This window comes from Maribacter sp. (assembly GCA_020629415.1).
Lineage (GTDB): Bacteria > Bacteroidota > Bacteroidia > Flavobacteriales > Flavobacteriaceae > Maribacter > Maribacter huludaoensis.
In genome coordinates this window covers 1-57671 of record JAHDDL010000013.1, presented here as the reverse complement: position 1 = coordinate 57671, position 57671 = coordinate 1, and the positions used below count along the sequence as shown (strand labels likewise).

At 35.3% G+C, this 57671-nt stretch carries 49 protein-coding genes and 1 tRNA gene (1 of these 50 running past the window's edge); 32 read left to right on the top strand and 18 right to left on the bottom strand.

All coding sequences use genetic code 11. From position 1 onward, the window contains the following. The 5 genes from QZ657_RS07360 to QZ657_RS07340 form a co-directional block, all read right to left on the bottom strand. A protein-coding gene (locus tag QZ657_RS07360) for a M1 family metallopeptidase (protein ID WP_291965944.1) crosses the window boundary here: on the bottom strand, window positions 1-532 show its 5' end (the start). It extends 1322 nt beyond the left edge of the window; 532 of the gene's 1854 nt are visible here — the first part of the coding sequence; its start codon is at window positions 530-532; the stop codon falls past the left edge of the window. 17 nt (window positions 533-549) lie between these two features. Next, window positions 550-2199, bottom strand: a complete 1650-nt coding sequence (locus QZ657_RS07355; RefSeq protein WP_291965942.1) for a S8 family peptidase — start codon at window positions 2197-2199, stop codon at window positions 550-552. A 44-nt stretch (window positions 2200-2243) separates the two neighbouring features. After that, window positions 2244-3104, bottom strand: a complete 861-nt coding sequence (locus QZ657_RS07350; protein ID WP_291965940.1) for an MBL fold metallo-hydrolase — start codon at window positions 3102-3104, stop codon at window positions 2244-2246. 156 nt (window positions 3105-3260) lie between these two features. Beyond that, window positions 3261-3680: a response regulator gene (locus QZ657_RS07345; RefSeq protein ID WP_291965938.1), complete on the bottom strand. Its 420-nt coding sequence runs from the start codon at window positions 3678-3680 to the stop codon at window positions 3261-3263. After that, window positions 3664-7875 carry a PAS domain S-box protein gene (locus QZ657_RS07340; protein WP_291965936.1) on the bottom strand — a complete coding sequence of 1404 codons (4212 nt, stop codon included), beginning with the start codon at window positions 7873-7875 and terminating at the stop codon, window positions 3664-3666. The genes QZ657_RS07345 and QZ657_RS07340 overlap by 17 nt, the downstream gene beginning before the upstream one ends. A gap of 609 nt (window positions 7876-8484) precedes the next feature. On the opposite strand from QZ657_RS07340, the gene QZ657_RS07335 reads away from it, so the two are divergent. From QZ657_RS07335 to QZ657_RS07315, 5 genes are all read left to right on the top strand, one after another. Further along, a complete protein-coding gene (locus tag QZ657_RS07335) occupies window positions 8485-10341 on the top strand; it encodes a cation:proton antiporter (RefSeq protein WP_276470603.1) in 1857 nt (618 codons plus the stop codon). A 248-nt stretch (window positions 10342-10589) separates the two neighbouring features. Continuing rightward, window positions 10590-10853, top strand: a complete 264-nt coding sequence (locus QZ657_RS07330) for a hypothetical protein (RefSeq protein WP_276470604.1) — start codon at window positions 10590-10592, stop codon at window positions 10851-10853. A gap of 190 nt (window positions 10854-11043) precedes the next feature. Then, on the top strand, window positions 11044-13410 hold the full coding sequence (locus tag QZ657_RS07325; protein ID WP_291965934.1) for an outer membrane beta-barrel family protein: 2367 nt from the start codon (window positions 11044-11046) through the stop codon (window positions 13408-13410). A gap of 13 nt (window positions 13411-13423) precedes the next feature. Beyond that, a complete protein-coding gene (locus tag QZ657_RS07320; protein WP_291965932.1) occupies window positions 13424-14431 on the top strand; it encodes a sensor histidine kinase in 1008 nt (335 codons plus the stop codon). 10 nt (window positions 14432-14441) lie between these two features. Then, window positions 14442-15206, top strand: coding sequence for a LytR/AlgR family response regulator transcription factor (locus QZ657_RS07315; RefSeq protein WP_291965930.1), 765 nt, complete (start codon window positions 14442-14444; stop codon window positions 15204-15206). Between the two features lies 1 nt (window position 15207). On the opposite strand, the gene lepA is transcribed toward QZ657_RS07315, so the two are convergent. Next, a complete protein-coding gene (lepA, locus tag QZ657_RS07310) occupies window positions 15208-17004 on the bottom strand; it encodes a translation elongation factor 4 (protein WP_291963739.1) in 1797 nt (598 codons plus the stop codon). A gap of 201 nt (window positions 17005-17205) precedes the next feature. On the opposite strand from lepA, the gene QZ657_RS07305 reads away from it, so the two are divergent. Both QZ657_RS07305 and QZ657_RS07300 read left to right on the top strand, forming a co-directional pair. Then, entirely contained in the window at window positions 17206-19608 is a 2403-nt protein-coding gene (locus QZ657_RS07305; protein WP_291965928.1) for an outer membrane beta-barrel family protein, read from the top strand. 110 nt (window positions 19609-19718) lie between these two features. Next, complete coding sequence (locus QZ657_RS07300) at window positions 19719-22118, top strand: outer membrane beta-barrel family protein (RefSeq protein ID WP_291965926.1); 2400 nt, start codon at window positions 19719-19721, stop codon at window positions 22116-22118. 3 nt (window positions 22119-22121) lie between these two features. Here the strand turns inward: QZ657_RS07300 and QZ657_RS07295 are convergent, their stop codons facing one another. From QZ657_RS07295 to QZ657_RS07285, 3 genes are read right to left on the bottom strand one after another with little or no spacing between them, the layout of a single operon-like run. Next, window positions 22122-22322, bottom strand: coding sequence for a hypothetical protein (locus QZ657_RS07295; RefSeq protein WP_291965924.1), 201 nt, complete (start codon window positions 22320-22322; stop codon window positions 22122-22124). Beyond that, window positions 22319-23713, bottom strand: a complete 1395-nt coding sequence (locus QZ657_RS07290) for a radical SAM protein (protein ID WP_291965922.1) — start codon at window positions 23711-23713, stop codon at window positions 22319-22321. Before QZ657_RS07290 ends, QZ657_RS07295 begins: the two co-directional genes overlap by 4 nt. Further along, complete coding sequence (locus QZ657_RS07285; RefSeq protein ID WP_291965921.1) at window positions 23685-24467, bottom strand: prolipoprotein diacylglyceryl transferase family protein; 783 nt, start codon at window positions 24465-24467, stop codon at window positions 23685-23687. Before QZ657_RS07285 ends, QZ657_RS07290 begins: the two co-directional genes overlap by 29 nt. 206 nt (window positions 24468-24673) lie before the next feature. On the opposite strand from QZ657_RS07285, the gene dusB reads away from it, so the two are divergent. Next, the gene (gene dusB, locus QZ657_RS07280; protein ID WP_276470613.1) at window positions 24674-25672 is read left to right on the top strand and encodes a tRNA dihydrouridine synthase DusB; all 999 of its coding nucleotides are present in this window, start codon (window positions 24674-24676) and stop codon (window positions 25670-25672) included. Here the strand turns inward: dusB and QZ657_RS07275 are convergent. Both QZ657_RS07275 and rbfA read right to left on the bottom strand, forming a co-directional pair. Further along, a complete protein-coding gene (locus tag QZ657_RS07275; protein ID WP_291965917.1) occupies window positions 25669-26874 on the bottom strand; it encodes an ABC transporter permease in 1206 nt (401 codons plus the stop codon). The genes dusB and QZ657_RS07275 overlap by 4 nt on opposite strands. 4 nt (window positions 26875-26878) lie before the next feature. Then, on the bottom strand, window positions 26879-27271 hold the full coding sequence (gene rbfA / locus QZ657_RS07270; RefSeq protein WP_058104613.1) for a 30S ribosome-binding factor RbfA: 393 nt from the start codon (window positions 27269-27271) through the stop codon (window positions 26879-26881). A 65-nt stretch (window positions 27272-27336) separates the two neighbouring features. Here rbfA and mce point away from each other — a divergent pair, with 65 nt between their 5' ends. Together mce and QZ657_RS07260 are read left to right on the top strand one after the other, a co-directional pair. Continuing rightward, complete coding sequence (gene mce, locus QZ657_RS07265) at window positions 27337-27741, top strand: methylmalonyl-CoA epimerase (protein WP_291965914.1); 405 nt, start codon at window positions 27337-27339, stop codon at window positions 27739-27741. Between the two features lie 134 nt (window positions 27742-27875). Further along, window positions 27876-27949: transfer RNA gene (locus QZ657_RS07260), tRNA-Ile, on the top strand. A gap of 354 nt (window positions 27950-28303) precedes the next feature. On the opposite strand, the gene QZ657_RS07255 is transcribed toward QZ657_RS07260, so the two are convergent. Then, window positions 28304-30037, bottom strand: a complete 1734-nt coding sequence (locus tag QZ657_RS07255; protein WP_291965911.1) for an ATP-binding protein — start codon at window positions 30035-30037, stop codon at window positions 28304-28306. A 282-nt stretch (window positions 30038-30319) separates the two neighbouring features. Between QZ657_RS07255 and QZ657_RS07250 the strand changes: the two genes are divergently transcribed. From QZ657_RS07250 to QZ657_RS07225, 6 genes are all read left to right on the top strand, one after another. Then, entirely contained in the window at window positions 30320-32935 is a 2616-nt protein-coding gene (locus QZ657_RS07250) for a M14 metallopeptidase family protein (protein ID WP_291965909.1), read from the top strand. A gap of 535 nt (window positions 32936-33470) precedes the next feature. After that, a complete protein-coding gene (locus tag QZ657_RS07245; RefSeq protein WP_291961851.1) occupies window positions 33471-33647 on the top strand; it encodes a hypothetical protein in 177 nt (58 codons plus the stop codon). A gap of 9 nt (window positions 33648-33656) precedes the next feature. Beyond that, a complete protein-coding gene (locus QZ657_RS07240) occupies window positions 33657-33926 on the top strand; it encodes a hypothetical protein (RefSeq protein ID WP_276470624.1) in 270 nt (89 codons plus the stop codon). 39 nt (window positions 33927-33965) lie between these two features. Beyond that, complete coding sequence (locus tag QZ657_RS07235; protein ID WP_291965907.1) at window positions 33966-34520, top strand: hypothetical protein; 555 nt, start codon at window positions 33966-33968, stop codon at window positions 34518-34520. A 36-nt stretch (window positions 34521-34556) separates the two neighbouring features. Then, the gene (locus QZ657_RS07230; protein ID WP_291965905.1) at window positions 34557-34799 is read left to right on the top strand and encodes a hypothetical protein; all 243 of its coding nucleotides are present in this window, start codon (window positions 34557-34559) and stop codon (window positions 34797-34799) included. A 366-nt stretch (window positions 34800-35165) separates the two neighbouring features. Beyond that, window positions 35166-35732 carry a TlpA family protein disulfide reductase gene (locus QZ657_RS07225; protein ID WP_291961847.1) on the top strand — a complete coding sequence of 189 codons (567 nt, stop codon included), beginning with the start codon at window positions 35166-35168 and terminating at the stop codon, window positions 35730-35732. A gap of 1 nt (window position 35733) precedes the next feature. Here the strand turns inward: QZ657_RS07225 and QZ657_RS07220 are convergent, their stop codons facing one another. Continuing rightward, window positions 35734-36834, bottom strand: coding sequence for a phosphotransferase enzyme family protein (locus tag QZ657_RS07220; protein WP_291961845.1), 1101 nt, complete (start codon window positions 36832-36834; stop codon window positions 35734-35736). Between the two features lie 132 nt (window positions 36835-36966). Between QZ657_RS07220 and QZ657_RS07215 the strand changes: the two genes are divergently transcribed. Continuing rightward, a complete protein-coding gene (locus tag QZ657_RS07215; protein WP_291965904.1) occupies window positions 36967-37521 on the top strand; it encodes a hypothetical protein in 555 nt (184 codons plus the stop codon). Between the two features lies 1 nt (window position 37522). Here the strand turns inward: QZ657_RS07215 and QZ657_RS07210 are convergent, their stop codons facing one another. From QZ657_RS07210 to nirB, 5 genes are all read right to left on the bottom strand, one after another. Next, window positions 37523-38107 (bottom strand): bifunctional precorrin-2 dehydrogenase/sirohydrochlorin ferrochelatase, encoded by a 585-nt coding sequence (locus tag QZ657_RS07210; RefSeq protein ID WP_291961841.1) that lies wholly within the window; start codon window positions 38105-38107, stop codon window positions 37523-37525. Beyond that, window positions 38094-39944 (bottom strand): ATP-binding protein, encoded by a 1851-nt coding sequence (locus QZ657_RS07205; RefSeq protein WP_291965903.1) that lies wholly within the window; start codon window positions 39942-39944, stop codon window positions 38094-38096. Before QZ657_RS07205 ends, QZ657_RS07210 begins: the two co-directional genes overlap by 14 nt. A gap of 22 nt (window positions 39945-39966) precedes the next feature. After that, window positions 39967-40557, bottom strand: a complete 591-nt coding sequence (locus QZ657_RS07200; RefSeq protein WP_291961837.1) for a DUF4202 domain-containing protein — start codon at window positions 40555-40557, stop codon at window positions 39967-39969. A 21-nt stretch (window positions 40558-40578) separates the two neighbouring features. Further along, window positions 40579-40959 carry a nitrite reductase small subunit NirD gene (gene nirD / locus QZ657_RS07195; protein ID WP_058104632.1) on the bottom strand — a complete coding sequence of 127 codons (381 nt, stop codon included), beginning with the start codon at window positions 40957-40959 and terminating at the stop codon, window positions 40579-40581. A 91-nt stretch (window positions 40960-41050) separates the two neighbouring features. Beyond that, window positions 41051-43567: a nitrite reductase large subunit NirB gene (gene nirB / locus QZ657_RS07190; RefSeq protein ID WP_291965901.1), complete on the bottom strand. Its 2517-nt coding sequence runs from the start codon at window positions 43565-43567 to the stop codon at window positions 41051-41053. A 123-nt stretch (window positions 43568-43690) separates the two neighbouring features. Between nirB and cobA the strand changes: the two genes are divergently transcribed. From cobA to QZ657_RS07115, 15 genes are all read left to right on the top strand, one after another. After that, window positions 43691-44464, top strand: a complete 774-nt coding sequence (gene cobA / locus QZ657_RS07185; RefSeq protein WP_366934160.1) for a uroporphyrinogen-III C-methyltransferase — start codon at window positions 43691-43693, stop codon at window positions 44462-44464. Between the two features lie 246 nt (window positions 44465-44710). After that, window positions 44711-46138 (top strand): MFS transporter, encoded by a 1428-nt coding sequence (locus QZ657_RS07180; RefSeq protein WP_291965897.1) that lies wholly within the window; start codon window positions 44711-44713, stop codon window positions 46136-46138. 10 nt (window positions 46139-46148) lie between these two features. Next, window positions 46149-46907: a Crp/Fnr family transcriptional regulator gene (locus QZ657_RS07175; protein ID WP_276470637.1), complete on the top strand. Its 759-nt coding sequence runs from the start codon at window positions 46149-46151 to the stop codon at window positions 46905-46907. Between the two features lie 240 nt (window positions 46908-47147). Further along, the gene (locus tag QZ657_RS07170) at window positions 47148-47561 is read left to right on the top strand and encodes a globin family protein (protein WP_276470638.1); all 414 of its coding nucleotides are present in this window, start codon (window positions 47148-47150) and stop codon (window positions 47559-47561) included. A gap of 25 nt (window positions 47562-47586) precedes the next feature. Then, window positions 47587-48417, top strand: a complete 831-nt coding sequence (locus tag QZ657_RS07165) for a DUF3365 domain-containing protein (protein WP_291961826.1) — start codon at window positions 47587-47589, stop codon at window positions 48415-48417. A 16-nt stretch (window positions 48418-48433) separates the two neighbouring features. Next, complete coding sequence (locus QZ657_RS07160) at window positions 48434-48913, top strand: hypothetical protein (protein ID WP_291961824.1); 480 nt, start codon at window positions 48434-48436, stop codon at window positions 48911-48913. Between the two features lie 8 nt (window positions 48914-48921). Further along, window positions 48922-49950 carry a ferredoxin--NADP reductase gene (locus tag QZ657_RS07155; protein WP_291965895.1) on the top strand — a complete coding sequence of 343 codons (1029 nt, stop codon included), beginning with the start codon at window positions 48922-48924 and terminating at the stop codon, window positions 49948-49950. A gap of 2 nt (window positions 49951-49952) precedes the next feature. After that, a complete protein-coding gene (locus tag QZ657_RS07150; RefSeq protein WP_291965893.1) occupies window positions 49953-50669 on the top strand; it encodes a cytochrome c3 family protein in 717 nt (238 codons plus the stop codon). A gap of 243 nt (window positions 50670-50912) precedes the next feature. After that, window positions 50913-52301 carry a CmpA/NrtA family ABC transporter substrate-binding protein gene (locus tag QZ657_RS07145; RefSeq protein WP_276470643.1) on the top strand — a complete coding sequence of 463 codons (1389 nt, stop codon included), beginning with the start codon at window positions 50913-50915 and terminating at the stop codon, window positions 52299-52301. A 33-nt stretch (window positions 52302-52334) separates the two neighbouring features. Next, window positions 52335-53435 carry an ABC transporter permease gene (locus QZ657_RS07140; RefSeq protein ID WP_291965891.1) on the top strand — a complete coding sequence of 367 codons (1101 nt, stop codon included), beginning with the start codon at window positions 52335-52337 and terminating at the stop codon, window positions 53433-53435. 17 nt (window positions 53436-53452) lie between these two features. Beyond that, window positions 53453-54292: an ABC transporter ATP-binding protein gene (locus tag QZ657_RS07135; RefSeq protein ID WP_058104637.1), complete on the top strand. Its 840-nt coding sequence runs from the start codon at window positions 53453-53455 to the stop codon at window positions 54290-54292. Between the two features lie 11 nt (window positions 54293-54303). Next, a complete protein-coding gene (locus tag QZ657_RS07130; protein ID WP_276470645.1) occupies window positions 54304-55128 on the top strand; it encodes an ABC transporter ATP-binding protein in 825 nt (274 codons plus the stop codon). A gap of 34 nt (window positions 55129-55162) precedes the next feature. After that, window positions 55163-56443 (top strand): alginate export family protein, encoded by a 1281-nt coding sequence (locus QZ657_RS07125; RefSeq protein WP_291965889.1) that lies wholly within the window; start codon window positions 55163-55165, stop codon window positions 56441-56443. A gap of 112 nt (window positions 56444-56555) precedes the next feature. Next, window positions 56556-57230, top strand: coding sequence for a response regulator transcription factor (locus QZ657_RS07120; protein ID WP_291965887.1), 675 nt, complete (start codon window positions 56556-56558; stop codon window positions 57228-57230). A 33-nt stretch (window positions 57231-57263) separates the two neighbouring features. Further along, window positions 57264-57671 (top strand): hypothetical protein (locus QZ657_RS07115; RefSeq protein ID WP_291965885.1); only part of this gene is annotated, 408 nt, incomplete at its 3' end.

The window sequence follows — 57671 nt, the reverse complement described above, 5'->3', positions numbered from 1 at the left end:
TCATTGATAAAGCGACTCCTTCTTCACTATTTCTACCTGAACGTCTAATCTGTAAAGGCACTTGACCTTTGAATTCCATGTTAAAGGTAGATTTTGCACCAGAAGCTATCGGTTTGGCTAAATCAACAACCAACACTGTACCTTCTTCAGAAAAGGAAACTTTGCTGCCATCTTGTGTTAAAGAGATTGCATGTAAGTAGCCTTGTTCGCTTTCCGTAAGTGAAGCAATTCTACTTTTCTTATCGGGCGTCGTCATTCTATCATCTGGATCGGCAATGTTCTGTAGACGAATATCCATTTCACTACCAGGTTGAAAAGCATTGAAATACAAATGGAAATACACTCTTTTAAGCTCATCTGGAGAGTTATTGGTATATACTAAAGTTTGGGTACCTGTATATTGAAAAGTTTCGACATCCATATTGACCGCCATGGTATAATCAACATGTTGTTGCCAATAATCGGTCTTGTTTTGGGCCAATAATCCTATAGAGAAAATTGCCGTAAAAAAGGTGAAAAGTGATTTAGTCATCTTAGAGATATATATAATTAAAGTTTGATCTGCCCTGCAGCCACTTTACTGGCCATTACCAAGGCATTGTAAGCATTAGCTATTTTACCAGAAGTAGAGATTTCATCTAAAGAACCGCTTTTGCCCGTATTCTTACCCAATACTACTTTGGTCTTAATAGGTAAACCAGACTGTAATATGATCTTTTTTACTTGTGCAGCAGTTAGTTTTGGATATTGGGACATTACCAACGCGGCAACCCCGGCAACCCCGGGTGCGGCCATTGAAGTACCTGGAGAATATTCATACTCATTGTTTGGGTATGTAGAATAGATATCTGTACCAGGAGCAAAAATATCGACATTTATTTTACCATAGTTAGAATAGCTAGCTACAAGCTCTGAACCATATTTAGGGTTTAAAGCACCTACGGTAATTACGTTATCCGCAATTTCAGGTCCATTGTTGACTTGGTCATTAGGAAAATTAGAATTGATAGGATTGTCAAGATCTGCACCATCGTTACCGGCAGCATGTACAAAAAGCACGTTATTATCTGCAGCATATTTTATGGCATCATAAACCCATTGCGCATTAGGGGAAAAAGACTTGCCAAAACTACCGTTTATAATACGTGCACCATTGTCAACGGCATATCTTATACCTCTAGCAATATCCTTATCATACTCATCACCGTTAGGTACGGCCCTAATACTCATGATAGCTACATTATTGGCAACACCGTTAACCCCTTTACCGTTGTTACGTTCAGCACCTATAATACCGGCTACATGTGTACCATGACTTTCATCATCTAGCCTGTTATTAGGGTTGCCATTGCCATAATCTACATCAGTAATATCATAAGGGTCATCACCTACGCTCTCACGGCCATTAAAATCTTTGTTTAGGTTGTAGTTAAGTTGCTCAGTATAATATTTGATACCATTGTTCAATTCATCAAGAACTTCGGGTATAGAATCTTTTATACCGAACATTTGATTTAGAATGGCAACATTACGTTGCATAGTTTCATCTGTAGCATTTATACCGGCTAAATCTTTTTTGGTATAGGTATCTTTATTTAAATACTTCTTTACATCTGCATCTGCATTTTTTACGGCTTGGTATATAGATTCATATTGCTCTTTACCTTGAAGAGCTTCGTTATATTTAGAGTCAAGTTTGGTTTTAGCCTTTGCTAAAGTAGCAGCGTCACCAATGTTTAAACGAAGCATACGAACATATTCTAACTGCTCGTTATAAGACTCGCCCAAGAAATTATAACCGTGTATATCGTCAATAAAGCCATTGCCATCATCGTCAATACCATTACCCGCTTTTTCTTTTGTATTGGTCCATAATACGTTTACAAGGTCTTCATGTTTTAAATCGATACCGGAATCAAGAACGGCAACGATCGTTTTGGTTCCTTTTTTGTTCTTGATGATTTCGTTATACGCTTTATCAACACTCATACCCGGTATGGTATCCGCAACAAGATCTAAATGCCCCCAGTTGTTTTTTTCACTGGTGGTGAGGTCAGAAATTTTTAAAGGAGTAGCATCTATGTTTTCTACAGGAGTAAGAATTAATCCGCTTCCTCCTGCTGTTTTAGTACTTCCGCATCCTGTCAATATTGCGGCAATAGAAAGGGCAAAAATTGATTTAAAATATGAATTTGTCATATAATGGCAACTGTTAGTTAATGTTTCTTGTTTATAATGTAAAATTAATTGAAGAGTTCGTTAAAAGTGTATATTTTATCTAAACGAACACCTCTATCAGTGTATTTTAAGGTACAAAGTTGGTTATGCGCATCATGTTCAAAGAACAGATAGTAATTATTGTCCGCAGCTTCGTTCAAGAATAGTTCTTTTTCTGACATTGTCAATAATGGCCTAGTATCATAACCCATAACATAAGGCAGGGGAATATGGCCAACGGTTGGTATCAAATCTGCCATATAAGCTATAGTCCTGCCCTGATATGAAAATTGTGGCAGCATTTGTTTCTCCGTATGGCCGTCTATAAAACGAATATCAAAACCTAAGGGACTATTTTTGAGAAAATTATCATCCTCAAAATCTATAAATGATAGTTGGCCACTTTCCTGAATTGGTATTAAATTCTCTGTCAAGAAAGATGCTTTTTCTCTTGGGTTTGGTTTTGTTGCCCATTTCCAATGTTTTTCATTGGTCCAGAACTTAGCGTTTTTAAATGCGGGTTCATAACCTGTTCTGTCCTTGTTCCATTGAATGGCCCCACCAACATGATCAAAATGTAGGTGTGTTAAAAAAACATCCGTTATATCATCTCTATGAAAACCATGCTTTTTTAAAGAAGAATCTATGCTAAAATCTCCCCAGCGGTAGTAATAGCCAAAAAACCGTTCAGACTGTTTATTGCCCATGCCGGTATCTACCAAAATCAACCTATCGCCATCTTCTATTAGAAGGCTTCTTGCGGCAATATCAATTAGATTATTATCGTCTGCCGGGTTAGTTCTTTGCCAAATGGTTTTAGGTACTACGCCGAACATGGCACCACCATCCAATTTAAAATTACCGGTTTCAACAGGATAAATTTTCATAAAGGGCAAAATAATAAAAGTGAGGGTAATCTTGGGAATATTAAGAAAGTATTATCATTTAACCGCTAGATAATAAGACTTAATCATGTTGTAGTAGCGAGATTATCAAATTACCCAATAGTAGCCTATCTCATCAATGGTACTTATGCTAAAAAACTAATCTTCATTTATTAAATCTCCAATAATATGATGTGCCAAAGGTTTGGTCAAATGTTTTTTGACAACAGCATATTCTTTTCCTTTTTCAGAATCTAAATTATCTAACGAAGAACTTAAGATATATACTTTACAATGGTTGGTAAGCGAGTCTGATAAATTTATATATTCATCTAAAAATTCAAATCCGCTCATACCGGGCATTTTAATATCCAAAAATATCACATCTGGGTAAGTTTCATCATTTTCAATAATATTTTTTAAATAGGCCAACGCTTCAGACCCTGAGGTCATGGTCGTAATTTCAGAAATATTATCTTCTTTTGAAATTATGGCTTTATTAATAAAGTTGTCCACATCTGAATCGTCAATCAATAAAATATTAATATTATTAGCCATACTGTTATTTACCTGCTTCATTTGGTATTTTTAAAGTAAACGTTGATCCGTCACCTATTTTTGATTGTACATTTATTGTTCCTTTCAATTTAGAAAGTACTTCTTTAACTATAAAAAGCCCTATACCAGAACCCATTACCTTAGAAGATACCCTATAGAACATTTCAAATATTTTTTCCAATTGATCTTCTGCCATACCTACACCATTATCTTTTATAATTAAGATTGCCTCTTTTTTGGTGGTTTTCACATTGATCCAAATAGCTGCATTATCTTTATTAACATCATGGTACTTGATGGCATTAGATATAAAATTATTCAATAAAACTGAAATTCTCTTACTATCTGAGATAAAATTGAACTTATCGTCCACATTAATTTCAATATTTATTTTGTGGGTATTTTCTAAGTACCACAAACTTTCTATGGAATGTTCTATTAAAGTAGTAAAATTTATAGGTTCTAGTCTAAGGGCAATATGTTTATTTCTAGAATATTCAATGATGTCTTTGATAAAATCATCTAATCTTTCAATAGATTTTTCCATCATGTTTAAATGTTCATATAGTTTTGGGTTGATATCTTCCATTTGAATTAATTGTATCAATCCTAAGACCGAAGATAATGGAGCTCTTAACTCGTGTGAAGCACTATAAACAAAACTGTCCAATTCTGAATTGGTTTTCTGTAGTTCATGAAATTGTGTCTCTAAACTATTTTCGGCCTCTTTTCTCTTAGAGTCATCATAGATATTGACGAGATAACTGACCTTACTTTTTAAATGCAAGGGTTTTATAGACATTAACAGTGTTTTCTTTACACCATTTTTAAGTCTTATTTTATATTCTTGGTTTACTATTTCACCTTCTTCTTTTAGTTTTTTCCAAAGTCTTTCACGCTCTACTTCGTCAATAAAAATTTCTTTAGAATCTATAACGGTCTTACCCAGTAATTTTTTCTTGGTAGTATTAAGTATGGCATAAACCATTTCATTGGCATCGACCACTCTTCTTTCTTCATCTAAAATTAGCATACCCATAAGGTTTGTTTGAAAGGCCTTTGAAAATTTTTCCTGACTTTCTTTAAGTGCTAGTTCAGATAGAACGTTCTTGGTTATATCCATAGAAGTACCATGGTAAATAAGAGGTTCACCATTAGTATCATAGACTATTTCTGAAAAGGCCAAGAAATACTTAAATGAGTTGTCTTTTAGTTGAATTCTATAATTACTTGGTACCGCATCTCCTTTTCCTTTTTTCTTTGCCAGTTTCTTGTCTAAAACAATTACATCTTTTTCATATATAATTTCCCTTACCAAATCTGGAGTCATTTTTGTTTTAGGGTCAATGCCGTGCATAGCATACATTTCTTTAGACCATTCTACTATATTGCCGGTCATATCCCAATGCCAATAACCAATATTTCCAATTCTAATGGCCGCATTCATTTTAGCTTGTAGGTCTAGAATTTCAAAATCTGCTTCTTTTTGCTTTGTAATATCTATAATAGTACCTCTATACTTATTTGGAGATTTATCTTCGTTTCTTAAGACCTCCATTTCGGCTATAATATGCTTTATAGATCCATCTTTTAAAATTATTCTATAATTTAACGAATACGTATCAACATCTTCTGTTACGCTACTTAAAAGCTCCCTATGACTTTCCAGATCATCTGGATGCATTAGACTTTCTACAAAAGGTAAAGTTATTTCGGTTGCTGGGTCTACATCATAAATAGAATATAGTCTAGGTGACCAGTAAAGAATTTTAGTGCTAAAATCATAATCCCAATAACCAATTTTACCGATCCGCATGGCTATTTCCATTTTATTCTTTAAATCTAAAATTTCAATATCAGCTTCTTTTTCTTTTGTAATATCTATTACCGTACCTCTATATTTTATAGCTAAATTTTCAGGTTCCCTGATCACCTCTACCTCTACCATTAAATATTTGACCTTACCATTTACTATGATCCTATAGGTAAAGGCATGGTTAATTTTATTTTTAACAATGTCATATACTTTTTTTCTATGTAATTCTAGGTCGTCTGGATGGATGATACTTTCTAAATACGATATAGTTAAAATTGTACTTTCATCCATCTCGTATATAGAGTACATGAGAGGAGAACAATTAAAAGTTGCCGATTCAATATCAAAATCCCAATAGCCAATTTTACCAATGCGTATTGCCGCATCCATCTTGCTTTGTAGTTCAAGAATTTCTTTTTGATTTTGCTTTCGCTCGGTTAGGTCAAAGCCTACAGACCCAATAGCTATAGGTTTGTTCGTTGTTTTGTCCTTAATGAGAAAACCAGAAAATTCTAAAGGAATTATTTTATTGGTCTTAAAATTTTTAAGTGGTACTTCTCCTGTCCATAATCCTGTTTTCATTATGGTGGGTAAATGCTCGTTGATTATGACACTTTTGTAACTGTCTTCAAAAAAATCGAACATTTTTGAATTGTTCACATCAAAATCACAGGGCAATTCAACCATTTTTTTTCCAGCATCATTTAAATACAATGGATCACCGGATAGCGTTGCAAGACCAATAAAACCTGGACTATTTTCAATTATTGAGATTAAGCGTTGCCTTTCTTCATCGGTTTTCTTTGCTTCGGTCTGGTTAACGTAAGTACTTAAACTATAGTTTTCGCCTAAATATTCATAAGGCTCTTTTGATAGTAGTAAATGTAGAATACTACCATTTTTAGCTATAAAATCAACCTCTAATTTTTCTATTTTTTGAGAATCGTTCAATGCAAGAATATCAGGGTCGGCATTTAAATTTTCGCTAAAATCTATTAAACCAAGTTCTAATATAGATTTGCCCTTAATCTCTTCTAAAGAATATCCTATTAAATCTAGAAAATAAGAATTAGCGTCAACAAAACGATTATTATGATCTTTTATGACCATACCTACAAAGCGGTTGTTATATGCCTTACTGAACTTAACTAAGTTTTCTTCTGCCGCCAGCTCTAATTGTTTTCTTTCTGTAATATCCCTAACAATACCCATAATAGTAGTATTGTCAAGCATTTTAGCACTGACTTCTCCGTAAAAAATAGTGCCGTTCTTTTTTATTAATTTTTGTTCTGAACGTATAGTTTTCCCTTTTCGCAATTCAGCATAGTTAACTGATCGTTTTGTTGTTTCCTCATCAATGGTCAGGTCTGTTATATTAATGTTCAACAACTCAACTTTTGAATAGCCGAACATTTTAATTCCATAAGGATTTACATCTAAGATGTTTCCCCGAAAATCATTTAAAAATATACCGTCAGAAGCCCCGTCTATTAATGATTTATATCGCTCCTTACTATCTTTTAAAAGTGCTGTTTTTTCTTCTACTATTCTTTTTAATTTTGCTGGTTGCCGCATTAGGGACCAAGAAAGAATACCACATACTATAGAGAGTAACATGCCCAATAATGAAAAAAGCATGGTAGAAGAGTTCATTTTATTACTGTCCAAGTAGACATACAGTTTCCATTCTCCTTGACTAGTGGTTAGTGGTAAGGTGGTTGCGCTTTCTTTAGATATGTTTTTAGAAGCGTAAAACGTTTCTTCAGTATTATCTGCATTGATTTTTACTAATTTATAAGAGAATTTTTCATTGTTGGTACTGTCTAATTGAACTGCATTGATGACTGTAGATAGGCGTACTACAGCGGCTACAAAACCATTGAAATCTCCATTTTTATATAAGGGTCTTCTACCAATTATGCCAGAACCACCTTGTTTAAGGTAAATAGGTCCGGCGGTGTAATAATCTTTTCTTTCTAGGGTAATTTTGGCACCAAATTTATTGTCTGGGTCATTTAGGATATTCATGCCAATGACCTCGTTTCCTTCTAAAGGGTGTACATGGGTAATTATACCTTTTTCATTTACAAGCTCAAGGGCATCAATACTATTGTTGTTGTTTAATAGTAGTTGTGCAATGCTATCAAAATCATCTGGTATACCATAATGATCAACAATAAATGCAAGCGTTTGTGTAGCATTATAGCTTTGACCTAAGATATTTTGTAAATCGATTTTTAGGCTTGATACCCTATTCTCTATTTCTTGCTGTTCTGTTTGTTGATAAAGCTGGTATTTCTGAAAAGCAATAAACTGGGTAATGATCAAAACAAGTAAAAATGCCAAAAAACCGTGTAATAAAGGGTTTTTTAAGATGGACCATTTAAAGGTTTCAGACATTTTTGTTGGTAAGGATTATATAATTATACTAAAAACTACTATATAAATAGTAATAGCTTATGCCATGAGGGTAATACGAAGTTAAAAAAGTCATGCTTACAATAGTATTTTTTTCTATATTTTGTAAGATTTAACTTCAATATGTAAGCCTTTTATCAGTTATGTTTTTAGTTTTCTACCGGAATTAATTTACTCTTTTTCATTCAATATGGCTCAAAGTGTTTAACTAGATCTTGTTAAAAGCCCCTATTTTGATTTGTTTTAGACATTTAACTAAAACAAAATATCGTTGAACATATGCCTTTTAACAGATAGGTTTATGTGGTTAATTTATAAACCAAGCTATAATTTTACTTATAAGAGAGGTATCAATAGTTTTTTTGGAATAATGGCAGAAACTGTTAGGTTGACTGTAATGTAGGGATAGAAATATAAACTTACTCATGTAATTTGTTAAGTAGCCGGTTCCAATAAATGCGTTCAACTATTTAAGTATACTATTATTAAGTGAAATTTGCCAATTGAACCTTGCATTTAAAATAAGATGTTCACTTGGTTTTTATGTTATATAGTGGCGTTTAATTGTTATTTTTATCCAAAATCAATCAAATGCTAGAGCTTGCTGGAATAATCATTTTAGGAATACTTGCTCAATGGGTGGCTTGGCGCTTAAAACTACCGGCTATTTTACCATTAATTCTTATTGGTTTAATCGTTGGGCCTTTGTCAACATTGTATACTGAAGACGGATCAAAAATTATAGAGCCAATTTGGAACGGAGATAAAGGTCTTTTTCCTGGTGAAGGATTGTATTATTTTGTATCGCTGGCCATTAGTATAATTTTATTTGAAGGCGGACTTACACTTAAGCGATCGGAGATAAAAAATATTGGTCCGGTGATAACTAAATTGATTACTCTAGGTAGTTTAACCACATTCTTTGGTGCGGCATTGGCAGCCTACTTTTTATTTGGACTCTCTTGGCAACTATGTTTTTTGTTTTCTGCTTTGATCATTGTAACAGGACCAACGGTAATTACCCCTATATTAAGAAACATACCTCTTAAAAAAGATGTTTCGGCAATTTTAAAATGGGAGGGAATCTTGATTGATCCCATTGGTGCCTTGGCGGCAGTATTGGTCTATGAGTTTATTAGTGTTGGTGAAGGTCAAGCCTATACCATGACCGCATTGATCGAGTTTGCTAAAATTCTGTTATTTGGTTTTACATTCGGATTTACCTTTGCACATGCCCTTACCTTTTTAATCAAAAAGAACTTTATACCACATTATTTATTAAATGTAGTGTCACTTTCCGTAGTATTGGGAGTTTTTGTAATGTCGGATGTTTTTGCACACGAATCTGGCTTATTGGCAGTAGTTGTTATGGGTATGGTAATGGGTAACACCAATTTACCTAACATTAAAGAGTTACTTTATTTCAAGGAATCTTTAAGTATTTTATTGATATCCATCTTATTTATTCTACTGGCTGCCAACATTGATATTTCTGATCTAGAATTAATATTTACATGGAAAACGATAGCGCTGTTCTTGGCTATTGTATTGATTATTAGACCACTTGGAGTCTTTTTAAGCTCTATTGGGTCTAATTTAAAGTTTAATGAAAAGCTTTTTATTAGTTGGGTGGGTCCTAGAGGTATTGTTGCTGCCGGTATAGCGTCCTTATTTGGGTCCAAACTACTTTCTAAAGGAGAAGCAGGAGCAGAGTATATAACTCCTTTGGTGTTTATGATTGTACTTGGTACTGTACTTTTAAATGCTACAACGGCTAGGGTTTTCGCTAAGTTAATAGGTGTATTTTTAAATAAATCTGAAGGAATTTTAATTTTAGGAGCATCAAAAGTATCGCGTTTAATTGGTGAATATTTACATAAGAATGACAGGCATGTTGTGCTTATTGACAATAACCAATCTAATATTGACAAGGCCGAAAAGCTGGGGTTAGAGGCAATTTCTGCAAACATATATTCAGATAATTTGACCGATAATATTGAATTGAACGATATTGGATATTTAATGGCATTGACCGCAAACTCAGACATAAACAAGTATGCCATAGATAAGTTTCAAGACGCATTTGGGGAGAACGGGTCCTTTAGGTTGGTAGATGCGGATGAAATGTCTGATCCAGAGAATAATCCAAAAGAAGGACTGTTTTCGCACACAGATGATTTTATTAAGTTGACGGAAGCTGCTAGAAAATTCCCTGCAATTCATGAAATTGAACTTCATGATACCGAACATTATGAAGGCTTGATCGAGATTACCAAAGCAGATGCAGATATTGTTCCTTTATTTTTATTGGACCCAGAAGGCAATATTCATATTATTACCGCATTTAGTAAAGAGTTTACAGATATTAAGAAGGGTTATAAACTTGCGTATTTGGGCAAAATGTTTCCTAATGAAGACCCAGACAAAGAAGAGGCAAAACAGAATTAAAGTTTCATCAACTAGGTTTCTATTAAAAATAATGATCTTCAAAATTAGTGTCTAACAAAATTTTATACAGCAGCTTTAAAAAAAGTCATCAAAATTAAGTAAGTATTATTTTCTCTGAGCTCCATATTTATAAGACTTTTTTTAATTTATCTGTAATAGAAGTTTTAAGCGTGTAAAAAATTCTGACAATATTATTTAAAATCATTTCGTTAAGGAGTAAGAAAAACCAACCAAAACCAAATGTTTTTATGAAAAAATCAATTTTATTTTTAGCCTTAGCAGCTACAGTTACTTTCACGAGTTGTTCAAAAGATGACGATGATAATGGATGTAAATCATGTAGTGCTGCAGACCAAAAAGTTGAAATTTGCGATAATGGCGACGGAACTTATGATTTATCCGTTGGCGGAGAGAGCGCCGGAACGTTAGATGAATCTGATTTAGACGGGATGTCTCCACAACAAGTAGTAGACGCAACTTGCGAAGCTTTGAATCTCCTTTCGGATTTCTAAAATATCAATTAGATTATTTTAAAAGTCTTACATGTTATATGTAAGACTTTTTTATTTTGGAAACAATTTTCTAAGAAATAAACCCAACTCATCCCTTTTTTATCCCAATTGGGCAGAATCTATTATATAAAAGAGTACCCGGACTATAGTTTTGCGATATCAATTAAATCCAATAAAAAAACGACCAGTCATGAAATTAAGATTTGCTTTTCTAATAGTAGCGCTTTTAATCACAGTTAGCTCAATTGCTCAAAATTCAATTAACGGTATAATTACGGACACATCAAAAGAGCCACTTTCTTTCGCCAATATCATTCTCTATGAATTAGGAAAAGAAGAGCCGGTAACCGGGGCTATTAGTAATGATATTGGAGTTTATGAATTTAAAAACATCGCAGATGGCACCTATGTTATAGAAGTATCGGTATTGGGCTTTGAAACTAAAAAATCTGAAGAACTTCAATTATTAGGATCAGATTTGGAAGTAGATTTTACTTTACAAGAAGAAACCCAAAATTTAGATGAGGTCGTGGTAAAAAGTAAACGACCTCAAATAAAACAAACGGCAGAAAAGCTTATTGTAAATCTTGAAAACTCGGATATGGTGAATACCAACCTACAGGATGTAGTAAAAAAAGTTCCGGGTATTATTTTGACCAACGGTAATGTAAGTTATGCCGGCCAAGGTAATATTAGAATACTCATAAACGGCAAGACTACGGATTATATGGATACGGCGAGCTTACTTAGAGATTTGCCCGCAGACAATATTTCTAAGGTAGAATTAATACAACAACCAGGTTCGGAATACGATGCAGAAGGGGCAGGACCAATTTTAAACATCATTCTAAAGAATAACGTAAAATTAGGTACACATGGTAATGTAAAACAAATGTTAGGCTATGAGAACAGATTTGAATATGCTACTAGTGCTTCAGTCGCTAGTTATAAAAATAAACTTAATTGGCAATTAAGTGCGGGATATAGAAAATCTACTTCTAGAGATGATTTAACACTTTCTCGTAAAGTTCTTGAAGATACTTATGAACAAACCTCAAAATCTGCTTTTGACCCCATAATCATTAATATTGGTGCAGGTGTTGACTATTATCTGTCAGACAAGCATTCAGTTGGTGTTAGTGGTAGAATAGTCAACAGCGATTCTGATCGGGTTTCCAATAACAATACCACCATATCAAGTGCTTCATCAGAGATTAGCTTGTTAACCGATAATAGTTTTGATCGTAACAGAAGTATTTATACCGTAAACCCATATTACGAATTTAAGGATGATAAAAACAAACTGGTACTTGATTACAATTTTGTTGATTATGGGTATGATAACGAAAACAATTTATTTCAGGTAGGTACATCAGAATTACCTTATGATAATAGGCGTTACTTTCAAGATGCAGCCTATAGAATAAATACATATAAAGCTGACTATAAACGAACGGTAAATGAGAATTTCTCTTGGAATGCCGGAGCTAAATTTTCAGATGTAGCATCAGATAGTGATCTGCAATCTTTTACAGAAGATGAGGAAGGTGTCTTTCAGTTTCAACCGGCAGAGAGCAACAGGTTCTTGGTAGACGAAACAATTTTGGCGTTGTATTCTAAATTAAACGTAAAAGTTGATAAGTGGAGTTTTTCTGGCGGATTGCGTTGGGAAGAAAGTGATACCCAGGGTACTGCAACCACTACTGGGGAAACAAGAACAAGAAAAATATCAAAGCTATTTCCAAGTGCTAGCCTAAGCCGAGAAATTACCGAAGAAATCAGTGCTAACCTTGCATACAGTTATAGAATTCGCAGACCGTCTTACAGCTCGCTAAATTCTTTCGTGTATTTCTATGATCCGTTTACTTTTGAAGAAGGAAACCCCAATCTAAAACCTGCCTTTACCAACAGCTATCAATTTAATTTGACGTATGAAAACCAACCGTTCTTTAATATAAGTTATAGAGAAACCTCAGATCAATTATTTGAAATCATAACCCAAAACGATGCATCTGCCGAGACTTCTAGAACAATGATCAATTTGGCACAGAACAAAAATTGGAATTTTAGCCTATTTGCACCCTTAAGTTTTATTAACGGATTAGACGGTTACACAGGTGTAATTGCCAATCATAATCGTTACGCATCAGAAAATCTAGATCCTGAGCTAGATTTATCTAAGTGGAGCATTACCTGGTTTACGAGCGCTGAATATGAATTGCCCTGGGAAATCAATTCAGAAATATCCGGATATTACACCTCTGGAGGTTTAGAAGGTATTATTGAATATGATTGGATGGCAGGTATTGATATTGCCATTAGTAAAAGTTTTCTTGATGACAAATTAAAGGTTAGTTTAGAGTACGAAGAGTTGATACAAAGACCTTTTACAGGTACTGTAAGGTATGATAATGTAGATGCAACCATCGTTTCTAATTGGGCCAGAAACAATGTATTTTTACAATTGAACTATAGTTTTGGTTCAAAATTCGGAAAAAACAATAAGCGAGAGAACGCTTCAAAAGAAGAACAAAACCGTATTAAACAAGATAATTAATACAGTATAGTTAATGAACACGAAACTAAATAAGTCAGACTTCATATTGCTGGGTGTCATTATAGGCGTAACATCACTTCTTAATTTTTGGCAATATTATGTTTATGGTAATGACCTGTTAGAATTTATAGTTGATATTCCAACATACATAATTATGGCATGCATTGCCATTGGGCTATTTATGTATTGGTTGTTGCCAAATTTTTTATTGAAGAACACAAACTATTTCTTGTTCATTAGTTTGGCAATTGTAATCTTGACCGTTACAGGTTTTATAGAAAATCTTGCGGGGTATTGGTCATGTGAAAATGATTGCAGAACATACCCGGTTTGGCACAGAGCATTATTGGACGGTCTTTTTGCCGGGGCGGATAATGTAGGTATTCCTTTGGGGATTTTGTTGACAAAGAAGTTTTATGAAAGCCAAACACAGGTTGTAAAAATTCAAAAACAACAGAAGGAAAATGAGCTTAAGCTTTTGCGTTCGCAATTAGACCCTCATTTTCTATTTAACAATCTAAACACTTTAGATGCTTTAATAGACAGTAATGCCAATAAGGCAAAAGAATATATAAATCGTCTTTCACTAATCTATAGATACTTGATTCAAACAAAAGATGCCGAGGTCATGGAGCTATCTGAAGAAATGAACTTAGCTGATAATTATATGTTTCTGATACAAACCCGATTTGGGGATGATTATAGTTTTCATATCCATAAGAACATTGATTTTTCCAATAAATTTTTACCCACCGGTGCTATACAGACGTTATTAGAAAACGTAGTAAAACATAACAAAGCAAGTGGAGAAAATAAAATACTTACTAGTATTGATATTGATGAGAATTGGTTGAGAGTTACAAACAACAAATTAAAATTTGCATCACCGAAGGATAGTTTGGGCACGGGACTCATCAACCTAAAAGCAAGATATCAATTACTCTCCAAAAAGGTGCCTAAAATTGAGGAAAGTGAAAAGGAATTTAAGATTTCGATCCCAATAATTAAATTAAGGAACTAATTGGAAGCATATGACACTTTTAATTTTAGAGGATGAAATTCCCGCATACCAGAAACTATTAAGTCACCTTAAAACGTTTTTTGATAATGATATAACAAATCATTGGGCAAGATCAATTGCAGAAGGTAAAACGCTTTTAGAAGCTAATACGTACGACCTTATCTTGTCTGATATTAAATTGTTAGACGGTATTTCTTTTGATTTGTTTAATGCCGTTGAGGTAAGTTGCCCAATCATCTTTTGTTCGGCTTATGACGATTATTTGTTTCAGGCATTCAATACAAACGGAATTGCCTATATTTTAAAACCATATACAAATACCGATTTCATAAAAGCTCTGGAAAAATATCAGTCTCTGTTCAAGCAGGGCGAATATGATAGTAAGCTGAGCAACGAAACTTTAAATGCATTAAAACTTGCGTTGCAAGAAGAGCAGACCAATTATAAGAAGCGTTTTGTAATAAAGCGTCCCAATGGTATTCAATTATTGAACACTTCTGAAATTAGTTTGATTGAAGCTTCAGGAGATTTCTGCATCGCCATTGACAAAGAAGGTAAACGACACCCCATATCACAAACCATTGGCAGCATAGTACAACAACTATCGCCCAATAAGTTCTTTAAAATCAATCGTAGTCAAATAGTACATATTGATTATATAGAACAAATAGAGAGCCATTTTAAAAACCGTTTACTTATAACCATTAAAGGCTGTAAAGAAAAAGCAATGACCAGTACCTCTACCACTTCAGATTTTAGAAAGTGGTTAGAGTAAGTTAATCGTTCAGCTTTAATACCGCCATAAAAGCTTCTTGTGGCACTTCTACGTTACCAACTTGTCGCATACGTTTTTTACCTTTCTTCTGCTTTTCTAGAAGCTTACGTTTACGAGAGATATCACCACCATAACATTTAGCGGTTACATCTTTACGTAAAGCTTTTGTAGTCTCTCTAGAGATAATTTTTGCGCCGATTGCAGCTTGAATAGGAATATCAAACTGTTGTCTAGGAATCAGTTCTTTTAGCTTTTCACACATTTTTTTACCAATATGAACGGCATTGTCAGCGTGAATCAATGCAGATAGGGCATCTACCGGTTGGGCGTTTAAAAGAATATCTACACGTACTAATTTAGAGGTACGCATACCTATAGGAGCATAATCAAATGAAGCATATCCTTTAGAAACCGTTTTTAGCCTATCATAAAAATCAAAAACAATTTCCGCTAAAGGCATGTCAAAATTTAGTTCAACACGTTCGGTCGTCAAATAGGTTTGGTTCGTAATTTGCCCTCTTTTCTCTATGCATAAAGACATTACGTTACCAACAAAGTCAGATTTTGTAATAATCGTAGCTTTAATATAAGGTTCCTCAACACGGTCTATACCAGACGGATCGGGTAAATCCGTAGGATTATTGACTATAATTGGGGTATCAGGGTTTTTACGTGTATAAGCATGGTAACTAACATTGGGTACCGTGGTTATAACCGTCATATTGAACTCTCGTTCCAAACGCTCTTGAATAATCTCCATGTGTAGCATTCCTAGGAAACCACATCTAAAACCAAAACCAAGTGCAGCACTACTTTCTGGAGCAAAAACAAGAGAAGCATCGTTCAACTGCAATTTTTCCATTGAAGCACGTAACTCTTCAAACTCATCTGTATCTACAGGATAAATACCGGCAAATACCATTGGTTTTACATCTTCAAATCCGCCAATAGGGTTTTTAGTTGGGTTGGCCGCATCGGTTATCGTATCACCTACTTTAACTTCACGCGCATCTTTAATTCCGGTAATCAAATAACCAACATCACCGGCTTTAACGCTTTTTTTAACCTCTTGGGTCAACTTCAAAGTACCTACCTCATCCGCAAAATAATCCTTATCGGTTGCTACAAACTTTATTTTTTGTCCCTTTTTAATTTCACCGTTAATGACCCTAAAATAGGTTTCAACACCTCTAAAAGGGTTGTAAACAGAATCAAAGACCAAAGCTTGTAAGGCTTCGTCCGGGTTGCCCGTAGGAGCAGGAATACGCTCAATAATTGCCGCTAATATTTCTTCTATGCCAATACCGGTTTTTGCAGATGCAGGTATAACTTCCTCTGCATCACAACCTAAAAGATCAACGATATCATCTGTAACTTCTTCTGGGTTGGCACTTGGTAGGTCAACCTTGTTTAAAACAGGTATAATTTCAAGGTCGTTCTCTAATGCTAAATATAAATTTGAAATAGTCTGTGCCTGTATGCTCTGTGCGGCATCTACGACCAAAAGCGCACCTTCACATGCTGCAATGGATCTAGAAACTTCATATGAGAAATCTACATGGCCTGGGGTGTCTATCAAGTTTAAAATATAATGTTCCCCCTTATAGATATAATCCATTTGTATGGCATGACTTTTTATGGTGATACCACGCTCTCTTTCAAGGTCCATACTGTCCAGAAGTTGTTCTTTTTTCTCTCGGTCGGTAACAGATCCGGTAAACTCCAACAATCTATCTGCCAAGGTACTTTTCCCATGGTCAATATGTGCAATAATGCAAAAATTTCTAATGTTTTTCATAGCGGTAACAGTAATAATAATGCTAATTTATACCAGGAATAACGCCCGGTACCAAAGAGCAATTGCAAATATAATCTAATTTATAGCGCTAAACTTTAGTGTAGTAAGCTATTTATTGTTGCATAGATTAGTTTGGATTACATATATTGTAAAAAATTACGACGTTTTTAGTTAGATTTGATAATCAACCCCAAATTACCATTGAAACTACTTCTTGCTATTTTATTTTTCATCATTGGTGTTTCTCAATTTGCGCATTCACAAACCTTTGAACTTAAAGGTGAGGTTAAAGATCAGTATCAAGAACCAGTTGCATTTGCCTCTGTTTTTTTAGTAACGGCTAAAGATTCTGTTTTGGCCAAAGGCACTTCTGCTGACGAAAACGGTGCATTTTTATTTACAGATATTAAAGAAGGACTTTATTTTCTAAAAGCATCTTACGTAGGTCAAGTATCTAATGATTTGGCAATAGAAATTATAAAGGACACTAAGATCGGAGCTATTATAATTGAGCAACAAGCAGAACAACTTAATGAGGTAACCGTTACCAGCAATAAACCTGTAGTTAAAAGAGAAGTGGACCGAATTGTTTTCAATGTAGAAAACACCGTTATTTCTCAGAACAGTTCTTGGGATATTCTTCGTCAAACACCTGGAGTCATTATGATGAATGATGAACTGAAAGTGAGAAATCAAGCCACTACAATTTATATCAATGATCGTAAAGTGCAGCTGTCTTCAGAAGAGGTTAAAAGCTTGTTGGAAAATTACCAGGGTGAGAATATAAAATCTGTGGAGGTTATTCATAATCCGCCAGCAAGTTATGATGCTGAGGGTGGATCAATTTTAAATATCGTTACCAGTAAAAATGTATCTGTTGGTTATAAAGGCAATGTAAATGCCGGGTATACGCAAGGTGTTTTTCCCAAGTACAATTTTGGAACATCACATTTTTATAAGACTAAAAGGTTAAACGTAAACGCAAGCTATAATTATACACCTAAAAAGGAATTTAAGAATACTTTGAGTAATACCAATTTTATGGATATTACCGGTATTACTTCTGTGTGGGATACAGATTTTGATCAAATAATACGCACTAATACCCATAGTGCAGGAGTATCAGTAGATTATGAATTTAATGATAAGAACACGCTAAGTCTAACAAGCAACGCACAGTATCAACCAAAAAAGGATGCTGATTTTTTTCAGGAAACTACTATTAAAAATGCATCTGGTGTATTGGATTCCCTTTTTACCACAAATAGTTTTTTAAGCGAACAAAAGCATAATGTTTCGGGCGACCTTACTTTTAAACATCAGTTTAAAGACCAAGGAAATTTAACTGTAAATGCACACTACACAAATTTTGATTTAGACCGAAATCAAGATGTAAACTCAGATTATTTTCAACCAAACGGCTCATTTCTACGCGATTTTAATTTCTCTACCATTGCCGATCAACAGATAGAAATAAAGACCGCTCAAATAGATTATACTGATTATTTGGGTAGTGTATTTTTTGAAACAGGCGTAAAAGGTTCTTTTATTGATTCTGAAAGTAGGTTGGATTATTTTTTAGAGAATGATGGCACCGAATTTATTTCTAATTTGTCCGATGATTACACTTACGATGAAAGGGTGTATGCAGGTTATTTTAGCCTATCTAAAGATTGGGAAAAATGGAGTATAAAAACAGGCTTGCGTGTAGAACAAACAGAAAGTTCTGGGGTATCTGTTAATGTATCAAGCATTAACGACCTTGATTATTTTGAACTTTTTCCATCTTTCTACATATTACATAACATTAACGACAATCACAGTTTGTCTTTTGATTATTCTAGAAAGTTAGAACGCCCTAGGTATGAAGATTTAAATCCGTTTAGGACCTATATCAATGAACGTACTTTTGAAGAAGGTAATCCTAATCTAACCCCTAGTTTTAGCCATAATTTTAATTTGAACTATACTCTAAATCAGGAGTATTATTTTGATTTCTATTATCGAGACAACGGTAGGTATATATCTACACTGACCTTTCAGGACAATGATAATTTCGTTTTAAGGGATATTACGCAGAATGTTTTAGAAAGCAACTCTTATGGGTTTGATTTTACTTATGGTAAGTCTATCACTAACAATTGGTACTTGTACAGTTATATTTCTCTTTTTCATGAAGAAGAGTCTTTTATTGCGTTGCAAAGCAATGAATATTCCTATAAAAATAAGTTTAACGGAGCTTATATAGATCTAACCAATTATTTTACGCTTTCTAAAGACGGTAGTTTTAAGGGAGAATTAGGGTTGGTGTTCTTATCAGGTTGGTTACAAGGGTCCTATATACAAGAAGAAACTACAAATTTAACCCTGGGGTTAAGAAAATCATTTTTTAATAATAGAGCCGTATTAAGTGTAAGTGCCAATGATTTATTAGGAAAATATAACGGTTATGTATCTTCAAAATATTTAAATCAAGACAACAGGTATTTAGTAGTTCCTGAAACCCAATATGTAAAGTTTGGTTTTACATACAACTTTGGTAATTTCCGTTTAGAAGACAACCAACGAGATATAGATAAAATAGAACGTGAACGTCTCGATTAACTATAACGGGTTAATAATCAGCATTTTATTTTTTAGTTAAGAAAAACTTAAATAAATTGTAAGATAATTCAATTTTACTTTCCTACATTTAGTAAGAATACGAACACTAAATGCTTAAAAATTTATTATTAACGTTTCTATTTTGTCTTACAATTTCTTTTGCATTTTCCCAAGAATTTATCATTAGCGGTTTTGTAAAGGATGAACAACAAACACCGGTTGTTCTTGCTAATATAATTTTGTTGAGCGAAGAGGGAGAGTTTATAAAAGGCACTGTCACAAATGATCAAGGAGCTTATGAAATTAAGTCCGTCATCACAGGCAACTACCGTATAGTAGCTAGTTATATAGCAAATACTGTAGAAAGTGAAATTCTTTCCATAACCGGTAGTATTGAGATAGAACCGCTTATATTACAAAGTGCTCAAGAATTGGATGAGGTCGTAGTAACCCAAAACAAACCGAAGTTAGAACAATTGGCAGATCGCCATATTTTTAATGTTGAAAATACCGCAATTTCCGATGGCGATATTTGGGATGTTTTAAAGCGTACACCTGGTGTAATGGTAATGAACAATAGGTTGTACGTAAATGGTAGTTCTAAGGTAAATATTATGATTAATGGTAAGCTGATCAACCTACCGGAAGAGGATATAATTAATTTACTTAGTGGTAGTTCTGCAAGTAATGTACAATCTATAGAAGTAATTACGAGTCCGCCAGCAAAATATAGTGCCGAGGGTGGTTTACTTATTGATATTAAAATGAAGAAAAACCTTGTTGCGGGGTATAACGGCGCTAAATTTAATAGATATACACAAGGTATTCTGCCAAAGCATACTGTAGGTACAGATCACTTTTTTAAAGGTAAAAGAGTGGATTTTTCAACGAACTACAGCTTTAGCCATGATAGGGATTGGACCAGATATTCTGATGCTACCACGTTTTTTGAAGACGGACAAGAAAATGAGATTTGGACAGCAGAGCAAAAATCTATATCTAAAGGAAAAAGTCATAATCTAAATCTTTTTTTAGACATTGAATTAAATGAAAAAAATACACTGAGCTTTTCATCTACCTCAAGTTTTTCACCAGATAACAATATAATTTATACCTCATCAACAGATATAGAAAGTAGCGGTGCAGATGTAATAGCACGTTTAAAAGGTCTCAATATATTAAGCGATGATACCTATAACACATCTAACTATTTAGATTGGGTACATAAGTTGAATGATAAAGGGGCAGAAATAGCAACAAACGCCCACTTTACCTATTATGATTCTAAGGATAATCAAGAATTAAATAATGACATTGTAGAAGGTTTTACAGAGAATACTTCTGAGAATACCTTAAATATAAATTCAGACCAGATTATAAACCTTTTTAGCGCCCAAACAGACCTAAAACTACCGTTATCAAAACAGTCTACCTTAGAGACGGGCTTAAGATTTGCAAATATAAACTCGGAGTCAAGTATTCAACAATCTGGTTTTGATGAATCATTTGCAGAAATAAATCCTACGGCTTCTGGTATTTTCAATTACGACGAACAAATTTATGCAGGTTATGTAAGCCTTAGTAACAGTTGGGAAAAATGGAAGTTAAATGCGGGCCTACGAGCAGAATATACAGATACAAATGGAGACCTTAATATTTTATCATCAGCGAATAAAAATTCGTATTTTGATTTGTTCCCAAACTTCTCAATGTCCTATACAAAAGACAAGAATGCGTACATGGTTAAATATTACAGGAGAATTACCCGACCTAGATATAGCAGTATAAACCCTTTTCAATATTACTTATCGGCAAATTCTATTTTTGAAGGAAACCCAAATTTAAAACCAGCTTATCGTAGTTATATAGAAGTTGATTATGTGTATGATAAGGACTTTAAGTTTGCTTTGTTTACAAGTATAAAATCAGACCAACAGATACAGCAATTTATTCAAGATAATACAACCAATATTCTTAAAGCACAGTACCTTAATTTGGAAACGAATTATAATTTTGGTGCAGATGCCAGCGTATCTAAATATTTAACCTCGTATTGGTATTTTTATTTTTTTGTGAGCCAATATTACAACCAAAATAAATTTGCTGATATAAACACGAATGCCATTATAGACAATTCTATTTGGACTACATACTTACGTGTTAATAATTATTTTACGTTATTAAAAGACGAATCGTTGTATGCAGATATGGCGTTCAATTATATTTCTCCATATGTTCAAGGTAACGCGAGTTTTAGATCTTACAGCAAATTGAGTATAAATTTCAGAAAGACATTTTGGAACAAGGATGCTAGTGTTTCAATAGGAATAGAAGATATTTTTAATAAAGGAAACACATATTCTACAAGAAACTATCTGGAACAGAACAATATCACAAGTACTAGACCTGAGAGTAGACTATTTGTATTCGGTTTTAGGTATAAGTTTGGTAACACTAAAATTCGCGATAATTCTAAAAACAAGCATACTGACGAAAATAAGCGATTATAATAGTTACTGTGATAACAAGGTACCGCAAATACCAAGGCTTATTAGGCAATACACTCCCGCTAAAATCATAAATACTTTACCTGCCTTTTTCTTTTTATAATAAAACAAGACAGCTCCTATAAGTATAAATACTGTTGCAGGGCCGAACATTATAAGAAATAAAAAAGTAGCGAGACCATCAAGATTACCAACCTCTAAAATCATATCATTTCGTTTTGTAGTTCTTTTAATCGTTCTATTTTATCATCTCTATAAAATAAGTTCATAGTTTCAAAAGGGATGATTTTAAATTCTTTGTTTACAATGTGTACACAAGATTTCTTAATGGCACGGACATCAAAATTATGGGCATCTATAAATTGCATAATGATGATGCGAAACAGGTTATCATATCCAAGTTCTGGGGCGTCAATTTCAGGAAGGCAGCACATAATACTTTTTAAATTTTCCGAAGCTTTTTCAACAGAATTACCTGTACTAAAAAGCTCGATCATTTTACCCTGCAGTTGTTCATCTTGCTCGTAAATAATGGTGTTTTTACCTTCGTTCAATAAATCGTCAGGGTTAATGAACCGTGTTAGCGGATTTACCTCATCGCCTAATTTTAGAGCATATGCCATCACCAAGGCATCGGGGTTACAGGGTACCGGTATTAAATCGTCTGGTTCAAAAATGGGCGATTGCTCTAAAATTTTTCTACGTACTTCAGTTAAGGTAATACGGTTTTCATCTACTTCAAAATTTTCTAATCTACCAGCAATTTGTGTGGGTTGAAAAGTTACGCCGCGCACACATTTTTGTTTTAGGGCAAAGTCTATGGTACTTCCCATTTCATGGTCATTTAACCCCTTTTGTAATGTGACTACCAATGTTGTGGAAAGGTTCAATTGATTTAAGTGATCTAACGCTTGTAGACGAATATCTGCCAGGTCTGCCCCTCTTAAGGTTTGTAGTACATGGTCATCCAAAGAATCAAACTGTAAATACACTTCAAAATCTGGTGCGTAAGTTGCCAATCGTTTCGCAAAATCAAAATCTTTTGCAATTTTAATTCCGTTGGTATTCAACATTAAATGCCGAATAGGGAGCGATTTTGCGTAATCAAGAATTTCAAAAAAGTTAGGATGTATGGTAGGCTCACCACCACTAAGCTGAACCACATCTGGTTCTCCCTCGTTCTTAACGATAACATCTAACATTTTTTTAATCTCCTTTAATGTACGGTGCCTACCATAAGAGGGAGATGACCCCGCATAACAAGTAGGGCAGGTAAGGTTGCAGCGGTCGGTCAGTTCAATGACCGTAAGACAAGAATGTTGCTCGTGATCAGGGCAAAGTCCGCAATCATAAGGGCATCCATAATGTGTTTTTGTATTGAACGTTTTTGGATATTCAGAAGCCTTATTATAGTTCCTTATGTTCTTATAGTACTCAATATCGTCTGCAATAAGCACCTTAGACCTACCATGCTCTCTACAGTTTTTAAGCATATACACCTTCTTGTTCTCAAAAACGATTTTGGCATCTACCCTACGTAAACATTCTGGGCATAGGCTTAATGTAAAATCATAATAGGTATAGTTTTTTTCTGACATATGTTATTCCCCGTAGGATGAATTTTTGGTAGTACACCAAACAAATTAGACATAATATTTGAATACTACTTAGCCCTAAGAAATAAAAAGAGTTGGGTTTTAGAAATTCAATACCGAACCGAAGGGAGAAATAGGTAACCATAAAGAGCTTAAAAATATCTCCGTTTTTAAAAGTAAGATTTAATTTTTGTAACCTTTTGATGATGATGAAAAGCACGGATAAAAACAGCACTTCATATAGTGCAATAGGGTGTCTTAAAACACCATCACCTAAGTCCATACCGGTAAAAAAGGTAGTTTCTTTTCCATAGGTAAACTCTTTAACACCCGCTAAAAAGCAGCCAATTCTGCCTATGATAATACCTAAGATGATAGGCAGTGTAAACAAGTCTCCAGACGAATGTTTTTCGCCAATAATCTTCTTCGCAAGCTCCACACCTAACAAGCCACCAAAGAGTCCGCCCATTATGGTTTTATTGTTTAGGTTATAAAGCAAACCTTGATCTATGTGGGCTATAGGGTTTTCAAAAAACGCCGCTAATCTTGATAAGAACAGCGCCCCAAAAATAGCACCTATGATTATGGAGAGTCGGTTATTGGAAGAAATGACATCAGCGCTCTTTTTCCGTAGAAATACATAGTATCTAAACCCTACAAAAAAAGCTAGGTACTCCAGAATAAGGTGCATGTTTAATTTTACACCAAATACAATAGGCTCAAAAGGTAGCGAGACAATAAGTAGCGTTTGGGTCATAAAGTTATTGTCAAAGCTTTATTTAAAATTTGAAATATATTTAGATGCGTATATAAATACTTCATTGGGACACTAATTTACGCCGTTTATACTAACAAGTGTTTAACAAGTAATAATAGCCTGTAATACCATAGAATTTATCAAAAAGTCTAAGTAATGCCCTTCCCGTATTTTTATATAACTTTGCAACCCAAAATTAGACAGCAGTGCCCAAGATAGGAGACATACAACTACCTGATTTTCCGTTGCTTTTAGCGCCAATGGAAGATGTAAGCGACCCACCATTTAGAGCCCTTTGTAAAGAGCAAGGAGCTGATGTTGTGTATACAGAATTTATTTCTTCGGAAGGATTGATTCGTGATGCCGCAAAAAGCGTTATGAAGCTGGATATTTATGAAAAGGAGCGCCCAGTAGGTATTCAAATTTTTGGTGCCAATTTAGACAGTATGTTACAATCTGTAGAGATTGTAGAAAAGTCAAAGCCCGATATCATTGATATTAATTTTGGTTGCCCGGTAAAAAAAGTGGTGTCTAGAGGAGCGGGAGCCGGAATATTAAAGGATATTGATTTAATGGTCTCTTTGACCAAAGCTATGGTAGAGCATAGTAATTTACCCATTACGGTAAAGACCAGATTAGGTTGGGACGATAGTAGTATTAAAATTGTTGAGGTTGCAGAACGTTTACAAGATGTAGGTTGTGCCGCAATTGCAATACATGGAAGAACCCGTGCACAAATGTATAAGGGAAGTGCAGATTGGAACCCTATTAGAGAGGTAAAGAATAATCCAAGAATGCACATACCTGTATTTGGTAACGGTGATGTAAACTCACCAGAAACAGCCATGAAAATGCGTGATGAATACGGATTGGATGGCGCCATGATCGGTCGTGCAAGCATAGGTTACCCTTGGATATTTAGGGAAATAAAACACTTTTTTGAAACAGGAACCCATTTAGCACCCCCAACAATGGCAGAGCGTGTAGAAGCTGCGCGTCGTCATTTACAAATGTCTATAGATTGGAAAGGGGAAACTTTGGGCGTGTTTGAAACAAGAAGACATTACACCAATTACTTTAAAGGAATTCCTAATTTTAAGGAGTATAGAATGAAAATGGTAACCAGTGATGATTCTGCTTCGGTATTCGCTGCTTTTGATGAGGTGTTGCAAAAATTCGGCGATCACCAATTTACCAATGCTTAGAGGTCTACCAATTTCTTATTGATCCGGCTACTTGCAATTTTAGAAGCAATAACGCCCAATACAAAAATGGTTGCCAGTACTATGACAATATTGATAAATTCAAACTTTACCGGATAAGCTAAAGTAGCCGTTATTTTTAGCCAACTAAAAGCAAGTTGAGACCATACAATGAGCACGCCCAGCAAAACACCTATTAATCCGCCAAAACCGGTAACTAGAATGCCTTGTACAAAATAAATACGGCGCAATTCTTTGATCGTAGTACCTAGGCTGTACAGAGTTTTAGAATTCTGTTGCTTGTCTAAAATCATCATGATAATAGCGCCTACCACATTAAATAAGGCAATGATAAGTACCAAAGTGAAAATGAGATACGTAGCCACGTTTTCCGTATTCAGCATTTTGTAGAGTGTACTGTTCAGTTGCTGTCTGTTTTTTAGTTGAACGTCATCACCCAATATAGATTGAATCTCTGCGCGTACGGCACTTGGCTCTACGCCTTCATCCATCTTAAAATTAATACCGGAAATGGAAAGCGAATCTTTTTCCAATAAAGCTTGTGTCAATCGCAGATCGGCAAAAACGTATTTATTATCCAAATCAGCCTCTACGGCATACACGCCACCAATAACCATGGGCAATTGATTATAGAGCGATGAAATACTTTGTTGCGATATAGAACCCTTACCAGGTTTAAAAGCATAGATCTGCATAGGACTCCGAAACTGGTTGATGGTTACCCCTAATATGTTGGCAATACCTAAACCAGAAACAACTTGAGTATCGTTAATGGTCCAATCGCCAATGTAGAGTGTACTATCAACTCCAGTTACTTTAGTGTAATTACTATCAACGCCTTTTATATAGGCAATATGGTTTTTGCCTCGGTGCTCAAGAGATACCTTTTCTTCTATTTCTTTAGAGAAAAATGCTAGTCCGTCAACAGACTGCAAGCGTTCTTCCTGTTCAGGAGTAAGGTTGAAAATCTTTCCGGTTATGGGTGAAGCTTTTAAGTCTGGGTCAAAAGATTCGGTAAACGAAAGGCTAAAAGTTTTTAATCCGGCGAATGCAGATAATACAATAAATAGAGCAGCAGAGCCAATGACTATTACTAAAAAAGTGATAAAATTAATAATGTTGACCGCGTTCTGGGTACTTTTAGAACGCACATACCTTTTAGCGATATAGAGAGGAAAGTTCAACCGATCAGCTCTTTTTACGTTTGGGTAACAAATCTCTGTTCTCTATTGGGTTTTCTTCGCGCTTCAATGACTTTTCAATGTTTTCTATATAATCTAAAGAATCATCCAAATAAAACAATAACTCAGGTACTCTGCGTAATTGGTTACGTGTACGTTGAGAAAGTTCGTGTTTAATTAGGGGTTGGTTAGATTTTATGCCCTCCATTAACTCTCCAGCTTTCTCATTAGGGAAAATGCTCAAGTAAATTTTGGCGATAGAAAGGTCTGTTGTCACCGAAACCTTAGATACGGAAATAAGGGTATTACGTAACCCGCCATCTATAGCGGCCTTTTGTAGAATGTCTACAATATCCTTTTGAATGACCCCAGCTATTTTACGTTGTCTTTGCGTTTCCATACTGCAAAAATACATAGAAAAATGTATCTTAACCCCTCTATAATACACTCTGAAGTAAATAAGGCATGAAAAAGATCGAACATTTAGGTATAGCGGTGAAGAACATGGAAGATTCTAATGCGCTTTTTGAAAAATTATTGGGTGTTGCACCTTATAAACAAGAAGAGGTAGCTTCTGAGGGTGTAATGACATCTTTCTTTAAAACCGGACCTAACAAAATAGAGCTTTTATCTGCCACAGAACCTAATGGACCTATAGCCAAGTTTTTGGAGAAAAAAGGAGAAGGCATACACCACGTAGCTTTTGAAGTGGAAGATATCGTATCAGAAATGGAACGCTTAAAAGCTGTAGGTTTTACTTTATTGAATGAAAAACCTAAGAAAGGGGCAGATAATAAGCTAGTTGCCTTTGTACATCCTAAGACTGCAAATGGGGTGTTGGTAGAGTTATGTCAAGAAATTAAAGAGTAAGCTTTATTTTGTTTGTGACAGTTAAAAATAAGTAGTAATATTGCATCCGCAATTCGAAGGTTTTGTAAAAACTGGTTTGAGCACCGGTTTAAATCGAAATACGATATTACAGAACAACATATAGAATTGTTACCGGTCCTATAGCTCAGCTGGTTAGAGCACCTGACTCATAATCAGGTGGTCCCTGGTTCGAGTCCAGGTGGGACCACACATAAAACTCCTTTAAAATCACTAGATTTAAAGGAGTTTTTTTATTTTCTAATAGGATAATACCTCGAGGCTTACCTCATTAATCAATGTTAAAGTATAGAATCATCTTTTTAGAAAAAATTTTCAATTGACTTAATTGATTTTTAATAGAGTTAGTTTTATATGCAATCACTTGTTAGCATTAAGAAATATTACTATTTAAAAGTAAAATATTCATGTTTTATGGTCTTTTTCAAAACCTCTGTTTATCAACAATAATACTGAGTTATTAACATATGTTCTGAGTTTTATATGGTGACTACATGTCTTTCTGGTCCTTTTCTGGTCCTTTATGGTCTTTTCAAAAAGAGTATTATTCTTTATTGTTTTCCATTTGTTGTAGACCTATATGTAGAGCCTTACTTAAGACCTCCATACTTTTAATATAATTTTCTCCTATATCATAGTAGGTACCTTTTCCAATACCACTTTTTTTCAATTCTTTATTTTCTACTAGCTTACTGACAATTATTCTTACCTGTTTTCTCGAAAGTCTACCTTGAAAAAGATCTACAAAATCTTTCATTTTGGCTTTTTCAAACTTTTTTAAATGTTGAAGAATTACTATAAATGCTTGATCCTTATCCCAATTGGTTTTACTATACTTGCCTTTTTCATCTGAAAATTCGTAGTATGCCTTTGATAAGACGTAATATGTACCTTTTGTTTTTCCTCGTTGCTCAATTAACTCTCTAGATAAAAGTTGCTTAATTATATTCTTATCGTATATAAAGTTTGTTGTGACTTTGCGAATATGGTTTAAGTGGATTATTTCTTGTACAGAAAGTTTATTATCATCATTTAATTCTGATTGAACAGATTCAATAAATAATGCAAATGCTTTATCTTCAATAATAGCTGATAAGCGTAATTCTACCTGAAAAGCATCTGATTTTGAATAATCTGGCTCACTTTTACCTTCTTTTAATGTTTGATAATAAATTTTATCAATTCCCTGACCGGAACGTTCTACAATACCTGTTTTTTGAAGAACATCTGTTAATAATCTATTTCTAGGAGTACTTGAAATAGTAATCAAATTTTCCAAATTTACTCCAACAGGAAATCCACCAGGGCTTATTATATCTAATCTTGAATCATACTGTTTGATTACGGTTTCACTGGTAAGACCATAATTTCGATGAGCAATAGCATTATTAATTGCTTCACGAATAACTTCATTATTAAAATACGGTATATTAAAAATAAATGGCCCTTCTTGTATTGGAAAAGATCCATTTCTTAAATTAATTTTTTCCCAAAGAGAATCTGTTTCTAGGAAAAATGGCCCGGAAAAAGAATGTCTTTGGTCAAATGTTATTTTCCCTTCATCTTTTCGATACTCCAGCATTATAGATGCTTGTGGAATATTCTTTCGTATAATATTTTTTTTACCCAATAATATAACTGCAGCATTAGTTACCTTGTCATCTATAACTAAATTAAGATCAGTTAAAACTTGTTCTTTTGATAGAGTCAAAAATTGTGTATTGTTCTGCTTTTTTGAATATGCTTCTTTCATCTTTCTAATCGCATCATCGTCTAAATCATTTAATGTCAAACCAAGGCAAATTTTTTCCGAAAAGTCAGGTTCCTGTTCTTGAATGATTTTCAGGTATTGTGCATCTGACATTGGCTTTAACTGATCTCCTACTCTCATAAGTGGGACATCTTCAAATTTAAATACTCTTCCAATAGGTCTAGATGGGATTTCAATAACTAATACCCTTTTACCGTTTTGATCGAAAAGTTCTTTTGTTAGCACTCTGATACCAGTATCTCTATATATATTACTTTCTAATTCTCCAGTAGTATTTTCATTTTGTTTTGAGCCAACAACGATATGTGGAATACTTTCTTTTATGCCAAAAACTAGATAACCTCCTCCTTCATTTGCAAAAGCAATAACATACCCTAAGATACAACGTCTTCTTTTTGAAATATCTACCTTGCCACCTCCATTGTATGAAATATTTCCTCCTGATGCTTCCTTAAATTCAACTTTGTCTTCGGACTCTTTTAGTCCTATTAATTTTTCTATATTCATGTATTGAATTCTTTAAATAAATTTAAGTAGAATTATCTTAAATCTTTATGATTTGAACACTTTGATTTAATTTGAATTTTTAATTAGAACGAGTTATTTTTTAAATATTACTAGTTTATTAAATAATCTTTTAAATTTTGGATAAACCATTTCCTCAAAAACACCCCCATCAAATCACGAACTCTGAAATTAACATTTCTTTTAACATAATCTTTGTTTGTAAGATTTACGCAACTCTTTACTATTTCTTAATTTCCTAGTTCAAACAAACTAATTCAAAAAATGACTACAAAAAACTCTTGGTACAAGGCGGCATTGCTGACCCTTGTACTAGCCATTTCGTGTATGCCCATGACCATAGCGCAAACCGTACCTTCACCAGAAGACGTTTTTGGTTTTAAAGTTGGTGCCGATTATAAATTGGCAGACTACAGCCAAATTGAAGACTATCTTTCTAAACTAGACGCTTCATCTAATCGTGTCAAAAAAGTAGAAATTGGAACTACGGTACTAGGTAGAAAAATGTATATTCTGTTTATTTCTAGTGAGGAAAACCTAAAAGATTTAGATAAATGGAAAGATATTAGTACCAAACTTGCCCGTGTTCAGGTTTCTGACGAAGAAGCCATGAAATTATCCGAGGAAGGAAAAGCAGTGGTTTGGATAGACGGCGGTATGCACTCTACAGAGTTGGCGCACGGTCAAATGACCTCTGAGTTTGCATATACCTTGGCTACCTCAGAAACCACCGAGATTAAAAAAATTAGGGATAATGTGATTACGATATTAATGCCGGTAATGAATCCTGATGGGTTGGATATTGTCGTAGACTGGTACAAGAAGAATTTGGGTACGGCTTATGAGACGTCAAGACCTCCAGTTTTATATCATTATTACATGGGGCATGATAATAACAGGGATTGGTTTATGAATACCATGCCAGAAACTTATAATGTAACGAAGATCTTGTACAATGAATGGTATCCGCAGATAGTATATAACCACCATCAATCTTCACCATCTTGGACAAAAATATCATTACCACCATATGCAGATCCCGTAAACCCAAGAATACACCCGGCAATCACTGCCGGCGTAAGTGAAGTAGGCTCTGCAATGACCAAAAGGTTTTCATTGGAAAATATGCCAGGTGCCATTGCCGATAACTTTTATACCATGTTTTGGAACGGTGGTGGGCGTACCGTGCCTTACTACCACAACATGATCGGTATTTTAACCGAAGTTGGGCATACATCGCCAACGCCAAGATATTACGATCCAAAAAAATTACCGAAAACGGTAGCAGGTGGCACACCTACAGATGGTACCGATATTATGTACCCGGACCCTTGGAAAGGTGGCGAATCTCATTTTCGGGATGCCGTAGACTATATGCTGACCGCAACTTGGGCAACTCTGGATTTAGCAGCTGATCGTAAGAGCAACTACTTGTACAACATCTATAAAATGGGAGCTTCGGCAATTGAAAAATCAAAAGAGGAAGGTCCGTTCGCATATGTTATAGCAAAAGAGCAGTGGGATGCTTTTGAAGCTGTAAACCTGGTAAACGTATTGTTAAAGGGCGGAATTGAAATTGAAAAGGCCACTAAGAATTTTGAGATCAACGGAAAAAAATATGAGAAAGGTTCGTATGTAATTTACACTGCACAAGCCTTTAGACCGTATTTAATGGATTTGATGGAAAAGCAGAATTACCCAACGCGTTTTCAATATCCAGGCGGTCCACCGGACACTCCTTATGATTTAGCCGGTTGGACATTGCCTATGCAAATGGGTATTGCAGTAGATAAAATTGTAGAACCGTTCAAGGTAACTACAGAAAAAGTGATAGATGCTGCACCGTACTATGAAGGTAGCGTAAAAGGGAATGCTTCCTTTGGATATCTATTAAGTGCCAATAGTAATGCATCTGTTGCTGTGACCAATAAAGTATTAAAAGCAGGCGGTACGGCACATAAAACCAAAGCAGCGTTTAAATCGGGTAAAACGGAGTATCCTGCTGGGTCATATATTGTTTCAGGTAGTAGTGCAGCTATACATGACTTAGCGGCAGAATATGGTTTAAATATTGTTGGATTATCTGCTGAGCCAAAAGTGGAAATGACCAAGGTACATACGCCAAAAGTAGGATTGTATAAATCTTGGGTATCCAATATGGATGAAGGGTGGACACGCTTTATCATGGATGAATATTCGTTCGAGACCGATACGCTTCACGATACCGACATACAAACAAAAGATTTATCGCAGTATGATGTACTGATCATACCATCGCAACGCGCAAAATCAATTTTACATGGTAACTCACCATTAAAAATGCCAGAGAAGTTTACAGGTGGTATTGGTTTAGAAGGTTCGCTTGCCTTGAGCAACTACGTAAAAAATGGCGGTATTTTAATGGCTTTTGATGCTGCCAGTAATTATGTGATAGAGCAATTTGGTTTACCTTTAAAAGACGCTACGGAAGGTACAGATAGCAAAGAATTTTTTATACCGGGTTCATTGATCAAGACAGGTATAGATACCACGCATCCGTTGGCATTTGGTATGCAAGATACCGTTGCTGTATCCTTTAATAAAAGTCGTGCCTTTGTTATTGATAAGCAAAGTAAAAAGGGCGAAGGTGGTACAGAAGATATAAAAGATGCACCTGCTCCAGAAGTTGAGGTAATTGCCACCTATGCGGAGAAAGACCTTTTAATGAGTGGCTGGGCAATGGGCGAGAAAAAGTACATTGCTAAAAAACCAGCTATGGTCAAAGCAACATACGGTAAGGGTTCTGTTGTGTTGTTCGCATTTAGACCACAGTTTAGAGCACAACCAAGAGGTACCTATAAACTAATATTCAACACTATTTTTGAAGGAGCTTCAGAATAGTATCAAGTATATGAATTAACATAGGTTAAAGTGATATAATCTTTCAATAGCAGAAAGGGTAAATACCAAAAATGCCCATCGAATTTCGGTGGGCATTTTTAATTATAACAAAAACTGAAATAAAAATTCAGATTTTAGAAAGTAGCCTAAATAGCTGCTTTCTTGCTTTTTAAGTAGTTTTTATGATATGAACTTCAATTAAACTCTAAAAACCGATTTTTGTATTTCCCAATAAAATGTTAAATTGAAGCAGCCCTTAATATTAGTGTACTAAAGTTCCCCCAGAATCTATTAGTGTTGCTCTTTATTAATGGGCTTTTTTATTAACGTACAACTACGAATTAATTAACCTTTACTTTTTACCCCAATTAACGCTACTTTCAAGAAAATCTACTGAATTCGTAACGTAACAGCTATAATTCTAAAAATCCAATTAACTTTTATAGGTATATACCTTACGAGGGTATTTTACCGCACAGAATTCAAAGAATAGTATTAAATTAGGCAAGCACTATATAAAATGCACTTGTAAATAATGGCAAAGATTGAAATTAAAGGTTCCCCCGAAGAGCTAGAAAGAGTAGCTACATTTTTAGCAAACAACAATGTAAAATTTGATATCGCCAATGATTATGGCAATCATTCTTTAGAAGATTTAGAAAAGTATGAGCATCTGAAAACCAGGTTTTTTGACCCAGTTCCAGAAAAATAACTCAGAGGCATGAAAGGCTTACAACAAATAAAATATGAGATAGAATTGTTGACTAGTACTAGCAGCAAAACCGAATTAGAAGTAGTAGATGCGTTACAAAAATATTACTTCAACAAAGCTGTAACGGCAGAGATTAAATTGTACAAGAAGAAAAAGAAAAAGGTAGCTCAAATCACTAAAGACCTTAAAATTAGTCACCGTAGGTTCTATAAGATTTTAGAGGATAAAAAGATAGAATTCACTAAGTACAATAAGTCTAAAGAAGAAACGGCTGAGTAGTTTTCTTTGAGTAGATTCATTGAAAATAACCCAAGAGAAATGAGATTTATAAAGAATATACAAGTATTTCTTATTTCTGTTTGCGTATCTCATGCTGCCTATTCTCAAAAAGTAACAGTGAAAACTCAAGTACAAACTACGGTTAGTATTGAATGTACAGATGATGGCTGTTTTGGCAATTTTTATGGCAAAGAATTTATAGATGGGTCAGATGTTGCTCATCAGTTTTCTAACACCATGTCTGCCAAAGTTGGGGATAAATTAAAGGAACTCTATTCTAAGAATAAGTACGTAAAAGTAGACTTTACGAACATAGATATGTCTACCGAAGGTATGGGTTCTGGTAAGGTGACGTATAAGCTTAAGATTCCATTTGTTACTGTGCTTACGAAATGCGACGCCTATACATCTTTTGATCATGTTGGTGGGTGGAATCACGCTCCTTCATTACTTAGAAGAAAAACGGAGTTGAGTTCTCTTTTACTGCCCGGAGAATCTTTAGATATCAGTAAGCTGAAAAAGACTCCTGAAGGTTTACAGGAATATTGGATTCAATGGAAGAATAAGAACACCCAAAAACGTTGTAACGAATAGCAAGATTTATTTAATAGACCGTCTTAATTATTAAAAATGAACAAAGAATCACTTTCTAAATTAAGTAATGAGAAACTGCTTAAAAAACATACTGCTGCGAAAACTATGGTGTGGCTTTTGGCAATTGTTTTAACAGGCTGTTTACTTTTCTTTATCTACGTTTCTATACAAGATGGGTTTACTCCTTTAGTGGCAGTTCCGTTAGCTTTATCAACTATTATTCCTTTAAATGTAAAGAACATGAATACGTTAAAAAAAGAATTAGATTCCAGAAAATAAGGGTTAAGTTTTAGTCCAGTAATTAGAAAAACAACATTAAGCATTATGAGAAAAACACTGTCAATTATTGGAATGATATTAGCTTTAATAACCATCGCATACAGTTTTTGGGGTATGGGAGATACAGGACGATTCTTCGGTTATGAAATTGATATTTGGATGTACCGATTAATTTGGCTTGCTTTATTTGGAGTAATTTTGAATGGATATTTGCAAGAGCGGAATAACACATGATTATCTTTTAAATTGAACAATAGTTCTGTTTGAGACTTAATTTAAATGAATTACTGGTAATATAGTACCATTTTGTAGCACAAATTGAAATTCCCTGTAAATAATCCCCAAATACTTCAACTTAGTCTTTATATGAGAAAGCGAAAATTAAAAATAAGCGATATCCTATTTGTGGTGTTCATTTTGCTACTGTTGATTCCGCAGACAAGAACACCTATACAGGTAGCGATCAATAAGCTTAAAGTTGCTGTTTGGTCTCCTAGTGTTGAAGATGAAGAAGACCAGAATGAGGTTGCTCCATTTCAATATGCTGTTGTCGATTTACAGGGTAATTCACAAAACATATCAGTAGGTAAAGGCAAGGTTACTTTTATCAGTTATTGGGCAACTTGGTGTCCGCCATGTATAGCAGAATTACCGGGAATTCAAGAGTTATATAAAGACTACGGGGACAAAGTCAATTTTATACTTTTGACCCATGAAGAACCAGAAACTGTGCAGCGGTTTATTAAAAAGAGGGGTTATGAGCTACCTATCTATTTCCCACAAATGCAAGCTCCTTTAATACTGCAAGAAAATAGCATTCCTACCAACTTTGTAATCAGTGCCAACGGAAAAATTTTAATAAAAGAAACCGGTGCCGCAGATTGGAACGGTACAAAAGTACGAGAGTTGTTAGACCGTTTAGTTTCAAAATAAATTAGACTAGGACCTTTTTAATATAATTGCTCATAAACTCTTTTTTTGCCAACGCTTTTTCCGCAAAATCAAATAGACTTTGGCAACGGTCTAAATTCTGGTTTTCGTAAGTTACTTTGTAATACTTGTTGTTATTCAGATAATCCGTAAGTGCCCGTAGACCGTGAATAAATGGCATAAAAACGGCACCTAAGGGTAGGCTCTCTTTTTCTGCGGAAGTAAATATTGGTCCGTTAGCAGCTAGGCCATCTACAAAGGCTTTGAATAATGATTCATTAAAATAAATGAGTTCGTGGTTCTGCTCATCTTCAGGTGCATGGTTAACTACAGTTCTAATGGCATCACCAAAATCATAGAAGAAATAGCCCTTCATAATCGTATCAAGATCAATAAGACACAATGCTTTTTTTGTTGATTTAGAGAATAAAATATTATTCAGTTTTGTATCGTTATGGCAAATTCTAACAGGTAAAATACTAGTATTTAAATTCTGAAGTTCTTTAAGAAATGACTGCGCCTTTTTAATGGCAATGTGGGCAATTTCTTTTTTTTGCGTTTCAGCTTTCCGTAGTGTTTCTTGAAACTCTTGTGTTCTAAAATTTAGATTATGAAATTTGGGCAAGGTATCATTAAATAGTGTCGTATCTGCATGTTGCATGAGCTGATGAAACTTGCCAACAATGCGTCCTGCTTCAAAAGCGGTAGAAGTTTGGGTTGTTGTATTGTAAGTGGAGCTGTTGGGTATGTAGGTCATCATTCTCCAGAAATCATTATCTTGAACTAGATGATTCTTACCTGATAACGTACTAAGAAAAGTAATATGAGCATAATCTTCTGCAGAAAGAAAAGGCAAAGCAAATTGTATATTATCCATTAGAACATCAGCATTCTTAAATACGTGAGTGTTTATTTTCTGAAGAATGTATTGCTGGTCATCGTCATTGGTAACTAAATAGGTGTCGTTTATAAGTCCGTTCGTTAATGGGGTGTATTGCAACGAACCAGTGTTAAGGTTGAACTTGGCAATTATTTTTTGGATAGATTCTTTAGTCATTATAGAGCACTGAAGTTCAAACTTTAAAGGTATTGAAAACTTGCTCATAATTTGTAACAATGTTGGTTGGTCAAATTAACAATTAACAAGAATTTTCTTTATTTTATGCAGTTGGCCTAATAATAATACGATTTGTAGAATTATGCAGTTAGTATTTAATAAATCAAATTTCTTCCAAATATGATTACGATTAAAACCTACCTTAAAGTTGTTTTTCTGTTTTTTGTATCAACGTATGTTCAAGCACAATGCGAAGTTTTTAAAAGTGAAATTAGCGACGTACAGCGTTTTATGTCACAGTTCAGTACACTGTCAGATTCATTAAGCGGCCCAGCGGAAATCGCTGCCTTTGATGCTTCAATAAGTAAGGCAAGAAAAAACGCAAAAACGGTTATGTTATTAATGGGACAAGCAGTAAATGCTGCCGACGAGGCGGTAATATTAGCATCTGAAGCCCAATATGATTCTCAAACTTGCGGTTTAGAAGAGACTATAAGTTATACGATCGATGCAGAAAGACATGCCATAGATTCCCGCGACTTTTCTACTGAAGCTTTTGAAAATGTAAAAAATGCCGCAAAGGCAAACAATTTGGGTAATTTACAGTTTTACATGAGAAAAGCACAACGCCTAATAAAAGATGCAAAAGAGTCTGCAGATGCTTCTGTTTACGCTGCGGATAATGCACATTACAGTTGTAGCCATGATGTTGCCCACTTAAGTTTTGAGAAATAGGTCAGTCTTTTTTCTTGTTCACCAAGCCCTTGGTAAATTCATTTAGGGTTTCAACTTTTTCTTCAAAATCGCCCTTAATGGTTTTTCTAAATTCGTTGAGGTTTTTAACAAGGTCATCAATATTTTCAGGAATTACATCCTCAAAAAATTGACGTAATCTTTTGGCAGTGGTCGGTGATTTTCCGTTGGTAGAAATGGCTACTTTCACATTTCCCTTGGTTACGATACCCCCCATATAGAAATCGCAAAACGGTGGGTTGTCGGCTACGTTCACCAGTATTTGCCTTTCTCTGCAGTCGTGGTAAACTTGCTCGTTTACCGGAACATTATCCGTAGTGGCAATGGCAATATGTTTCCCTTTCAAATAAGAAACATCATAAGGTGCCACATTCATTTTAATGCCAAACTTATTGGCCAAGGCTATAGTTTCTTCCCTAAACATTGGTGATACCATTTCAACATGTGCCGTAGGGCTGGATTTCAATAAAAAAGTAAGTTTTTCTAACGCAACATTTCCACCGCCAACAATTAAGATATGCAGGTTGGATACTTTTAAAAATACGGGGTAAAGCTCATTCCTTTCCATGTAAAATTTTGTTTTCCTCAGTTTTATAATTAATGGTTACTCGTGTTCCTTTACCCAATTCCGAGTTTATGAACAGCCTCCCATTTATGTAATCTATACGTTCTTTCATGAAAAACAGGCCCATACCGCCTTCACTATTATTTTTAGGTAATTTACCTAAAATAGAATCGTCAAAACCTTTTCCATCATCATCAATGACGACACTTAAAATGGGATACGAATAATTTAGGGTAACCAAAATATAATTGGCTTCGGCATATTTAATGGCGTTGTTCACCGCTTCTTGTGTTACTCTATAAATGTTGGTTTCTGCCAAAGAATCAAATCTAATGTTGGCATCTGTCTTATTTTTGAAGAGAATGGTCTTACCGGTCAATTTAGAAAGCTCGGCGGTCATTTTTTGTATGGCCGGAAATATACCATGATCACTTAATTCTGGAGGGGTAAGGTTAAAAGTTGCTGTTCTGACACCTTTTATTAAGTCTGATGTAAGTGCTTTTAAGTAATCAATTTTCTCAGCTGTTTTTGTTTGGTCCTCAATATCTATAGATTCAATATTAAATTTTAATGCAGTAAGCATTTGACCTATTCCATCATGAATATCTTTTGCAATACGCTTTCTTTCCTCTTCTTGACCTTCTACGATCTGACTTGCTTGCGCCTTTTTTTGCTGCATGCGCTCCTCAAAATTTTGCTTGGTCAATTCCTGTACCTTAAGCTGGTTTTCTTTACGCTCGGTAATATCTGAACAAAGAATAAGAATGTCTTGTTCTAGGGTAGATTGGTGCATGGGAACAATGGACATATCTAACCAAACGGTATGGCCATTTTCTGTTACCACCTGCAATTCCTCATTACGTATTACATTCTTTCGGTTTATTTTCAACACCTCTTTTAAATAAGATTGCTGCCCTTCTTCTACAGTAAGTATTTCTGAAATTGGTTTGTTGACCGGGGTAGTTTCATATCCTAAAAGATCTAAAAACTTTTTACTGATAAAAACAATACTACCATCTTTTCTAATACTTGCAAAAAGAGCAGCATTGTCAATTACAAAATTCAGTTCTTGTAGTTCTTTTAGCGAGCGTTCCTTTTCGTCATAGAGGCTTTGTATTTTTTCAAGCTGATTTTTAGACTCCGCATCTTTTCCTATTAAATGGCCAATGGTATTTTTAATTTGGATGGATAAGGGCCTGAAAATAACAAAGATTTCGAGCAGAAGAATTAGTAGCGAAAAAGCAAGTAGCCAATATTCTTTTCGTTTTAACTTTTGAAGCTGTTCGTTACTACGTGCATCATACTCATTGACAATTTGGTCCATGAGGTTTAAAAACTGCCGCTCATTATTTAATAAGGTTTCTAAATCTGCTTGCTCTACCGGTGCATTAATATTTTGTTGATGGGTGAATAGTACATGTTCTATGGCATTGACCATGGCATTATGATGCGGATCAAGTTTTTTGAACAGTGATTGTACTTTGGGGTCATCTTCATAGGGTAGGTTAAAGGAGGCATCGCCTAAATGAAGGCCCATATGGGAAACTTTCCAAATTTCTAGGGTTTTTACAATTTCCGATAACACTAATTTTTTCTCCTCAGGGTTGTTCAGCGCTTTTAATAGTAAAGTCTCTTTTGTCAATTTTTGACTAAAGGCACGTTGCCTACCCGCAATGTTTATAAGTTGAGAATCGCCAGATTGTGCCTTTAAATGTAGTTGAATAAGTACTTGGGCAATAATTACCGTAAGCGCAATAGCGGCCAATGCCAATAGGTACCATTTACGTATACGTATAAACGTAGCGGTGTCCAATGGTATGTTACGCTCGTTATGGTCCATAAAAAAGCAATCGTATATTAAACTAGGCGTTTAGGGCCTTGGTAATTAAGTCTAAAGAGAATTTAGAAAGGGGAAGTTTTAAAGCTGCTTCTTGACCCTTGATTGACATTTTTCTCCATGTTTTTTGAAGAATATCAATAGTTTTGTCCTCTGGGTGTTTATGGGCAAAGGGTTCAAAATAGAACTCTAAAAAGACCAAACAAATAACATCTTCCAAAGTTTGGGTTTCTTCGTTTTTCTTTAGTTGTTTTTTCTGTAAAAGAAATTTGACATTGTCAATGGTTTCCTTGTCATAGCCAATATCTTCTAGAATAGAAGCGGCTTTTGTGGCATGGAACTTTTTTAATTCTTGTCTCCATCTCAAATACCCTTCACGGTTCATCTCGTAAGATTCTCTAGGAATTTCCCATCTACAGATATGTTGACATCTTGCGGTTAGGCGTAATGCTTCAGATGCATTGGGGTCAAAGGCATTTAGTCTTTCTGTCATGCGAATACCGTACAATACTTCTTTTGGGTAGGTAGTACCTTCAAAAACTTCGGTATTTGGATCTTGCTTATTGGCTTCGTCAAATTGTTGAAATGCTAGTAGTAATTTATCTGTGGTCGCCATAAGTCTTTTATTTACTCAAAGCTATTCAGAAAAGCCAACATACACAAAGTCCGACTCTATTTTTACAGGATATGTAGCAATGGGATCTAAAGTCCCGTTTAAATTCTCCCCGGTTTTTAACGAAAATGTATTCTTGTGAAGTGGGCAGGCCACTTTAGCTTCCATATTTTCTTCACCGATCATACCTCTGGAAAGTACCATTTCCATTTTATGCGGACAAAGGTTTTGGCAGGCGTACCAAGTACCTTCTCTTGTAAAATTGAATACGGCGATCTGTTTGTCCTTATATTTTATACAAGCTCCGCCATTCTTAGGAAATTTAGAAATTGGCGCGGCCTTGAACCAAACCTTAACATCACTGGCAGCTACACTTGCATACGTATTCAAAACAGATAAAGACATAATTTCGTTTTTTTGATTTTTAATAAATTTCTACACTTAGATGATTGCAATACTGGTTTATAAATAACCAACAACTGTCAACCATGAACCGTTACGCCCACTCCTTTGGCATTTTTTGTTCTCTTAAAGACACAAATTCAATATTGTTATCCGTTTCTTCAGAATTTACAAAGTGTGTATAGCGCTCTCTAATTTCTGGAGTTTCTACCGCTTCTTTCCATTCACATACATAAGAATCTACCAAGGCTTGCATTTCGGCATCCAATTCATCAACAATGCCCAAAGAGTCGTTAATAACAACGTTTTGTAAATAGGTAATGCCACCTTCTAATTTCTCTAACCAAGGTGCGGTTCTTTGTAAAGGTTGCGCTGTTTTTATGTAGAACATAATAAAACGATCTACGTATTTGATAGCGGTTTCCTTGTCAACTTTTTCAGCAAGTAAAAGGGCATGTTTAGGCGTAGCACCACCATTACCACCTACATAAACGTTCCATCCGCCTTCAACGGCAATAAATCCGAAGTCTTTGCCCCTTGCTTCTGCACATTCACGAATACAACCCGAAACGCCACCTTTAAATTTATGTGGAGATCGTATGCCTTTGTACCGGTGTTCTATTTCAATAGCAAAACTTACGCTTTCATCCATACCATAGCGGCACCATGTAGATCCCACACAACTTTTTACCGTACGTAAAGATTTTCCATAAGCTTGGCCCGTTTCAAATCCTTCGGCAATCAATTCTTCCCAAATAGGAGGTAATTCGTGCAGTTTTGCTCCAAACATATCTATGCGCTGACCACCGGTAATTTTGGTGTAGAGGTCATATTTTTGAGCTATTCTTCCAATGGCCATTAGTTGTTTAGGTGTAATCTCTCCGCCAGCAACCCTTGGTACAACAGAGTAGGTACCGTTACGTTGTATATTGGCCAAATATCGGTCATTACTATCCTGTATGGTTTCTTGCCTGTTGGCGGTTTCATTATATAGACTAGCAAATATTGCGGCAACTGCAGGCTTACATACTTCGCAACCATGCCCGGTACCTACTTCATCCAATAGGGTATCATAATCAGTAATCCCCTTTAATTTGGCAAGATCAAAAAGCTCTTGGCGAGAATAATCAAAATGTTCGCACAAGCGCTCTTTTACCGTTTTCCCTAAAGTCTTTAGGCTCTCCTTTATTAAATCTGCCACCATAGGTTTACACCCACCACAACCTGTAGTTGCCTTTGTGGCTTTGGCTACATCTTTCATGGTTTCATTGCCATCTTCTAATACGGAACAGCAAACTTGGCCTTTGGTAACCGCTTCACAAGAACAAATAACTGCGGTATCAGGCAGGTCCATGGCACTACCAAAAGCAGAGCCGCCTTCACCTCTAGAACCAACGATCAGTTCTTCAGCGTTATCGGGCAGCGGCATATTGTTCAAATACATTTGGTGTAAAATGCTATAATCTTCTGCGTCGCCCACCATAATTCCCCCTAAAAGAGTTTTACCGTCATGGCTTACGTTTATTCTTTTATAGATACCCTTTGTTTTGTTCTCGTAGATAATGGAAAGTCCCTTTTCCGCAGGCATGTAAGGAATACCGAAACTGGCAACATCAACACCTATTAATTTCAGTTTGGTAGACATATCTATTTCCGGTTTCATGACAACCTCGTTTTGCTCAAGAATTTGATTTACGGCCACCTCGGCCATTTCATAGCCCGGTGCCACTAAACCGTAGATCATTTGGTTGTATAACGCTACTTCACCAATTGCAAATATAGTTGGGTCAGAGGTTTGCATTTTATCGTTGACCACAATACCGCCACGCACGCCCATTTCTAGATTACAGGTTTTGCCCAATTCATCTCTTGGACGTATACCGGCGGAAATGACCAACATATCTACATCTAGTTTATCATCTTCGCCAAAATCCATACCTGTTATGGCGCCGTTACCCATAATACTATTGGTAGCTTTTCCAGTATGTATGGCAATACCTATGGATTCCAGTGTTAATTGTAGTACGTTACTACTTCTGGAATCTAGTTGTCTAGGCATTAATTTTGGAGCAAATTCAACCACATGCGGTTCTAGCCCCATGTCCATGACAGCTTTTCCTGCCTCTAGGCCAAGTAGTCCGCCACCAAGAATAGCCGCTTTACCGTTAGGTTTAGCTTTTTTAATTTCTTCGGCATATGCTAGCATTGCCTCTAGGTCTTCTATGGTTCTATAAACAAAGACACCTTTTTTCTCTACGCCTTGTATTGGAGGAACAAATGGAGCAGAACCCGTAGCCAATATCAGGTAGTCATATTTAAATTCTTTTTCACTGGCAGTAGTAATGGTCTTTTTACTTCTGTGGATATCGGTGACCCTTTCATTGACCACCAATTCTATATCATTATCCGCGTACCATTCCAAGGGCGCCATTTCTAGAGCTTTGGCATTTCTATTTTCAAAGAATTCGCTTAAGTGAACCCTGTCATAGGCTGCGCGTGGTTCTTCACCAAAAACAATTAGTTTAAAATGTTTGCTTTCTTCCCTTGCGGCAAATTTTTCACAGAATTTGTATCCTACCATTCCGTTACCGACAACAATTATTGTTTTCATACCCATATTGTTTAGCTACTTAGCAATATTACGTATAAATACGTATATAAATACTGATTTTATGAAAATAATTACGTATTCTTGTTGAAGAATCGATAAATAATAATGCTAAATACTATGAAGATGGAATTAGAAAAAACGGCAAAAGTAAGTTTAGTAGGTGCGGGCCCAGGAGCTAAAGATTTAATAACTATAAGGGGTTTGAAGGTATTGAACCAAGCCGATATTATTTTGTACGATGCATTGATCAGTGATGATCTATTATCTGAAATACGTACTGATATACCTAAGATATTTACGGGTAAAAGATGTGGTCAACATTCGCATTCCCAAGATAAAATCAATGAATTAATAGTAAAATATGCCTTTGAATACGGTCATGTGGTACGTTTAAAAGGAGGTGATCCTTTTGTTTTTGGCAGGGCAAATGAGGAAATAGAATATGTAGAGTCATTTGGCATACCTGTTAGTGTAGTTCCTGGAATTTCCAGTGCTATAGCTGTACCATCTAGTCAAGGTATACCGATGACCAAAAGAGGAATAAGTAGTAGTTTTTGGGTGATGACGGCAACAAAAAGAGATGGTACGTTTTCGCAAGATTTGCAATATGCAGCAAAATCTTCTACCACTATGGTAGTTTTAATGGGCATTAGAAAGCTTAATGAAATAGTGAAAGAAGTTAGTAAATATAGGGGTTCAATGACGCCTATTGCCATAATTCAAAACGGAACTACCCAACATGAAAAATGTTATGTAGCTACTTTAGATGCCTTGAATAATAATATAGGGGAGGTTGATATTACCAAACCGGGCATTATTGTCATTGGAGACGTGGTAGCTGATCATCCATCATTTTTTGAAGAAGAAGTACAGCGTATTCTACACCATGCTATTTAATCTAATAAAGGAGATTTCACCTTTATAGCAGTCTAATAAAAGGTAAACGGCAAGGCATTTTAGTGGCAGAAATTACACTATTTCAATTTTTTCGAGCATTTAATTTAGAATCGAATAATAGTAACAGGCTCATTTCCTTAATTCCTCAAAAATACGTAGTAATTTAAAATTATATTAAAAACTACGTATAATTACGTATTATTTATGGTAGGTTTGTATGATCTCAATAATGTGATCTGCTATAATATGAAAAATCAATCTAAAAAGTCTACCACCTTAAATTTAACGAATATAAAGAGTTTACCCATTCGTACTTTTTGGATAACCTCAATTGCATTTTTCATTTGTTTTTTTGCATGGTTTGGTATTGTACCCTTCATGCCAGATGTGGTTAAAGATTTAGGGCTGACTCCCGATCAAAAATGGAACTCAATTATATTTGCGGTTACAGGAACCGTTTTCGCTAGACTATTGATAGGAAAGCTTTGTGATAAATATGGTCCTAGGTTATGTTATACCTATTTACTGATACTAGGTGCCATTCCTGTAATTCTAATCGGTTTTGTGCAAACGCCGCTTCAATTTTTAATTTGCAGATTGTTTATTGGTTTTATAGGTGCTTCATTCGTAATAACCCAGTTTCATACATCTATCATGTTTGCACCCAATATTGTTGGTACCGCAAATGCAACTTCTGCCGGATGGGGTAATTTGGGTGGTGGTGCCAACCGTTTAGGTATGCCATTAATTGCTGCTGCAGTGGTAAGCTTTGGGGTTGCCGATGAAATTGCATGGAGATATTCAATGATTATTGCAGGTGTCATTGCCATGCTAATGGGGCTTGTTTATTATTTCTTTACCCAAGACACACCAGAAGGTAATTTTAAGGAATTAAAGGAGGAAGGTAAAATGCCGAAGCTAAAAAAAGATGAGGAATCGTTTTTAAGTGTCTTAAAGGATTATAGGGTATGGATTCTTTTCATTGTATACGCAGCATCTTTTGGAATGGAGCTTACAGTTTACGGAACCATGGATGATTATTTGCAAAACACCTTTGGGTTAACAAGGTCCACTGCGGGAAACTTGGTACTTTCTTTTGCCCTGATGAATATATTTGCCCGAACCTTGGGCGGCTTTTTCGGAGACCGTTTCGGTAGATTAAAAGGCTTGCGCGGTAGGGTACTTTTCTTAACGGTCATATTGGCTTTAGAAGGAGTTATGCTCTCCGTTTTTTCAATGGCAACAAGCTTTGCCATGGGAATTATATTTTTAATTGCCTTTAGTTTAACGGTACAAATGGCAGAAGGGGCAACGTTTTCGGTAGTGCCTTTTATAAATAAAAAGGCTATTGGTTCTATCTCTGGTATTGTTGGAGCAGGTGGTAATGTAGGTGCTTTTTTGGCGGCATTATTATTAAAATCAAAATCCGCTTTGGCAGAAACCAATGCCTTGGCCGCTAACGCTAATTTAGGTGAAGAAGCAATGAAGGCCGCTCAATCTGCTGCGGCATCGGGGGCTGTTTCAAGTGGGTATTTACTTATAGGTGGCTTTGTAATAGTCACGGCACTTGTTACGCTGGCCATTAAATTCTCTGCCGAAGATGAAAAACTAGTTAAGGAAGAATTACAAAAGGTAGATAAGCCCGTTATCAATTTATCGCCAAGTAGTATCTAAACTCATATCTATGCGAGCAGGTGCAAATCATATATCAACGCGTATTTCCGATTCATCGGAGCTGCTAGATAGTGCCTGTGGATTATGCTCCAATGAAAATTGTCTTATTCAAAAGAACATTCACACTTCTAGTATTGGCAAACTAGTAAAGGCAAGAAAAGAAATAAAGTGTAAAAAAGGACAGCAATTTATTATGGAAGGAGCTTCGGTAACCGGACTCTTCTTTCTTTTAAGTGGTAAGGTTAAAGTTTTAAGGACCGGACTACATGGTAAAGAACAAATTGTTCGATTTGCATCTCCAGGTGAAATCATTGGGCATAGAGGTTTTGGCACAGAAGAGACTTATCCAATTAGCGCCATTGCTTTGGTAGATTGCACCTTATGTTATTTTTCAAAAGAGTTACTTCAAGAAACATTAAGGGAAACACCTGGTCTTACGTATGATTTTATGCTGTTTTATGCCAATGAACTTAATCGTAGTGAAATTAGGGTAAAATCCTTATCTCAAATGACGGTTCGTGAACGGGTTATAGACACACTATTATATATTAACCGCAAATTTGGTCAGGTAAATGGGTATTCCTCACTTTTATTAAGCAGAAGAGAATATGCAGATTATGCGGGTACTACCGAGGAGCAGGTTATAAGAATGTTCTCTATTCTCAAAAAAGAGGGCTTATTGATTACCAAGGGCAAAAGAATTGGTATTGCTGATATAGCATTGCTCAAAAAAGAAATCTCAGAGCACAATTTCTATTTGGATAGTTAACTATCCTAGTTTAAGTACGTACCGTATATCTACTTATATATAATAAGTACGTCAGTACTGTAGTTTATTGATGTTTCTGTAAAAAACCTGCAATTTCACAGATTTTTATATGTTATAAAAGTCTTTTTTCTACTATGTTATTCCATAATAAGTACGTAGTCAAGGTTATATATTTGTTTAAACAATTAAGTATAAGTACTTATTTGTTCAGTTAAAGAATTATAAATCCAAAACACTATTATGGAACAGAACACTATAACACTAGTACAAAATTCATTTGAAAAAGTTAAGCCAATAGCAGATACGGCAGCTAAAATATTTTATGACAAGCTATTTAAATTAGACCCTACTTTAAAGAGTATTTTTCCAAAGAGTGAAGAAGCTATGGCGCTGCAGGGGAATAAATTAATGACCATGCTAGGAAGTGCGGTTGCGGGTTTGAATAATTTGGAAATGCTAGTGCCCGTATTGGAAAATTTAGGAAAACGTCATGTAAATTATAAAGTTGAGCCATCGCATTACAATACGGTAGGTTCGGCTTTATTAAGTACGTTGGAAACTGGCTTGGGCGATGAATTTACACCAGATGTAAAAGATGCTTGGACAAAAGTTTATGGCACTATGTCTTCAGTAATGATAAAAGCATCCTACTAACATAATAACCTTAAAACATTAGACTATGAAAAAGCTAAAAAACTCTCCCTTTCTTGTGTTAATAATTCTTATTGTAAGCCTCATCGTTTTAAACTCATGTGGTGGAGTTCCTGAAGAAAAAGGTAGCGGTAGTACTACAGAAAAAAATGTCTTCTCCGTTAATGAAGTTTTAGAAATGGTATCCAAAGAAAATGATGTTACCAGAACATTATACACTAAAGCTATTGTCGGGAAAGGTAAGCTACAAGGAATGAAATTTGATGAAGATTGGCGTAAAGATGATGTAGAAGCAGGTCCCTTGCCAGCATTGTTTTTACGGGGAGTGGCAACTAGTATTCGTAAAGGTCCAGTTCCTTTGGGTTTATACTTAGGATCAGATTTTCCAATTAATAATGCCAATAAATTCGAAGGAGAGCAAGAGTCTCTATTTGAAGATATAAAGGTTACACAAGAACCAAAATATTTTTATGATGAATCTCAAGAACTATATACGGCAATGTTTGCAGATTTGGCAAGTGCGCAAGCATGTGTTACCTGCCACAATGACCATCCTCAAACAGCAAAAACAGATTGGAAATTAGGTGATGTAATGGGCGCCACTACATGGCAATATCCAAAAGATTCATTAACGTATTCTGGTGCGGTAGAGGTTTTAAATGCCTATGCCCAAGGTACGGTAGATATTTATGTAGAATACCTAGATGAAATAGCAGCTTTTAAATCTTCAGAAAAGCCAATAATTGGAGATAAGTGGCCGGCAGAAGGAAACTACCTTCCATCGCCAGAAGTTTTTCTAGATAGTGTTAGAAAACTTTCTTCTTATGATACCATGAAAACTTTAATAGCCAGTAATTAATTAGAAAACTCAATTTTTGAAAAACAAAAACTTGACTACAATATTAGGTCTACTGCTTTTATCCTTGTTCTTTTTACAATTTTTTTTAAAACTAGAATGGACATGGTTAAAAATACAGCAGCAGCAAGAAATGTATAAAAGATGGTCTGGTCTATTTATGGCACTTTTAATAACCTTTCAATGGGTATTAACGTTGTTTAGGATGGTTAAAAAGTTAAGAAAGCATTCAATTAAAATGACGGCAATGCATAAATGGGCAGGAGCATTGAGTCCTATATTTTTCTATGCTCACAGCATTGGTCTGGGCTATGGGTACTTGGCACTATTATCATATCTGTTTTTTGCAAATGCTCTTTTAGGGTATGTAAATTTAGATGTTATAAAAAATAATAGTGATGTATTGTTTAAAGGATGGATGATGGCACACGTTGCCTTTTCAATAGTCATAACAATTTTAATGTTTTTTCATGTTGCCATGGTTTTTTATTATAAATAGAAATAAAGATGAAACTAACAGTAAAAAATATACAACAAGAAACAGCGGATACTGTAAGTGTAAGTTTTAAAAAAGGAGGCTTGTTCAATAAGCTAAAATATAACCCAGGGCAGTTTGTAACCTTGCATTTCAAGTTAAATGATATAGTGCATAAAAGAGCTTATTCTTTTAGTAGTAATCCTTTTACTGATGATGAGCCGAAAATCACGGTTAAACGTGTAAAAAACGGATTAGTTTCTAATTATATACATGATTCTTTGAAGGTTGGCGATAAGATACCAGTAGATAAGCCAGGCGGAAGTTTTTTCGTAAAACCAGAAAAAGGACAACAAAAAAACTACGTGTTATTTGCTGGAGGAAGCGGAATAACTCCGGTATTTTCAATAATTAGTTCGCTTTTACATAAAGAACCTAAATCTAAAATTATACTTATTTATGCCAATCGATTTTTAAATTCAATAATATTTAAAGAGAAATTGGAAAAACTTCGTAAAGAATATGAGGATAGGTTCAAGATTGAATTTTTAATATCCAAAGAAATACCGGTATTGGATAATTATCATCATGGTTTAATTACTGATGGTATAGTAATGGATGTTTTAGAGAAATATGATTTGGCTTTTGGAAAAGGTCAGTATATGATTTGTGGTCCTTTCGGTTTTATGGAAGCTGTAAAAAGCATTTTATATGTAAACGGAGTATCACCAACAAAAATAAAAGAGGAGTTATTTAAAAGACCGGATAGGGTAGTGTTAAAAAATGGAGTACTTAGTAAAGTACAAATTCAACTAAAAGGCAAAAGTCATGAACTTAGTGTGCAGGGTAATACTACCATTTTGCAAGCGGCAATGGCAAATAATATAGAGATGCCTTATTCCTGTAGGTCTGGAATGTGTTCAACTTGTTTAGCATCTTGTATCTCTGGAGATATAAGTATGACCGAAGGTCATTTTTTAGAGCAGAAAGATGTAGATGCAGGAAAAATATTGACCTGCGTAAGCTATCCTACAAGTGAAAATGTGGTAATCTCAATATAATTATGGGTATATTTAAGGTAACTCCTTTACGAAAAAGACAATTTATTGGTGGTCTAATAGGTATTCTTATTGGCGCAGGTATTATTGGTTTTTTTTCATTGAAATCATCAGAAGAATATATTTCATTGGGTCCAATGAATAATGGTCATGAAGAAATTTCATGTGTAGCTTGCCATGCAGATGCTAATGGAAACTTAGTGCAACAAATACAATCAAATATTTCACATGCAGCTGGCATACGTGAAAAAAGTGTTGATTTTGGCTCAAAAGATGTTACCGTTAAAAATTGTTTAGAATGTCATGACCGCCCTAATGACAGGCATCCAACATATAGATTTTCGGAACCTCGCTTTAAAAAGGCAATTAAGAATATAGATGCTACAACCTGTATTACTTGCCATTCAGAACATAATGGTGAGCGTGTAAGTCTTAAGGCGGTTAATTACTGTATGAATTGTCATCAAGATTTAGAAGTTGAAAATGACCCCGTAGATGTTCCGCATTCAGAATTAATTGCGAAAGAACAGTGGTTTACTTGTATTCAATGCCATGATTTTCATGGAAATCATAGGTATGTTGTGCCTACCAAATTGAACGATACCATTCCTTTAGATAGAATTCAAGTCTATTTAGAAGGTGGAGAAGATCCCTATAGCAACGATAAAAAGTATTTGGGCCTATCTGAGCCAGAATGGATTAAAACACTTCAAAAGAAATAGCTTACATACATCTTTCTAGTTTTAGTAGCTACGTAATTATACTTTTTTACGTAAGAATTACTTATTTCTGTTTAAGTACTGTTTATTAGTTGTTTACGTAAATAAAACTGCGTTTTGGCAGTTTACAATATGGCGTAAAAAGATACTTATTTATGTGCTAGGACATTATAGGTATTTAGTCATTACGTATACATTTGCTTTAAATAAGTATTAATACGTAGTTAAATTTTAAAACACACTAATATGAAAACCATTTTTAACCGAGCAACATTACTCGCAACAGTAGCGACAGTGCTTATGTCATGTGGCGGAAAAGACGCTAAAAAGGCAACAACAAATACAGAAGAAGCTGTAGCCTCAAAAACTAAAATGCTGGATATTGAAAAGCCACAGTTAACTTTTGGTTTTATAAAGTTGACCGATATGGCACCATTGGCCATTGCAAAAGAAAAGGGCTTTTTTGAAGAGGAAGGACTTTTTGTTTCGGTAGAAGCACAATCTAACTGGAAAAATGTATTGGACCGTGTTATTGACGGTCAGTTAGACGGTTCGCACATGTTGGCAGGCCAACCAATTGCTGCAGGGGCAGGTTTTGGTAGACAAGCAGAATTGGTTACTCCGTTCTCTATGGATTTAAATGGAAATGGAATTACGGTATCTAATGATGTTTGGTCAAAAATGAAACCAAATGTACCTGCAGATTCAGATGGTAAGCCAATTCATCCTATTAAGGCAGATGCATTAAAACCTGTAATTACCTCTTATAAAAATGAAGGGAAACCTTTTAAAATGGGAATGGTTTTCCCGGTATCTACCCATAATTACGAATTGCGTTATTGGTTGGCTGCAGCAGGTATTCACCCAGGTATGTATACTGCAGATAATGTACAAGGGCAAATAGATGCCGAGGTTTTACTTTCTGTTACACCTCCGCCACAAATGCCGGCTACATTGGAGTCCGGTACTATTTACGGATACTGTGTAGGTGAGCCTTGGAACCAACAAGCGGTATTTAAAGGAATAGGTGTTCCGGTTACTACCAACTATGATATTTGGAAGAATAATCCTGAGAAAGTATTTGTAATGACCAAGCAGTTTGTAGAGCAGAACCCTAATACGGCAATTGCGGTTACAAAAGCATTGATCAGAGCGGGTAAATGGTTAGATGAGCCTTCTAATAGAGCAGAAGCGGTTGAGATTCTTTCTATGTCTCAATATGTAGGTGCGCCAAAAGAAGTATTGGCAAATTCTATGACCGGTACTTTTGAATTCGAAAAAGGAGACAAGCGAGAAATGCCAGATTTCAATGTATTCTATAAGTACAACGCAACATACCCATTCTATTCTGATGGTATTTGGTTCTTAACTCAAATGCGTAGATGGGGACAAATTCCAGAAGCTAAAACTACAGACTGGTACGCTAGTACCATTAAGGATATCTACAGACCTGACATTTGGAAAAAGGCTGCGGATCTTTTGGTTGCCGAAGGTCAAATTCCTGCAACGGATATACCTGCAACAGATGGATATAAAGCACCTACGGCAGATTTTATAGACGGTACAACCTATGATGCCAAAGATCCAATTGGATATATCAATAGTTTTTCTATAGGTAACAAAGACAAAAAGTAAGCACATTTATTCATTGACTTTAAACAAATTATTATGGAGCAAGAAATGGTCTTAAAAAACGAAAAAAGCATGTCTGTAAGTTTTAAGCAGTTACTTTTAAAACTTACACCAAGTGTAAAAAAGGATGGCATTATAAAATCTATGAAGAATGCTGGGATAACACTTCTATCCATCTTATTGTTTATAGGTTTATGGCATATGGGATCTAAAGCCCTCTACAATAAAGAGGCAGATTACAAGGTAGAAAAAGCGTTGCAAGAACGGGGCGAAGAAGCTGCAGCGGCAGAGCGAGCTTGTATAGAGTCTGGTGACAGTAGTTGCCAGCCCAACACCCTACCATCACCTACGCAGGTTTGGGCTTCTTTAAAATCTTTGGTCGCAGATCACCAAGTTATAAAAGCGGACAAGGCTGCCTTTGCGGAAAAATTGTCGGCTACCAATGAAAAATTAATTGCACAGGGCAAAGATCCTATTGTTTATACGGGTAGAGCGTCATTTATAGATATAGTACTTACTAGTATTAAAACGGTATTTGCAGGTTTTCTATTGGCATTGTTGATTGCTGTGCCCATAGGTATTATAATAGGTCTTAGTCCGTCTTTACGTAGTGCGTTCAACTGGTTTATCCAAGTTTTTAAGCCAGTATCGCCCGTGGTTTGGTACTTATTGGTTTTTATGATCGTAAAAACATTGTACATAGGCGATAGTTCAGATAATGCCTTTGTAATTTCTTTTATCAGTGTTGGGTTATGTGCCATGTGGGCAACTTTGGTCAATACGGCAATGGGGGTATCATCGGTAGATAAAGATTATATCAATGTAGCCAAGGTATTGAAATTAGGCACGTTTCAAAAAGTATTCAAAGTAATACTGCCATCATCGTTACCCTTAATTTTTACAGGTCTAAGAATTACGCTTTCTGTTGCTTGGATGGTTTTGATCGCCATTGAATTGCTTGCACAAAGTCAAGGTTTAGGTCTTTTCGTTTGGGAGGAATTCCAGAATGGTGCCAACGACTCCAATTCAAAAATCATTGTGGCCATGTTCGTCATAGGTATCATTGGGTTTTTATTGGATAGGTTGATGTTGACCGTACAGAACATGGTTTCTTTCAACAAAAACGAGATGGCATAATTTATAAAAAGAAGAGCATGGCATACTTAGAACTAAATAATATATACAAAACCTATGGTGAAGGAGATGGAAGTACAGAAGTACTGTCTAACATTAACCTCACCATGGATGAAGGAGAATTTGTTGCCATTGTAGGGTTTACGGGTAGCGGTAAGACCACCTTGGTAAATTTGATCAACGGCTTGTTACAGCCAACAAGCGGCGAAGTACTTTTTAAAGGAAAACCGGTAACCGATACCAGCCATGAACGTGGAGTTATTTTTCAAAACTATTCGCTATTGCCATGGTTAACTGTTGGGCAAAATATTTACATGGCGGTAAAGGAAGCTTTTCCAAAAGAAAGCAAAGCAGATTTAATGAAAAGGGTAAAAGAGTATGTGGCTATGGTAAGTCTTAGCCCCGCAATCAATAAAAGACCCAAAGAACTTTCTGGAGGAATGCGCCAAAGGGTGGCGGTTGCACGTGCCTTGGCCATGAACCCTGAGATGATCATTATGGATGAACCCTTAGGAGCTTTAGATGCTTTGACCAGAGGTAATCTGCAAGATGAGATTTTGAATATTTGGAGCCAGGACAAGCGTACGGCATTATTGATTACCAATGATGTTGATGAAGGTATTTACATGGCAGATAGAATAATACCTCTTAAGCCGGGACCAAATGCCACTTTGGGTCCGGAGTTTAAAATAGATATAGAAAGGCCAAGGGATAAAACGGCCATGAATGACAATCCTGTTTACAAGAAAACCAGAAATGCCATTATAGAATATCTAATGGACATAGGTGAAGAGAGAAAAACGGTATCTAACGTAGAATATAAATTGCCAGAGCTTACACCAAAAAGTTTTGTCGCCTAAAGAATTGGAAAATGAATACAATAGAACAATCTAACGAAGTATATTCAGAGAACGGCATTGTCTACCCATCCAAGGTAATGCTAGATTTGGCCGACTTAAAAAAAGTGTACCCTACGCCAAAAGGAGATTATGTGGTTCTTGAAGATTTGAATTTACAGATCTTAAAAGAAGAATTCGTAACCATTATTGGGCATTCAGGATGTGGTAAAACAACCATGCTTTCCATGATAGCAGGTCTTAATCCTATTTCTGGCGGTAATATTTCAGTCTTGGGAAATCCGGTAAAAGGTCCGGGTCCAGATAGGGGGGTTATTTTTCAATCTCCAAGCTTAATGCCTTGGATGACCGCACTTCAGAATGTTTTATTAGGGGTCAACCAGGTTTTTCCTCAAGCCACTAAAGGACAGCGAGAAGACATTGCCAAATATTATTTACACAAAGTAGGTCTTGAGAATGCCTTTCATAAAAAAGCATCAGAACTATCTCAAGGCATGCAACAACGTGTAGGTATTGCCAGAGCCTTTGCCATTAAACCAAAAGTATTGTTGTTAGATGAACCTTTTGGAATGCTAGACTCGTTGACCAGGGGTGAGTTGCAAGATATTCTCATAGAAATTTGGAACAAGGAGAAAATTACGGCGGTCATGATTACCCATGATGTGGATGAGGCCATTTTTTTAGCTGATCGTGTTATTATGATGACCAGTGGGCCTAGGGCAAAAATTGGGGATATACTCTCCATTGACTTTGAACGACCACGAACTCGCAAATCTGTCTTGGAAAGCGACGATTATTATACCTACAGAAAACACCTAATAGATTTTTTAGAACACTAACAAATAACTCAATCAATATTTAAAAATTACGATTATGAAAAAGCAATATCTAATCATCACCCTATTGTTTCTAACGGCGAATGCCATACATGCACAATTTACTTTAGATGGGCAGTTTAGGCCAAGAACGGAATACAGACATGGCTTTGGTAGTTTAATACCAGATGCGGCAGATGCCGGATTCGCCATTTCTACACGTGCACGTTTAAATGCCAAGTATGAATCTGAGGCGTATCAGTTTTACCTAAGCCTACAAGATGTAATGGTTTGGGGTGAGAACAGACAAATTCTACCAGATGATCAAAACGATTCTTTTGCCGTATTTGAAGCATGGGCAAATATTAATTTAGGAAAAGGTTGGTCTACCAAATTGGGGCGTCAAGTGATATCTTATGACGATCAAAGAATATTTGGTGGGTTAGACTGGGCTCAACAAGGAAGAAACCACGATGCGGGACTTTTAAAGTACAAAAAAGATAAATTTATTTTGGATATAGGTTTGGCCTTTAGTCAAGATTTTGACAACCCAACAGGGTTTCAATCAGTAGGTACGGCATATAATACAGCAGGGTTTTTTACTTATAAGACCATGCAATATGTATATGCAAAACAACAATGGGACGGTTTTTCGGCAAGTTTATTGGCCCTGAACAATGGCTTTCAAAATTTTGACGATACAGACGCTGCAGATGGTGTAAGCAATTTGCAAACAATTGGTACGCATTTAAATTTAAAACAAGGAAAGTTCAATGCTAATGCCAACTTGTTTTTACAGACGGGAGAAAGACAAAACGAAGTAAAATCTAGTGCCTATTTATTAGGTTTGGAATTGGGTTATAAAGCAAGTGACAAAGTAGCGTTGGGTATTGGTACAGAAGTAATCAGTGGTAATAAAGCGGATACTACGGACAAAACCGAAGCGTTTTTTCCACTATACGGCACCAATCATAAGTTCAACGGATTCATGGATTATTTCTACGTAGGTAACCATGCCAATTCTGTAGGTCTTTTTGATATTCACGCAAGTGCAAAATTCGATTTAGGCAAGCAGTCTAGCCTATTGGTAAAGGTGTTGAACTTTAGTGGTGAGCAAGAATTACCAAGTGGCGAGAAATCATTGGGTACTGAAATTGATTTGGTATTTGCGAAAAAATTCAAAGGCTACGGTTTGGCAATCGGGTACTCTCAAATGTTTGCTGCAGATGGTATGTATGAACTTAAGGGAATTACAGATGATCTTGCTGCCAGTAGCCAAAATTGGGCATGGGTACAGTTAACCATAAAGCCTCAATTTTTGAACACTAAAAAAGAATAGTATTTGTATTTAAATTAGTTTGGTTATACGGTCTATACAGCACTTTTTGTATAGACCGTATTTTTTTTAAAATTATATGTAATTTAGCTGCATACGTATAATTACTTATATTTTGAGCGAAATAACAAGAATAGTATTGGCAGATGATCACGCTTTGGTAAGGGACGGTATACGTTCTTTATTGGAATCAGAATCTGATTTACAAGTGATCGGTGAAGCATCTAACGGTAAAGAGGCCATTGATTTGGTAGGGGAAGTAAATCCCGATATTTTGATCATTGATATTAGAATGCCCGTTATGAACGGTATTGATGCCGTTGCTGAATTGACGCAAAGTAAATCTTCGGTGAAAACTATAATCTTGTCAATGCATGATTCTGAAGAGTATATCTTGAAATCCATTAGCTCTGGTGCCAATGGGTATTTATTGAAAGATACTGATAAATCAGAGTTCATTAAAGCTATACATACCGTTAGGGAAGGTGGTAAATATTTTAGCGGAGATATTAGTAATGTGTTGGTAAATAATCTTTTGGGCGGTAAAAATGAGGTTGTAAAAAAAGAAGAAACACCAAAGAAGTCAGGTGATAATGTCTTTGACCTTACCAATAAAGAATTAAAAGTGCTAGAGTTGGTACTCTCTGGCTTAACCAATCAACAAATATCAGAGAAACTTCAAAACAGCAAACGTACTATAGAAACACATCGTTTTAATTTAATGCGTAAGATGGATGTAAAAAATCTTATTGATCTTTCTAAAAAATCACAGAAACACAATTTGATTTAGAAAAATCTTATGATATTGTAAGAAAAATTCTAAATGAAAAATAATATCCTCATAGCCCTTATAACTTTCGTATTTATTTTTAATTCTTGCGATGATTGTGGTGATAAAGATTGTTTTACGCCACCAGAAGGCTTCACTTTTGAATTGGTAGATAAAACAACGAAGGAAAATTTGTTTACCAACGAGAGCTTTAGTTCAAACGAAATTAGTGTAACAAACCTTGCTGATAACTCGAATTTAGAATTTAATTTTATAGATGAGGATGATGTCAATCTAATTCAAATAAATTCGATTGGTTGGGAATCTGAAACAGTAAATGCATTGATTACCGTGTCAGGTATTGATATTTTCAATTTAATTGTTGACGCAGAAAGAACTACTGAAGACTGCTGTGAGTTTACAAGATATAATGACATTAGCATTGAAAACGCTGAATTTGAA

Bases quoted from the DNA above. Each gene is read 5' to 3' on its own strand.
- QZ657_RS07355 (WP_291965942.1), bottom strand. From the start codon at position 2,199: ATGACAAATTCATATTTTAAATCAATTTTTGCCCTTTCTATTGCCGCA.
- QZ657_RS07350 (WP_291965940.1), bottom strand. From the start codon at position 3,104: ATGAAAATTTATCCTGTTGAAACCGGTAATTTTAAATTGGATGGTGGT.
- QZ657_RS07345 (WP_291965938.1), bottom strand. From the start codon at position 3,680: ATGAAGCAGGTAAATAACAGTATGGCTAATAATATTAATATTTTATTG.
- QZ657_RS07340 (WP_291965936.1), bottom strand. From the start codon at position 7,875: ATGTCTGAAACCTTTAAATGGTCCATCTTAAAAAACCCTTTATTACAC.
- QZ657_RS07335 (WP_276470603.1), top strand. From the start codon at position 8,485: ATGCTAGAGCTTGCTGGAATAATCATTTTAGGAATACTTGCTCAATGG.
- QZ657_RS07330 (WP_276470604.1), top strand. From the start codon at position 10,590: ATGAAAAAATCAATTTTATTTTTAGCCTTAGCAGCTACAGTTACTTTC.
- QZ657_RS07325 (WP_291965934.1), top strand. From the start codon at position 11,044: ATGAAATTAAGATTTGCTTTTCTAATAGTAGCGCTTTTAATCACAGTT.
- QZ657_RS07320 (WP_291965932.1), top strand. From the start codon at position 13,424: ATGAACACGAAACTAAATAAGTCAGACTTCATATTGCTGGGTGTCATT.
- QZ657_RS07315 (WP_291965930.1), top strand. From the start codon at position 14,442: ATGACACTTTTAATTTTAGAGGATGAAATTCCCGCATACCAGAAACTA.
- lepA (WP_291963739.1), bottom strand. From the start codon at position 17,004: ATGAAAAACATTAGAAATTTTTGCATTATTGCACATATTGACCATGGG.
- QZ657_RS07300 (WP_291965926.1), top strand. From the start codon at position 19,719: ATGCTTAAAAATTTATTATTAACGTTTCTATTTTGTCTTACAATTTCT.
- QZ657_RS07295 (WP_291965924.1), bottom strand. From the start codon at position 22,322: ATGATTTTAGAGGTTGGTAATCTTGATGGTCTCGCTACTTTTTTATTT.
- QZ657_RS07290 (WP_291965922.1), bottom strand. From the start codon at position 23,713: ATGTCAGAAAAAAACTATACCTATTATGATTTTACATTAAGCCTATGC.
- QZ657_RS07285 (WP_291965921.1), bottom strand. From the start codon at position 24,467: ATGACCCAAACGCTACTTATTGTCTCGCTACCTTTTGAGCCTATTGTA.
- rbfA (WP_058104613.1), bottom strand. From the start codon at position 27,271: ATGGAAACGCAAAGACAACGTAAAATAGCTGGGGTCATTCAAAAGGAT.
- mce (WP_291965914.1), top strand. From the start codon at position 27,337: ATGAAAAAGATCGAACATTTAGGTATAGCGGTGAAGAACATGGAAGAT.
- QZ657_RS07255 (WP_291965911.1), bottom strand. From the start codon at position 30,037: ATGAATATAGAAAAATTAATAGGACTAAAAGAGTCCGAAGACAAAGTT.
- QZ657_RS07250 (WP_291965909.1), top strand. From the start codon at position 30,320: ATGACTACAAAAAACTCTTGGTACAAGGCGGCATTGCTGACCCTTGTA.
- QZ657_RS07245 (WP_291961851.1), top strand. From the start codon at position 33,471: ATGGCAAAGATTGAAATTAAAGGTTCCCCCGAAGAGCTAGAAAGAGTA.
- QZ657_RS07240 (WP_276470624.1), top strand. From the start codon at position 33,657: ATGAAAGGCTTACAACAAATAAAATATGAGATAGAATTGTTGACTAGT.
- QZ657_RS07235 (WP_291965907.1), top strand. From the start codon at position 33,966: ATGAGATTTATAAAGAATATACAAGTATTTCTTATTTCTGTTTGCGTA.
- QZ657_RS07230 (WP_291965905.1), top strand. From the start codon at position 34,557: ATGAACAAAGAATCACTTTCTAAATTAAGTAATGAGAAACTGCTTAAA.
- QZ657_RS07225 (WP_291961847.1), top strand. From the start codon at position 35,166: ATGAGAAAGCGAAAATTAAAAATAAGCGATATCCTATTTGTGGTGTTC.
- QZ657_RS07220 (WP_291961845.1), bottom strand. From the start codon at position 36,834: ATGAGCAAGTTTTCAATACCTTTAAAGTTTGAACTTCAGTGCTCTATA.
- QZ657_RS07215 (WP_291965904.1), top strand. From the start codon at position 36,967: ATGATTACGATTAAAACCTACCTTAAAGTTGTTTTTCTGTTTTTTGTA.
- QZ657_RS07210 (WP_291961841.1), bottom strand. From the start codon at position 38,107: ATGGAAAGGAATGAGCTTTACCCCGTATTTTTAAAAGTATCCAACCTG.
- QZ657_RS07205 (WP_291965903.1), bottom strand. From the start codon at position 39,944: ATGGACCATAACGAGCGTAACATACCATTGGACACCGCTACGTTTATA.
- QZ657_RS07200 (WP_291961837.1), bottom strand. From the start codon at position 40,557: ATGGCGACCACAGATAAATTACTACTAGCATTTCAACAATTTGACGAA.
- nirD (WP_058104632.1), bottom strand. From the start codon at position 40,959: ATGTCTTTATCTGTTTTGAATACGTATGCAAGTGTAGCTGCCAGTGAT.
- nirB (WP_291965901.1), bottom strand. From the start codon at position 43,567: ATGAAAACAATAATTGTTGTCGGTAACGGAATGGTAGGATACAAATTC.
- cobA (WP_366934160.1), top strand. From the start codon at position 43,691: ATGGAATTAGAAAAAACGGCAAAAGTAAGTTTAGTAGGTGCGGGCCCA.
- QZ657_RS07180 (WP_291965897.1), top strand. From the start codon at position 44,711: ATGAAAAATCAATCTAAAAAGTCTACCACCTTAAATTTAACGAATATA.
- QZ657_RS07175 (WP_276470637.1), top strand. From the start codon at position 46,149: ATGCGAGCAGGTGCAAATCATATATCAACGCGTATTTCCGATTCATCG.
- QZ657_RS07170 (WP_276470638.1), top strand. From the start codon at position 47,148: ATGGAACAGAACACTATAACACTAGTACAAAATTCATTTGAAAAAGTT.
- QZ657_RS07165 (WP_291961826.1), top strand. From the start codon at position 47,587: ATGAAAAAGCTAAAAAACTCTCCCTTTCTTGTGTTAATAATTCTTATT.
- QZ657_RS07155 (WP_291965895.1), top strand. From the start codon at position 48,922: ATGAAACTAACAGTAAAAAATATACAACAAGAAACAGCGGATACTGTA.
- QZ657_RS07150 (WP_291965893.1), top strand. From the start codon at position 49,953: ATGGGTATATTTAAGGTAACTCCTTTACGAAAAAGACAATTTATTGGT.
- QZ657_RS07145 (WP_276470643.1), top strand. From the start codon at position 50,913: ATGAAAACCATTTTTAACCGAGCAACATTACTCGCAACAGTAGCGACA.
- QZ657_RS07140 (WP_291965891.1), top strand. From the start codon at position 52,335: ATGGAGCAAGAAATGGTCTTAAAAAACGAAAAAAGCATGTCTGTAAGT.
- QZ657_RS07135 (WP_058104637.1), top strand. From the start codon at position 53,453: ATGGCATACTTAGAACTAAATAATATATACAAAACCTATGGTGAAGGA.
- QZ657_RS07130 (WP_276470645.1), top strand. From the start codon at position 54,304: ATGAATACAATAGAACAATCTAACGAAGTATATTCAGAGAACGGCATT.
- QZ657_RS07125 (WP_291965889.1), top strand. From the start codon at position 55,163: ATGAAAAAGCAATATCTAATCATCACCCTATTGTTTCTAACGGCGAAT.